Origin of the sequence: Colwellia sp. MB02u-9 (assembly GCF_014077085.1) — a bacterium.
In the GTDB taxonomy this organism is placed as follows: domain Bacteria; phylum Pseudomonadota; class Gammaproteobacteria; order Enterobacterales; family Alteromonadaceae; genus Cognaticolwellia.
Genome location: NZ_JACGVF010000098.1, coordinates 1 through 57671, shown reverse-complemented (window position 1 = coordinate 57671; position 57671 = coordinate 1). Strand labels below are relative to the sequence as shown.

59 protein-coding genes and 2 pseudogenes (1 of these 61 running past the window's edge) are annotated in these 57671 nt (G+C 37.1%); 26 read left to right on the top strand and 35 right to left on the bottom strand.

What is annotated here, in order from left to right:
- The 3 genes and pseudogenes from H4J65_RS14375 to H4J65_RS14365 all read right to left on the bottom strand — a co-directional run.
- Nucleotides 1-353 (bottom strand): annotated as a pseudogene (locus tag H4J65_RS14375) (cupredoxin domain-containing protein) (its annotated part extends 13 nt beyond the left edge of the window); the annotation flags it as partial.
- Nucleotides 353-1765, bottom strand: coding sequence for an ATP-binding protein (locus H4J65_RS14370; RefSeq protein ID WP_182198631.1), 1413 nt, complete (start codon nucleotides 1763-1765; stop codon nucleotides 353-355). The gene H4J65_RS14370 and the pseudogene H4J65_RS14375, both read right to left, overlap by 1 nt.
- Before the next feature lie 9 nt (nucleotides 1766-1774).
- A complete protein-coding gene (locus H4J65_RS14365) occupies nucleotides 1775-2434 on the bottom strand; it encodes a response regulator transcription factor (protein WP_182185448.1) in 660 nt (219 codons plus the stop codon).
- Between the two features lie 538 nt (nucleotides 2435-2972).
- On the opposite strand from H4J65_RS14365, the gene H4J65_RS14360 reads away from it, so the two are divergent.
- Together H4J65_RS14360 and H4J65_RS14355 are read left to right on the top strand one after the other, a co-directional pair.
- The gene (locus H4J65_RS14360; protein WP_182198630.1) at nucleotides 2973-3443 is read left to right on the top strand and encodes a hypothetical protein; all 471 of its coding nucleotides are present in this window, start codon (nucleotides 2973-2975) and stop codon (nucleotides 3441-3443) included.
- Between the two features lie 192 nt (nucleotides 3444-3635).
- Nucleotides 3636-4124 carry a YchJ family protein gene (locus tag H4J65_RS14355; RefSeq protein ID WP_182136842.1) on the top strand — a complete coding sequence of 163 codons (489 nt, stop codon included), beginning with the start codon at nucleotides 3636-3638 and terminating at the stop codon, nucleotides 4122-4124.
- Here the strand turns inward: H4J65_RS14355 and H4J65_RS14350 are convergent.
- The 3 genes from H4J65_RS14350 to H4J65_RS14340 form a co-directional block, all read right to left on the bottom strand.
- Entirely contained in the window at nucleotides 4121-4654 is a 534-nt protein-coding gene (locus H4J65_RS14350; protein WP_220460896.1) for a VC2046/SO_2500 family protein, read from the bottom strand. The genes H4J65_RS14355 and H4J65_RS14350 overlap by 4 nt on opposite strands.
- A 123-nt stretch (nucleotides 4655-4777) precedes the next feature.
- Nucleotides 4778-6070 (bottom strand): ATP-binding protein, encoded by a 1293-nt coding sequence (locus H4J65_RS14345; protein ID WP_182198629.1) that lies wholly within the window; start codon nucleotides 6068-6070, stop codon nucleotides 4778-4780.
- Between the two features lie 75 nt (nucleotides 6071-6145).
- Entirely contained in the window at nucleotides 6146-6862 is a 717-nt protein-coding gene (locus tag H4J65_RS14340; RefSeq protein ID WP_182198628.1) for a response regulator, read from the bottom strand.
- A gap of 391 nt (nucleotides 6863-7253) precedes the next feature.
- Here H4J65_RS14340 and H4J65_RS14335 point away from each other — a divergent pair, with 391 nt between their 5' ends.
- The 4 genes from H4J65_RS14335 (at nucleotide 7254) to rlmA (ending at nucleotide 11023) form a co-directional block, all read left to right on the top strand.
- Nucleotides 7254-8513, top strand: a complete 1260-nt coding sequence (locus H4J65_RS14335; protein ID WP_182198627.1) for an MFS transporter — start codon at nucleotides 7254-7256, stop codon at nucleotides 8511-8513.
- A gap of 116 nt (nucleotides 8514-8629) precedes the next feature.
- Nucleotides 8630-8821, top strand: coding sequence for a transposase (locus H4J65_RS14330; RefSeq protein WP_182198626.1), 192 nt, complete (start codon nucleotides 8630-8632; stop codon nucleotides 8819-8821).
- Between the two features lie 433 nt (nucleotides 8822-9254).
- Nucleotides 9255-10064 carry an exodeoxyribonuclease III gene (gene xthA, locus H4J65_RS14325; RefSeq protein ID WP_182198625.1) on the top strand — a complete coding sequence of 270 codons (810 nt, stop codon included), beginning with the start codon at nucleotides 9255-9257 and terminating at the stop codon, nucleotides 10062-10064.
- Between the two features lie 134 nt (nucleotides 10065-10198).
- Nucleotides 10199-11023 (top strand): 23S rRNA (guanine(745)-N(1))-methyltransferase, encoded by an 825-nt coding sequence (rlmA, locus tag H4J65_RS14320; RefSeq protein WP_259364488.1) that lies wholly within the window; start codon nucleotides 10199-10201, stop codon nucleotides 11021-11023.
- A gap of 79 nt (nucleotides 11024-11102) precedes the next feature.
- Here the strand turns inward: rlmA and yfbV are convergent, their stop codons facing one another.
- Nucleotides 11103-11534 carry a terminus macrodomain insulation protein YfbV gene (gene yfbV, locus H4J65_RS14315; protein ID WP_182136848.1) on the bottom strand — a complete coding sequence of 144 codons (432 nt, stop codon included), beginning with the start codon at nucleotides 11532-11534 and terminating at the stop codon, nucleotides 11103-11105.
- A gap of 671 nt (nucleotides 11535-12205) precedes the next feature.
- Between yfbV and H4J65_RS14310 the strand changes: the two genes are divergently transcribed.
- The 5 genes from H4J65_RS14310 to H4J65_RS14290 all read left to right on the top strand — a co-directional run bounded on the left by H4J65_RS14310 (nucleotide 12206) and on the right by H4J65_RS14290 (nucleotide 15136).
- A complete protein-coding gene (locus tag H4J65_RS14310; RefSeq protein WP_182136849.1) occupies nucleotides 12206-12586 on the top strand; it encodes an ACT domain-containing protein in 381 nt (126 codons plus the stop codon).
- Between the two features lie 13 nt (nucleotides 12587-12599).
- Nucleotides 12600-12944, top strand: a complete 345-nt coding sequence (locus H4J65_RS14305) for an ArsC family reductase (RefSeq protein ID WP_182198624.1) — start codon at nucleotides 12600-12602, stop codon at nucleotides 12942-12944.
- Nucleotides 12945-12959: 15 nt separating this feature from the next.
- Nucleotides 12960-14108 carry a succinyl-diaminopimelate desuccinylase gene (gene dapE, locus H4J65_RS14300; protein WP_182136851.1) on the top strand — a complete coding sequence of 383 codons (1149 nt, stop codon included), beginning with the start codon at nucleotides 12960-12962 and terminating at the stop codon, nucleotides 14106-14108.
- A gap of 1 nt (nucleotide 14109) precedes the next feature.
- Nucleotides 14110-14787 (top strand): M15 family metallopeptidase, encoded by a 678-nt coding sequence (locus tag H4J65_RS14295; protein WP_182198623.1) that lies wholly within the window; start codon nucleotides 14110-14112, stop codon nucleotides 14785-14787.
- Nucleotides 14788-14905: 118 nt separating this feature from the next.
- Entirely contained in the window at nucleotides 14906-15136 is a 231-nt protein-coding gene (locus H4J65_RS14290) for a hypothetical protein (protein ID WP_182136853.1), read from the top strand.
- A gap of 51 nt (nucleotides 15137-15187) precedes the next feature.
- Here H4J65_RS14290 and bamC read toward each other — a convergent pair whose 3' ends face one another.
- Nucleotides 15188-16273, bottom strand: coding sequence for an outer membrane protein assembly factor BamC (gene bamC / locus H4J65_RS14285; protein WP_182136854.1), 1086 nt, complete (start codon nucleotides 16271-16273; stop codon nucleotides 15188-15190).
- 561 nt (nucleotides 16274-16834) lie between these two features.
- Nucleotides 16835-17074, bottom strand: coding sequence for a CDGSH iron-sulfur domain-containing protein (locus H4J65_RS14280; protein WP_182136855.1), 240 nt, complete (start codon nucleotides 17072-17074; stop codon nucleotides 16835-16837).
- 559 nt (nucleotides 17075-17633) lie between these two features.
- Between H4J65_RS14280 and H4J65_RS14275 the strand changes: the two genes are divergently transcribed.
- Both H4J65_RS14275 and bcp read left to right on the top strand, forming a co-directional pair.
- Nucleotides 17634-18161: a glycine cleavage system protein R gene (locus H4J65_RS14275; protein ID WP_182136856.1), complete on the top strand. Its 528-nt coding sequence runs from the start codon at nucleotides 17634-17636 to the stop codon at nucleotides 18159-18161.
- Between the two features lie 8 nt (nucleotides 18162-18169).
- Complete coding sequence (gene bcp, locus H4J65_RS14270; protein WP_182198622.1) at nucleotides 18170-18640, top strand: thioredoxin-dependent thiol peroxidase; 471 nt, start codon at nucleotides 18170-18172, stop codon at nucleotides 18638-18640.
- Nucleotides 18641-18800: 160 nt separating this feature from the next.
- Here bcp and cobA read toward each other — a convergent pair whose 3' ends face one another.
- The 3 genes from cobA to H4J65_RS14255 all read right to left on the bottom strand — a co-directional run bounded on the left by cobA (nucleotide 18801) and on the right by H4J65_RS14255 (nucleotide 21416).
- The gene (cobA, locus tag H4J65_RS14265; protein ID WP_220460895.1) at nucleotides 18801-19631 is read right to left on the bottom strand and encodes a uroporphyrinogen-III C-methyltransferase; all 831 of its coding nucleotides are present in this window, start codon (nucleotides 19629-19631) and stop codon (nucleotides 18801-18803) included.
- 481 nt (nucleotides 19632-20112) lie between these two features.
- Nucleotides 20113-21186, bottom strand: a complete 1074-nt coding sequence (locus tag H4J65_RS14260; protein WP_182136858.1) for an AI-2E family transporter — start codon at nucleotides 21184-21186, stop codon at nucleotides 20113-20115.
- 5 nt (nucleotides 21187-21191) lie between these two features.
- Nucleotides 21192-21416 carry a sulfurtransferase TusA family protein gene (locus H4J65_RS14255; protein WP_182198621.1) on the bottom strand — a complete coding sequence of 75 codons (225 nt, stop codon included), beginning with the start codon at nucleotides 21414-21416 and terminating at the stop codon, nucleotides 21192-21194.
- A gap of 108 nt (nucleotides 21417-21524) precedes the next feature.
- Here H4J65_RS14255 and H4J65_RS14250 point away from each other — a divergent pair, with 108 nt between their 5' ends.
- The 5 genes from H4J65_RS14250 (at nucleotide 21525) to H4J65_RS14230 (ending at nucleotide 26756) form a co-directional block, all read left to right on the top strand.
- The gene (locus H4J65_RS14250) at nucleotides 21525-22127 is read left to right on the top strand and encodes a hypothetical protein (protein ID WP_182136860.1); all 603 of its coding nucleotides are present in this window, start codon (nucleotides 21525-21527) and stop codon (nucleotides 22125-22127) included.
- A 39-nt stretch (nucleotides 22128-22166) separates the two neighbouring features.
- Nucleotides 22167-23624 carry a M48 family metalloprotease gene (locus tag H4J65_RS14245; protein ID WP_182198620.1) on the top strand — a complete coding sequence of 486 codons (1458 nt, stop codon included), beginning with the start codon at nucleotides 22167-22169 and terminating at the stop codon, nucleotides 23622-23624.
- 57 nt (nucleotides 23625-23681) lie between these two features.
- Nucleotides 23682-24032 carry an arsenate reductase (glutaredoxin) gene (gene arsC, locus H4J65_RS14240; protein ID WP_182185470.1) on the top strand — a complete coding sequence of 117 codons (351 nt, stop codon included), beginning with the start codon at nucleotides 23682-23684 and terminating at the stop codon, nucleotides 24030-24032.
- A 2-nt stretch (nucleotides 24033-24034) separates the two neighbouring features.
- The gene (locus tag H4J65_RS14235) at nucleotides 24035-24427 is read left to right on the top strand and encodes a DUF2069 domain-containing protein (protein WP_182136863.1); all 393 of its coding nucleotides are present in this window, start codon (nucleotides 24035-24037) and stop codon (nucleotides 24425-24427) included.
- A gap of 361 nt (nucleotides 24428-24788) precedes the next feature.
- Nucleotides 24789-26756, top strand: coding sequence for a hypothetical protein (locus H4J65_RS14230; RefSeq protein WP_182198619.1), 1968 nt, complete (start codon nucleotides 24789-24791; stop codon nucleotides 26754-26756).
- Between the two features lie 425 nt (nucleotides 26757-27181).
- Here H4J65_RS14230 and H4J65_RS14225 read toward each other — a convergent pair whose 3' ends face one another.
- The 4 genes from H4J65_RS14225 to H4J65_RS14210 form a co-directional block, all read right to left on the bottom strand.
- Nucleotides 27182-27535: an RNA-binding S4 domain-containing protein gene (locus H4J65_RS14225; protein ID WP_182136865.1), complete on the bottom strand. Its 354-nt coding sequence runs from the start codon at nucleotides 27533-27535 to the stop codon at nucleotides 27182-27184.
- 903 nt (nucleotides 27536-28438) lie between these two features.
- Nucleotides 28439-30151, bottom strand: coding sequence for an ABC transporter substrate binding protein (locus H4J65_RS14220; protein WP_182198618.1), 1713 nt, complete (start codon nucleotides 30149-30151; stop codon nucleotides 28439-28441).
- 847 nt (nucleotides 30152-30998) lie between these two features.
- Nucleotides 30999-31709: a DnaA regulatory inactivator Hda gene (gene hda, locus H4J65_RS14215; RefSeq protein WP_182136867.1), complete on the bottom strand. Its 711-nt coding sequence runs from the start codon at nucleotides 31707-31709 to the stop codon at nucleotides 30999-31001.
- The gene (locus H4J65_RS14210) at nucleotides 31706-32824 is read right to left on the bottom strand and encodes a DUF2066 domain-containing protein (RefSeq protein WP_182198617.1); all 1119 of its coding nucleotides are present in this window, start codon (nucleotides 32822-32824) and stop codon (nucleotides 31706-31708) included. Before H4J65_RS14210 ends, hda begins: the two co-directional genes overlap by 4 nt.
- Before the next feature lie 142 nt (nucleotides 32825-32966).
- Between H4J65_RS14210 and purM the strand changes: the two genes are divergently transcribed.
- The 3 genes from purM to H4J65_RS14195 are packed head-to-tail and all read left to right on the top strand — an operon-like array spanning nucleotide 32967 to nucleotide 35439.
- The gene (purM, locus tag H4J65_RS14205; RefSeq protein ID WP_182136869.1) at nucleotides 32967-34013 is read left to right on the top strand and encodes a phosphoribosylformylglycinamidine cyclo-ligase; all 1047 of its coding nucleotides are present in this window, start codon (nucleotides 32967-32969) and stop codon (nucleotides 34011-34013) included.
- A gap of 3 nt (nucleotides 34014-34016) precedes the next feature.
- On the top strand, nucleotides 34017-34664 hold the full coding sequence (gene purN, locus H4J65_RS14200) for a phosphoribosylglycinamide formyltransferase (protein WP_220465162.1): 648 nt from the start codon (nucleotides 34017-34019) through the stop codon (nucleotides 34662-34664).
- A 22-nt stretch (nucleotides 34665-34686) separates the two neighbouring features.
- Nucleotides 34687-35439 carry a DUF3108 domain-containing protein gene (locus tag H4J65_RS14195; protein WP_182198615.1) on the top strand — a complete coding sequence of 251 codons (753 nt, stop codon included), beginning with the start codon at nucleotides 34687-34689 and terminating at the stop codon, nucleotides 35437-35439.
- Between the two features lie 149 nt (nucleotides 35440-35588).
- On the opposite strand, the gene H4J65_RS14190 is transcribed toward H4J65_RS14195, so the two are convergent.
- The gene (locus tag H4J65_RS14190; protein ID WP_182198614.1) at nucleotides 35589-36374 is read right to left on the bottom strand and encodes a class II glutamine amidotransferase; all 786 of its coding nucleotides are present in this window, start codon (nucleotides 36372-36374) and stop codon (nucleotides 35589-35591) included.
- Nucleotides 36375-36724: 350 nt separating this feature from the next.
- Between H4J65_RS14190 and fadE the strand changes: the two genes are divergently transcribed.
- Together fadE and H4J65_RS14180 are read left to right on the top strand one after the other, a co-directional pair.
- On the top strand, nucleotides 36725-39142 hold the full coding sequence (fadE, locus tag H4J65_RS14185; protein ID WP_182136873.1) for an acyl-CoA dehydrogenase FadE: 2418 nt from the start codon (nucleotides 36725-36727) through the stop codon (nucleotides 39140-39142).
- A gap of 565 nt (nucleotides 39143-39707) precedes the next feature.
- Nucleotides 39708-40760: an aldo/keto reductase gene (locus H4J65_RS14180; protein WP_182198613.1), complete on the top strand. Its 1053-nt coding sequence runs from the start codon at nucleotides 39708-39710 to the stop codon at nucleotides 40758-40760.
- 341 nt (nucleotides 40761-41101) lie between these two features.
- On the opposite strand, the gene H4J65_RS14175 is transcribed toward H4J65_RS14180, so the two are convergent.
- The 6 genes from H4J65_RS14175 to H4J65_RS14150 all read right to left on the bottom strand — a co-directional run bounded on the left by H4J65_RS14175 (nucleotide 41102) and on the right by H4J65_RS14150 (nucleotide 46648).
- Nucleotides 41102-42922, bottom strand: a complete 1821-nt coding sequence (locus H4J65_RS14175; RefSeq protein WP_182185504.1) for an acyl-CoA dehydrogenase C-terminal domain-containing protein — start codon at nucleotides 42920-42922, stop codon at nucleotides 41102-41104.
- A 262-nt stretch (nucleotides 42923-43184) separates the two neighbouring features.
- Nucleotides 43185-43712, bottom strand: coding sequence for a hypothetical protein (locus H4J65_RS14170; RefSeq protein WP_182136876.1), 528 nt, complete (start codon nucleotides 43710-43712; stop codon nucleotides 43185-43187).
- A gap of 570 nt (nucleotides 43713-44282) precedes the next feature.
- Nucleotides 44283-44657: a hypothetical protein gene (locus H4J65_RS14165; RefSeq protein WP_182198612.1), complete on the bottom strand. Its 375-nt coding sequence runs from the start codon at nucleotides 44655-44657 to the stop codon at nucleotides 44283-44285.
- Nucleotides 44658-44914: 257 nt separating this feature from the next.
- Nucleotides 44915-45139, bottom strand: a complete 225-nt coding sequence (locus tag H4J65_RS14160; RefSeq protein WP_182198611.1) for a hypothetical protein — start codon at nucleotides 45137-45139, stop codon at nucleotides 44915-44917.
- Nucleotides 45140-45442: 303 nt separating this feature from the next.
- On the bottom strand, nucleotides 45443-45982 hold the full coding sequence (locus H4J65_RS14155) for an isochorismatase family protein (protein ID WP_182198610.1): 540 nt from the start codon (nucleotides 45980-45982) through the stop codon (nucleotides 45443-45445).
- 375 nt (nucleotides 45983-46357) lie between these two features.
- On the bottom strand, nucleotides 46358-46648 hold the full coding sequence (locus tag H4J65_RS14150; RefSeq protein ID WP_182136880.1) for a YkgJ family cysteine cluster protein: 291 nt from the start codon (nucleotides 46646-46648) through the stop codon (nucleotides 46358-46360).
- A 468-nt stretch (nucleotides 46649-47116) separates the two neighbouring features.
- Here H4J65_RS14150 and msrA point away from each other — a divergent pair, with 468 nt between their 5' ends.
- Nucleotides 47117-47710, top strand: a complete 594-nt coding sequence (msrA, locus tag H4J65_RS14145) for a peptide-methionine (S)-S-oxide reductase MsrA (protein WP_182198609.1) — start codon at nucleotides 47117-47119, stop codon at nucleotides 47708-47710.
- 219 nt (nucleotides 47711-47929) lie between these two features.
- Here msrA and H4J65_RS14140 read toward each other — a convergent pair whose 3' ends face one another.
- From H4J65_RS14140 to H4J65_RS18075, 3 genes are all read right to left on the bottom strand, one after another.
- A complete protein-coding gene (locus H4J65_RS14140; protein WP_182198608.1) occupies nucleotides 47930-48382 on the bottom strand; it encodes a DUF2127 domain-containing protein in 453 nt (150 codons plus the stop codon).
- Nucleotides 48383-48534: 152 nt separating this feature from the next.
- Nucleotides 48535-48684, bottom strand: a complete 150-nt coding sequence (locus H4J65_RS14135; RefSeq protein WP_182198607.1) for a hypothetical protein — start codon at nucleotides 48682-48684, stop codon at nucleotides 48535-48537.
- Nucleotides 48685-48739: 55 nt separating this feature from the next.
- Nucleotides 48740-48862, bottom strand: a complete 123-nt coding sequence (locus H4J65_RS18075; RefSeq protein WP_259363343.1) for a hypothetical protein — start codon at nucleotides 48860-48862, stop codon at nucleotides 48740-48742.
- A 433-nt stretch (nucleotides 48863-49295) separates the two neighbouring features.
- Here H4J65_RS18075 and H4J65_RS14130 point away from each other — a divergent pair, with 433 nt between their 5' ends.
- Entirely contained in the window at nucleotides 49296-51254 is a 1959-nt protein-coding gene (locus H4J65_RS14130) for a methyl-accepting chemotaxis protein (protein WP_182198606.1), read from the top strand.
- Nucleotides 51255-52057: 803 nt separating this feature from the next.
- On the opposite strand, the gene H4J65_RS14125 is transcribed toward H4J65_RS14130, so the two are convergent.
- Both H4J65_RS14125 and H4J65_RS14120 read right to left on the bottom strand, forming a co-directional pair.
- The gene (locus H4J65_RS14125; protein ID WP_182136884.1) at nucleotides 52058-52252 is read right to left on the bottom strand and encodes a hypothetical protein; all 195 of its coding nucleotides are present in this window, start codon (nucleotides 52250-52252) and stop codon (nucleotides 52058-52060) included.
- 128 nt (nucleotides 52253-52380) lie between these two features.
- On the bottom strand, nucleotides 52381-52572 hold the full coding sequence (locus tag H4J65_RS14120; RefSeq protein ID WP_182136885.1) for a hypothetical protein: 192 nt from the start codon (nucleotides 52570-52572) through the stop codon (nucleotides 52381-52383).
- Nucleotides 52573-52961: 389 nt separating this feature from the next.
- Here H4J65_RS14120 and H4J65_RS14115 point away from each other — a divergent pair.
- Nucleotides 52962-54223: pseudogene (locus tag H4J65_RS14115) on the top strand (IS110 family transposase).
- Nucleotides 54224-54242: 19 nt separating this feature from the next.
- Here H4J65_RS14115 and H4J65_RS14110 read toward each other — a convergent pair.
- From H4J65_RS14110 to H4J65_RS14080, 7 genes are all read right to left on the bottom strand, one after another.
- Nucleotides 54243-54557: a hypothetical protein gene (locus tag H4J65_RS14110; protein WP_182198605.1), complete on the bottom strand. Its 315-nt coding sequence runs from the start codon at nucleotides 54555-54557 to the stop codon at nucleotides 54243-54245.
- 112 nt (nucleotides 54558-54669) lie between these two features.
- A complete protein-coding gene (locus H4J65_RS14105) occupies nucleotides 54670-54969 on the bottom strand; it encodes a type II toxin-antitoxin system RelE/ParE family toxin (RefSeq protein ID WP_182169421.1) in 300 nt (99 codons plus the stop codon).
- Nucleotides 54957-55214: a type II toxin-antitoxin system Phd/YefM family antitoxin gene (locus H4J65_RS14100; protein WP_182169419.1), complete on the bottom strand. Its 258-nt coding sequence runs from the start codon at nucleotides 55212-55214 to the stop codon at nucleotides 54957-54959. Before H4J65_RS14100 ends, H4J65_RS14105 begins: the two co-directional genes overlap by 13 nt.
- A gap of 165 nt (nucleotides 55215-55379) precedes the next feature.
- Entirely contained in the window at nucleotides 55380-55829 is a 450-nt protein-coding gene (locus H4J65_RS14095; protein WP_182198604.1) for a hypothetical protein, read from the bottom strand.
- Nucleotides 55830-55935: 106 nt separating this feature from the next.
- A complete protein-coding gene (locus tag H4J65_RS14090; RefSeq protein ID WP_182136734.1) occupies nucleotides 55936-56253 on the bottom strand; it encodes a hypothetical protein in 318 nt (105 codons plus the stop codon).
- A 131-nt stretch (nucleotides 56254-56384) separates the two neighbouring features.
- Complete coding sequence (locus H4J65_RS14085) at nucleotides 56385-56624, bottom strand: hypothetical protein (protein ID WP_182198603.1); 240 nt, start codon at nucleotides 56622-56624, stop codon at nucleotides 56385-56387.
- A gap of 495 nt (nucleotides 56625-57119) precedes the next feature.
- Nucleotides 57120-57527 (bottom strand): hypothetical protein, encoded by a 408-nt coding sequence (locus H4J65_RS14080; RefSeq protein WP_182198602.1) that lies wholly within the window; start codon nucleotides 57525-57527, stop codon nucleotides 57120-57122.
- Nucleotides 57528-57671 lie beyond the last annotated feature (144 nt).

The following is a 57671-nucleotide window of genomic DNA, read 5'->3' as shown; positions in this document are numbered from 1 at the left end:
GCGCTCTTTGTAGGGACAACAATAATGGTACCTTGAGCGCTGTTAGGATTAAACTCACCAAAAAATTTGTAACGACCTGGAGGTAAAGGTCCAATAAAAATCACTGATTTTTTTTGTGGGAAAATCACTTTCTCTCTATTAAGGTCAAAACTATCAAACTCTTCAGGGGTGCTATCTCGATTATAAATAACTAATTTTACTTTCGTGTTAGCTGGAATTTCTATTTCAGCCGGATAAAACAAATGATTTTTAAGTTCTACCTCGAATTCTGGCCGATTTGCCAAGCTAGCAAATGACAGTAGCGCGAAAAAGACAATAACGCTTTGCATAAGTTTGACAGAAAATAGGCTCATTAATAATCTCCCTTTGCTGGTGAGCTGGGTAATTTATTGCCATTAATAGTTGCACCGCTGTTACTATCTGCCATAGAAAAAACAACCTTTACACATAAGCCAAACAAAGCCTTTGAGCGACTTAAACTGATGTTTGCTTGATGTAATTCTACAATATGTTTAACAATCGACAAGCCTAAGCCACAGCCAATAACTTTTGAATTATGGCTATCGCCGCCGACACGATAAAAGCGATCAAATACCCGTGAATATTCTTCCGGCGCAATACCCGGGCCGGAGTCTTCAACACGTAATATAAGCTTATTTTTTTCTTGCAGGCACGAGACTAAAATCTTGCCATTATCTGGGGTATATTTAGCAGCATTAGCAATCAAATTTTTCAATAGTATACCGATTGCAAACCTGTTGCCCAAAATGTTCAATGGCGCACTATTCAGTTCAATATCATGGCCTCTGCTGGCAATATAAGGATAGAGTTCACTAATACATTCTTGCAATAGCTCTTGTAAATTAAGCACCGCACTTTCAGCCAATATTTGTTCTGGATTAGTCCGGTTCAAAGTCAATATTTGATCAACCACATGTGCCATACGTTCAACACTTTGCTCTAATTGCTGAAAGGGTAATACTGACAGCGCTGTTGAGTTTTTGTCACTGTCAACAAGGATGACATCATTAAAGCTTTGCTGAAGGTTATAAACATTAATTTTCAATACGCTTAATGGCGTTCTAAGTTCATGGGCAGCATCTGAGGCAAATTGCTTTTCACGTTCAAACGACAAGGACAGTCGCAGAAATAATTCATTTAAGGTTTCAATCACTGGCGCAAGTTCTGTGCTTGAACTGACCGTTAACGGGCTAAGGTCATTTGCTTTTTTATTTTTCAGTGCTCGAGTTAAAAAAGTCAACGGTTTCAAGCCCTGCCGCACCGCCAATGAAATGATTAATGCGAGTAATGGCATGACTAAAATAATGGGGGTAACCGCAGATAAAATTATATCCTCAGCAAGGTCAAATCTTTGTTTTAATGGTTGCGCAATAATAACCCAAGCATTTGTTGCTGAGTTACCTATTATTTTATCAGTATAAGTACGCCAGCGTTTGCCTAAGAAGTTAGCTTCTTTAAAACCGTTATTTAAGGTATTTATTAGCGTGTTTGGCGCATTATCACTGCGTGTTACCACTTGGTTATCAAGCACTATTTGATAAGAAAAGTTGCTGGTTGCAGGGTGCGTAATGACACCTTTAGGTAGCTTAACGGCCGTTATAACCTGAGCTAGAGAGACTAATTCATTATCAAAGACACTTTCTGCTTTGCGCATACTCGCTTTATAACCCTGAATAGCAGAAACAAAAATGACTAAGGTAATAATTGATAACAGCATTAGCACGAGATAACGACGAATAGGCATAAGAAACTTTTAAGCCTTATTTATGGTGTAGCCAACACCACGAACCGTTTGGATAAATTTTTCAGGTAATTTTTTGCGTAAATTGTGAATATGGACTTCTACCGCATTACTCATCACTTCTTCACCCCAATCGTAAAGACGTGATTCAATTTGCTCTCGTGACTGAATTCGCCCAGCATTTTCCATTAATACTTTTAGCACCATATATTCTTTTTTTGAACAGGACAGTTCTTTATCTTCGATAAACACTTTGTGGGCAGTCGTATCGAGCTTTACCAAGGCAATGGAGATTATTGCGCTATCAGCAGTGCCTAATCGGCGTTCAATCACCCGTAAGCGAGCAAGAAGCTCGTTAATGTCAAAAGGTTTAATTAAGTAATCATCGGCGCCAAAGTCTAGTCCTTGAACACGCTGCTCAATAGTGTCGCGCGCGGTCAGCACAATAACTGGCGTAGTTTTCTTTTTAGCTCTAAGCTTTTTTAGCACTAATAAACCATCCATGTCAGGCAACCCTAAATCTAAAATCACCATGTCATGATCAGGAATAGTCAATGACGTTAAAGCGTCTTCGCCGGTATCAACGTGATTAACCAAGAAGCCCTCATGTCGCAACGACTGTTGTAATGCTTGTGCTAATGGCAGATCGTCTTCAACGAGTAAAATTCTCATATTGTTACTTTAGAACCTATTTAACTTATTTAACTTATTTCAAGCCAAACTATCGATAAAAATTTAGCTATTTACATATAACTAACCGTAATAGTTTTAGCACGTAAACTCAATAGCTTGGCTATACACTTCGAGATGAAATTAACGACGTAATTGGATACGTATTTATTAATATTCTTGGTTATTGTCGTTCGCTCTGTAGAAATTTTATTTTAAATCAATTTGCACCAGTAACATAGCAGAATGCGGTGTTTATCTTTTCATCTTTAATGTTTAGAGCAATTATTCCTTAAAATTTACCCGTGTCGTAAGTTACGCAGCTATAGTGTAAATAGCGTTAAACAGTATAATTAATCTCTAACTACTAAGCTCTAGCTACGCTTACTTTACACATAAAAAATCAGCTTAACTTCTTTAAATTATCGATTTAAAAAAGCGACTCTTCTTATAACCTTGAGTAAATATCAGTAAAATAATGCTTGAAATAGCATCAAAACCGATATACTGTACATTCATACAGTATATCGAGGTAGGCACTATGATTAACACTAATAAAATAAATTTAAAAATAAATAACAACAGCTTAGCTATAGCCCCTAGTATTAATTTACCACCTCAAATTAATTTATCTTCTGCTTGGTGTAATATTATTAGTGTAAATAGCCTCGGAGATGTCTCTGAAAAGTACCAGGACATTTGTCAAAACCACCATGATGATAAAAAGTGGATTTTAATGATTAATCCAGAAAATGCCTCGCTAGAACAACTCTCTAACATGGGTAAAATTAATCCAGCAAAAATACTAAAAGTGAATGCAAATAAGGTCAATGTCAGTTTAGAGCATATCAAAAACACGTTATTAAAAGGTACATGTTCTGCGATGATTCTATCAAACGCCAACTATAATCAAGCCGAATTAAAAGAAATATCTCGCTGTGCTGCCTTAGGAAAAACTCAATGTATTTTATTACAAAAAACAGATTATAAAGCGATAAACCAATTGCATTAAATTACTATATTTAGTCAAGGTTTTAAAACAAAAATAAAGCAATAAATTGTGCTTAATCCGACGACTTAATCTCAAGCGCAAAAAGCGTTGGGCTAAGTTAGATTAACTAAAAAATTAAAGCCATAAACTATGCAAAGCATAATAATTGTCATGATAAACTAAACATAATTTCCCTTTAAATAGTTTATCTAGATGTTATGTCCATGCGGCTCAGAACAAACCTTTGCACTGTGTTGCCAACCTTTAATCATGGCAACAAAACCGGCTAACTCTCCAGAACAACTGATGCGGTCACGCTACTCTGCTTACGCAACACAACAGGCCGAGTATATTTACCTTACTTATGCCCAATCAAGCCAAGCTCAACAATCCATTGATGACATCGCACAATGGGCTGCAGAAACAAAATGGCTGAAACTCATTATTCACTATGCCAGTGATCACGAAAAAGATTTAGCTAACCGTCATAATGCTCAAGTAGAGTTTTCTGCTTTTTATCAAGTTCACAAACAAATCTGGCAAATGCGAGAACAATCTAATTTTGTGCTTGAAGATAGCGCATGGCGATATCTTGATGGTGAGGTGTCAGATAGCAAAGCATTAAATAAACCCAAAAAAAATGAGTTTTGTTTTTGTGGCAGTGAGAAAAAGTTTAAACATTGTTGTGCTAAGACTTTTTAGGCAACCGCTTCCATTAGCGGTGCTTTAACAATAGTAGTTTGCACTGCCGCTAACCAAGCCATAGCATTGAAGTCGGCTCTTGGTGGTGTTTGTGTTAATGATATGTCTTGATTTTTTTGCTGGCAATATAAACTGGTATTAGTCATAACCTGTTGGTTTATATGTTTTACATCATCACGAAACGCCAATGGTTTAGGATTAAGTATGTTTGCTAATCTTAGGTCTTCTAACTGTTGTTTTTCAATCAAACTTGCCTGATTATAACTGCTGATATCAGCAACATCTTTTACTGCTAAAGGGGCTTCATCAGGTAATTGAAAATATTTTCGTAACTGTTCTGCTGAAGTGGTTTTTTCAGGTATTTGTGAAAGTGGTAATGTAAATTGGCTATGCGCTCTAACATCGTCGGTTAGCATGGCGAGTAACAGCGAAAAATCAGAACGACGAGCATGATGAACACTTTGGTTAAGCTGTTCGCCTAACTGAAGTTCATGAACAAGTATGTCGTTTGATAAAGCGTTTAGGGTCAAAGTAATCTACTGTTTTGCTACCGATAATATTTGTATCGGCAGCAGCACAGATTACTTTAACGCTATGCGTAATTAATTATTAATTTTTATAGTAAATACAAAGTATTGACTGATTTTCATCCACTAAGCAGAAATTTGTTTAATGGGCCAACGCATTATGAAGCTCGCGCCACCATTTTTGCTATCAACAACAGATGCACTGCCGCCATGCCACTCCATAATCCGACAAACGATGGCTAGACCTAAACCAAAACCTCCTGTTTGACGGTTACGAGATACATCACCACGGGAAAAAGCATCAAATATAGTACATTTGAAATCATCGCAGACTCCCTCACCATTGTCGGTAACACTTATCTGGCAGTAATCTTCACTTTTTGTAATTGTGATGTCTATTTCACCGTTACCGTATTTTATGGCATTAGAAATATAATTATTCAACGCTCGACTAATAAAGTGTCGATCAACCTCAACTCGTTCATTTCCAAGCAGGTTAACAATGTTAAATTTTTGTTCAAATTGTTGGTAATTACTGACCTGTTTTTCGACAATATCCACCAATGATTCTTCGCTAAAATTTATTTCGGGTTTGTCATTATCGAAACTAGCGTAAATCAGCATCTCACTAATGAGTTGTTCTAACTCACAAACATCTTTACTAATGGCTTTGCGATATTTCTCTTGTTTGGCTTTATCATCGGTGCAAGCTAGCATTTCTAAGGCAAACTTAGTGCGAGCTAACGGTGTACGTAATTCATGTGCAACCGCAGTTGAGAGTTCTTTATGAGCATCGATTAAACGTTTAATACGACTGGCCATAGTATTAAACGCCGTAACCATAGGGGCTGCCATAGTCGATCTTGCTTCTGGTGCAACAACATCAAAACTTTCTTGACCAAACTCTATTGCCGTTTTTTGTAACTGATCCAAGTCTCGAGACAAAGGCCGTAACCAAAAAAACAATATACAGGCTAAGGTTGCCAGCAAAATAACACGAATGAGTGCCTCTAGCCTCGGGCGGGTTGGCATTTTAGCAGGCCCCAACACAATGACAGTGCCAGCATTATTGATCTGGTGATGAATTTCTACCGCGTTATTATCATAATAAATATGCGTGTTTTCTTCTTGGATGACGTCATGATTTTGATGGCTGATAGCTTTTACTTCTTGCGCTGACATTAATTTTAATGGCAGTTGCCACTGCTTGGCAGCTTTCGATAGTATTTCTTGCCATTGATCTTCTGGGTGCTTTTCTAAATAGTTAGATAGCGCCAACAGCATACTTTTATAACCAGTGTAAGACTCTATGTCTTGTTCAAGGTATGAACTCCATGCTTCATCAAGCATCCATGAGAATACGATGAATATAGAAATAATAAGGAAGTATAAGCTGAAGAATGAGCGACCAAGTTTCATAAAATGCCTAAAAAAAGGAAATAAATACTGATGAGTCGCTATAACAGCTCACCAGCTTACACACTAAAATAATAGTTAACTCCATGCATCTGGAACAAATAAATAGCCTTGTCCCCAAATGGTTTTAATACGAAAAGGTGTTTCATTACTATCGCGTAATTTTTTACGCAAGCGTGATATACGCACATCAACACTTCTATCCATGCCGTCGTATTCGCGACCAACAACCGCTTTATAAATATAATCACGATTCTGCACTTCGCCTGAACGACTAGCTAATAACCAGAGTAAGTCAAACTCTTGGCTAGTCAGGTCAACATTTTCGCCGTGCAATGTCACTTGTCTTGAACCACGGCTAATATGCAGTTCACCACAATTAATTTTAGCATTTTCTTTACCATCCGTTGGCAACTGGCCACGACGCAATAGCGCATTGACACGGGCAAGCAGTACTCTTGGCTCAACAGGCTTAATCACGTAGTCATCTGCACCAATTTCCAAACCTAACACTTGGTCAAAGTCTGTGCCTTTGGCGGTTAGCATTAAAATTGGCCCTTTAAAGTTAGGACGTAAATCTTTACAAACAGCAAATCCATCTTTACCCGGTAGCATAATGTCTAAAATAATCAAATCAGGAACGAATTTATCAACTCGCTTTTCTACCGTATCGCCTCTAAACTCTTGCTTAACGTGATAACCTTCATTTTCTAAAAACTCAGTCACTAGATCCGACAACTGACGGTCATCCTCAACGAGTAATATCTTTTTAACTAACAATTCACTATCTGACATTAACTGCTCCTACTTTATTACGCTGTATTAACAGCATTTTCACGGCTGGTTGATGAACACGGTTAATGTTTACTCTAGCCAATAAATAACAACCATTGAAAATATGACTCATTACACAAGCATAAAATGTTTATTATTAATTAACAACACTATGTACAAGGTGTTACGGCAATAGTACAACTTATTACCCTGAAATTACAATTAATTACACTAGGACTAACAAGGAGATTTTTATGATACTTTGCTCATAAAAGTGCTTCTCGTCACTATTGATGCGTTGAGAGAATTAGACGGTGCGTTGAGAAAAATAGAAACTTTTCACTTAGTTATCAAGCTAACTTATTATATAATCAATAGGCATTATCCCCACTGTATTATATAAACATTCGTTATGACGATTCACGCTGCTAAAGTTAAAATACCTGCAAAAAACACCTTAATGACTGAACAGTTAAAGGCAAAGAAAACCTTGTTTTCTGTCATGCTGGTGGTGCTGTTTAGTAGTGCCGGCATTGCCTTACCTTATCCTGTATTAGCACCTCTTTTTCTTAATGAAGTTAGCCCTTTGACCACTTTTGCTGATTTACCCAGTAAAATATTACTCGGCATTATACTGGCGATATACCCTTTAGGGGTTATTCTAGGAAGCTCAGTTTTAGGTGCTGCTTCAGGTATTTATGGTCGCAAAAAAACCTTAATCATCACCTTGATTTTAACTGCTGTTAGTTATGTGTTATCGGCTTTAGCGGTTATGGCTGAAAGTTTTTTATTGCTCATTTTAGCGCGTTTTGTTACAGGCATTTTTTCAGGTAATATCAGCATAGCCAAAGCGATAGCGGTAGATTTATCGCCCACGCTAGATAAGACCCACACCTTTAGTCTGGTAAACGCCACCAGCTATTTAGGCTGGTTGCTCGGCCCTTTAGCCGGTGGATTACTGGCAATATACGGTTTAGACACCGTATTCTACTTCGCCGCCGTCGCGATAGTTATTGCCCTGATCAGCGTTGCTTATGTATTACCTGCTGGCAATAGTAACTCCAGTCAGCCAAAGATAAAATTTTCGCAACTTTTTAGTAAACAAAACTCATTTGCCTTACTCGCTAATAAAAAAATTAGACGTATCTTTTTAATTTATTTATTAGCAACACTTGGCCTAAATGCCTATTACGAATTTTACCCCGTTTGGTTGGTGGAAAACTTTGACTTCACTAGCCCCGACATTGGTTATATAACAGTTGTTTTAACCTTATTTATGACCATAACCAGTGTGTTTTTTGTTAAGCAATTAAAATACTTATTGGGGCTTAAATTGGGTGCCATTGTTGGCATGATGTTAATGGCATTGTTGTTTAGCTTACACCTTGTCTTATCAGCAACCAGTGTTTGGCCTATTTATGCCGTAATAGGCATCGCCATCGCTATTTTTAATGGTTTATTACCGGTTTATATTTCCGAGCAATATGCTGATATTGAACAAGGGCAACTTATGGGCTTAATTACCACCACCTTCAGTTTAGCTAATATGCTGATGGCGCTTATTGGTAGTGTATTAGCCTTATTTGGCGCACACTGGGCCATATTATTTGGTGCCTTGTTGCTTATCATTGCCTCCATCGACTTTCACTTTAGTCAAGAAGATATTCGCTAGCTCATTTCGCGCTAAAATTATTAGTTACTTACGCACTAACCCCATTGTAAATTGATGATTGGACTTCCCTTAGTTGATTAGACTCCAAACAAGTTACATTGTAACTTCAACCAGAGGTGTTTATAAGTAAAGGCAAACGATATACCCAAGAATTTAAAATTGGAGCAGTTAATCAAACGAATGAACGTGGTTATTCAGTTGCTGAAGTATATAAGCAGTTAGGTATTGCTACTAAAACGTTATATCACTGGCGAAGTCAATTATCGGATAAAACTAAATCGGTTAAAGCTCCAGATGACCAACTATAGTAGCTCACACTAGACCTGACATTTTACATTCGCCATTTCTGGTGTGTTCTAATGGACTGCAATGAGTGAAGTAATGATAAAGACAGTTAGTGGCACTTTTGAACTACGTAAACCATGGCACCCAACCCTGACTATCAAGCACCATCTCCCAATCATCTCTTAAGTGAACCCTTTAATGTTCAATTAACGAACAATCCAAAAGTCTAACCGTTACAAGCTGCACTTACCTTCAAGATAATACGAAACAGCGTTGCCAAGCTATCTTAATTAGTTTCTAATACTACTCATCTTCAATTTCGGTTATGAAAAATAATTTATCAAAGCGCACTTGATTATGCCTATAACTATTTTAGTCTGCTTAAAATAACAACTTAGTATGCCGATAAATTAACAAAGCCAATTAACCCACTGTTATACAAGTATATATATAATTATGAAAATCATCTCTTTTAATATTAACGGCCTGCGCGCTCGTTTGCATCAGTTACAAGCTATTATCGATAAACATCAACCCGATATTATTGGCCTACAAGAAATTAAAGTTCATGATGAAGTATTCCCGCTCGCTGATGTTGAAGCGATGGGCTATCACGTTTATTTTCATGGTCAAAAGGCGCATTATGGTGTTGCTATGCTGTGCAAAAAAGCCGCTGACGTGGTCACTAAAGGCTTTCCAACCGATGATGACGAAGCGCAAAAGCGCATGATCATGGTGCAAACAACTGATGAAAATGGTGAAAAAGTCACCGTATTAAATGGTTATTTTCCACAAGGTGAAAATATAGCCCATGAAACAAAATATCCTTACAAACGTCAATTTTATAAAGATTTAATGCAATACTTAAATGAGCACCATACCCCTGATGAAAATATTGTGGTGATCGGTGATATTAATATTTCACCTGCTGATTTAGACATAGGTATCGGTGAGCCAAATAAAAAACGCTGGTTAAAAACGGGTAAATGTAGCTTCCAACCAGAAGAAAGACAATGGTTAGCCACCTTAATGGATTGGGGCTTTACTGATACCTTTAGGTCATTACACCCAACTCGTGAAGAAAGATATTCATGGTTTGATTATCGCTCGCGTGGCTTTGATGATAATCGTGGTTTACGTATTGATGTGGTGCTAGCAACCAAAAAATTTGCTAGCCGCTGTATTGAATCAGATATTGATTATGAACTTAGGGCCATAGAAAAGCCGTCTGATCATGCACCCATTTGGTCTACGTTCAGTAAATAAAGCTTTCCAAGTAACATTATACTTATACTTTTAATTTTAATTTTAATTTTAAAATCAAACTTATTCTGTTAATACCATACTTGTAAAAAGGGGCTAGTCCCCTTTTTTGTTAAAAATAGACATTAATGATCCCTATGACTGCAACCCACTATGCTTGCCCTATATGTAGTTTTCCTCTGCAAAATCAAGAAAAGCTGTTTCGCTGTGAGAATAATCATAGCTTTGATCGCGCGAAAGAAAATTACTTAAATTTATTGCCCGTGCAATTTAAGCATTCAAAAAATCCTGGTGATAACAAGGCGATGGTCAATGCTAGGCGAGCATTTTTAGAACAAGGTTATTATCAACCCTTGGTTGATAGACTCGTCGCTTTATACCAAGAAAAAGTGCTTACTGATGCTAACAAGCCAACTATTGTGCTCGATGCCGGTTGTGGTGAAGGCTTTTATACTCATCAACACAAAAATACTGAAAATACTGTTTATGGTGTTGATATTGCCAAAGAAGCAATAAAAAAAGCTGGCAAAAAATATCCACAATGTCACTTTAGTGTCGCGACGTTATCAAAATTGCCTTTTAGTGATAGTCTATTTTCTTGGATTATATCGGTTTATGCGCCTATTTTAGAAAAAGAGTTTACGCGCGTATTATCAGCCGGTGGTTTTTTGTTAACGGTTACGCCAGCAAAACAGCATTTGATGCAATTAAAGCAGCATATTTATCATGACGCTAAAGAACATGATGAAGAAAAATTGCCCATTGAACATTTAACACTGGTGCACCAAGAAAATATCTCTTATCAAATGCACTTAAAAACGGGTCAAGACACGCTAAATTTATTGGCTATGACACCCTTTGCTTTTAAAGCCAGTAAGGAAGCCAAAGAAAGCTTATTAAGTCAGCATGACTTTATCTGTCAGGCTGACTTTCTGATCAGGCTTTATCAAAAATCGAACTAAAAAAATGCGCTACAGATTCACTGTATCGCATTATTAGTCATAACCTTTCCAGAACAACTTTACTTATAAGCCTAGAAAATTAAGAGGTTTTATAGCTATTTTTAAAGCTTAAGCTTAATAAGTGAGCCAAGTCTAAATAACGTGGACGTTGAGTTGACAACTTGATGTCACCACCGCTTTGGTTAACACGCGCAACACTTTCTTTGTACCAATTAGCTAACGCAGGCGGAAGAAATTTATCGGCTTTAATCCCCATAAAAATCAACGCTTGTAATGGAAAACTCATAATACAAAGTGTATATAATAGCGCCTGAGGTAAGGCAGCCATAGAGCCAAAATACAACTGTAAGATTAAACAAAACACTGCTAAACCGGGCATCACTTTACACACCAAACGGCTAACTTTAACCGCATGATACTCCATAAAGTATTCACCAAGTTCAACGCGTGAGGGCCATAAATTCATGTACTTTCGGCCAAGCAAAATAATTTCTAATATAGATAACTTCATAAGCGATACCCTACAACAGCGGTTGATTAAAAGATAGTACCTTTTTATATACGATGGTATTAAGTAAAATGACCACAGTTGATGACATTATATTGCACTGCATCAAAATTCTGCAGGAATTCCTAGTATTTATGAGGCTATAGCGGGTGTCTTGGTTAACGATATAGCCTACCCCATTACATTGGTTGTAATTTCAACACACTTGTAGTCTTCCAACAGTATAATCAGTAATTACAAAGATCTGCCCTATAAATAAGTAGATCTTTAGCTGTTTTACGCCTTAATACGACATTTTAACAACTTATCTATGACTTTTAACACAGATTATTAGCTGGTATTTTTTAACCAGCAAAATAAATAAATAAATAACAACAACTTAACCAATTAAACAATAGTTATACACAATGATATCCACAGCTTATGTGGATATCATTAAACGTACAATATTATAATTTATACAATTAATTCGCTTTATATACTCAAATAGACTTAGAAATACACTAGTTTGATAGCAATAATCAATTTAATGCGCAGTAAATACAGGTTAACCAGTTTACTTAAACATAATATTTAATTATTACATTCAAACCCGCGCGAGTATAAGCCCTAGAGTTAAACGCTATTAAACGCTATAGTGTCGACATTAGCATTTAAACAAGCGAAGTCGATTTATGAGTAACTTTACCCTACGGCGCTTATCTGAAACGTTTGCTATTCATAGTTTACGACGTGAGAGCTCAATACCCGACGTGGTATTTAATGCCCCGATATTTTTTTTAGCAAAAACCTATGACGAAATTTCAATTGTTATTCCAGAGCATATAGAAATTGACAGTGAAGAAGTCGAACTTGGCTGGCAAGCATTTGAAGTTGTTGGTCCACTCAACTTTACCTTAACCGGTATAATGTCAAATATATCAACAGTGCTAGCAAATGAAAAAATCAGTATTTTTGCCATTTCTACTTTTGACACTGACTACGTTTTAGTAAAATCAGATAAGTTTGCCGCCGCTAAAGCCGCGTTAATAAAACATAATTACCAAGTGATATAATTCAGGAAATAAAATGACAATACTTTATGGCATTAAAAACTGCGATAGCGTAAAAAAAGCAAAAAAATGGTTAGAGCAACAAAATATCCCTTATCAATTCCACGACTTTCGTAGCGATGGCCTCAGCCCACAATTGCTAGAGGAGTTTATAAAGTCTGCCGATTTGACTCTGCTATTAAATAAACGCAGTACTAGCTTTCGTAATTTAACTGACGAGATTAAAAACAACCTCACTGACGACGTGATGACCGAGATTATTTTAGCGCAACCCACGCTAATTAAACGACCACTACTTAAACACAACCAAGCATTTTTGGTTGGCTTTAACGATAGTCAATATCAAGAAATTTTGCTTTAGGTAAATAGTATTCTCATGATAAAACATAACAATTGCACCATTTCATTAGCACAAGCACTGATTGAACGCCCTTCTGTTACCCCTGAAGATTTTGGCTGCCAAGAACTCATGTCTGAGCGTTTAGCCAAGTTAGGTTTTAATAATGAAAGCATGGTATTTGAAGATACCACTAACTTATGGTCTCGAAGAGGCAGTTCAGGGCCAGTATTTTGTTTTGCTGGCCACACCGATGTTGTGCCAGCGGGCAATTTAGAAAGCTGGAACACACCGCCATTTGATCCCGTTATTATTGACGGTATGCTTTATGGCCGCGGGGCCTCTGATATGAAAGGCAGTTTAGCGGCGATGATAGTAGCAACCGAACGATTTGTTGCTGACTATCCTAAACACCATGGCTCTATCGCATTTTTGATCACTAGTGATGAAGAAGGCCCTTTTATTAATGGCACAACACGTGTTATTGATACGCTTGAAGCCCGTAATGAAAAAATTGACTATTGTATTGTTGGTGAGCCTTCTAGTAGCAATAAATTAGGCGACGTGGTTAAAAATGGTCGTCGTGGTTCAATTTCTGGCGAATTACACATTCATGGTAAACAAGGCCACGTGGCTTATCCTGATCACGTTATTAATCCCATTCATAAGGCCATGCCGGTTTTAGCCGAGTTAAGTGAAATGCATTGGGATAATGGTAATGAATATTTTCCGCCAACGAGTTTTCAAGTGTCGAATATTCAATCTGGCACTGGCGCTACCAATGTCGTACCGGGACATTTAACCGCATTATTCAATTTACGTTATAGCACTGAATTAACAGCCGAAATGATCGTTGATAAAGTTGAAGCCTTATTAACTCGGCATCAATTAAACTTTGAAATTAACTGGATATTTAACGGCCAGCCATTCATTACAGAACCAGGTACATTGGTTGATTCTGTTGTACAAGCAATTGAAACTTGCTGCAATATAACCACCGAGCTTTCTACCAGTGGCGGCACTTCAGATGGACGATTCATTGCACCTACTGGCGCACAGCTTGTTGAGCTTGGTCCTTGTAATGCTACTATTCATCAAGTTAATGAATGTGTTGCGGTACAAGATTTGATTTTATTAACCGATGTCTACTATCAAACCTTGGTTAATGTTTTAGCCAACGATAAGTAAAATGACAGAACTTGAGTTAATATTGACCGGGAAAACTGAAAGTCATATTCATTGGCTAGCCCCTAATGTTGCCATTCATACTGAAATGTTGTCGGCATTCAAACAACTACAGTTAGCCGCAAAAGCTGCGGGTATAGAGTTGAGCATTGCCAGTGGCTTTCGCAGTTTTGACCGACAACTCATGATTTGGCAAAATAAGTTTTCTGGTAAAACAGCCATTAAAGATGGCTCAAATCAAATTTTAGCGGTTAAACAACTCAGCGACGCTGAAAAAATACACGCCATTATGTTATTCTCTGCGCTGCCGGGAGCCAGTCGCCATCATTGGGGCTGTGAAATTGACGTTTATGCGAAAAATTTATTACCCGCAGAGCAGTCTTTAGCATTAGAGCCATGGGAATACCAAGCTTCAGGGCACTTCTATCCCTTAACCGTTTGGCTAGCTGAACATGCGAAAACGTATGGTTTCTTTTTACCTTATGATAAATTTCGTGGCGGTGTTGCCCAAGAGCCATGGCATCTTTCATACTTGCCATTATCTAAACACTACCATCAGGCTTATACTGAAGCACTATTAGCAGAAGTATTATTAAATAGCGAGATTCAAGGTAAAACCTTACTGCTCGCGTTGTTACCTGAGCTTTATCAACGTTATATTCTCAATGTAGCCGATGCTTAACTCGTATTAGCTATTTACTATTAAGCGTTTTTTGAAACTAACATTAAAGGTTTAATTATGAGTATGATTGAGCTTATTGTAGACATTTTATTTACACATTTAAGCGGAGCGTTATTTTATGACCAGTATATTAAATGAAGATTGGGTTGCCCCAACCATCGTTATTATTGCATTCGTTATTTTAATTGGTAATTTAAGTACTTTTCAAAAAAGTGCAAAAACACCTTTACGTAAGAAAGGGTTAAACGATTTAAAAGAAACCGTGCCAAGAACGCAAAAGTCGCCTCATAAAATGGCAACCGTTAGTAAGACTAATGATATTACCCATAAAATAAAAAACTCCGATTAACGGAGTTTTTTTATTGTTCTATAAGTAACAGCAGTTGCTATTATTCGACTATTAAAAAACGTCTTTAAATGACAAGCCCGCTTCCATTACCTTAAATATTTTCTCTAAAGTTGCCTCAGATAATGCTGTACCATCGGCATCATATAAAGTAACAACAGATTTTTCCGCCATTTTCTCTAGCTGAAATTGATACTTACCATTAGGTAGATCTATAACCTGTATACTGTCTCCCCAAATACTATCCCACAAACTAGATTCAGGTTTTACGTAATCAACATAATAAATTTTAGTGGTTTCATTAAGGTCGGTAATGCTAAAACCATGATCTTCAAAAAACAAAGGTAAGTTAGACCAAAATAGCTCTATATCCATTTCTACAATATAGGCAGGTTCCCCAGAAGCATTCTCACCTAAGCTAACAAAGGTTTGATTAGCACGTAATAAGCGATTTTCTTGTTGTTTTAAACGATATTGAAAATCAACTTGCGCTATAACTTCATTAAGCATATTCATTTCAGCACGTTGTTGATCAATAATATCGATAACTTTACTGCCACCTGCTGCATCTGTTTTCAGGTAATCAAGTAATTCAACAACTAACGCGACACTTCGACCATGAGATTTACTTTCAAGTGTGTAGCGGTAACGAATACTTTCTGATATTGCTATTGATTTAAAAGGCCAAGTGCCTGTTTCTACTTCTTTGTTATACCAATCTGACTCAAAAACTAAACCTTCATCGTCTACTTGTTTTAATTCAACATTGTCTGTGGTTAACTGGCCTTTTAAGGCTTTTAAAATAAAACCTTTTAGATCATCGTCATCAATTACTTGGTCAAACCATACCTTTGCTGCAGCAGAAGTGCTCTCTGTGCGTGTTGACGCCGCGATAGGTAAAACGAGTGATGGTGCACGTACATCTACATCACCACCAACCGGACCTTCATGGTTTATTTCGTCACTAACAAAAAAGGTATCAACTTGTTTAGGTTTATCTAATCCTGCAGGTATTTTTAACGCTGTTGCTTCTTTTTGTTGCGCGTATTCAAAATCGCCTACCGCTTGCTTATTATTTACAGTACCGCAGCTAGCAACAGCGACACTTAATAATGAAAAATAAAATATCTTGCGATTCATTAACACTCCCGAGGATACAAATCTGAATCTTTCTAATTTAATTTTGCTTGTTTAGTTTTATTAATACTCATTGGTATAAGTATTATTTTTAGTCCTTACGACAAACTAAGAAGTTAACATCGTAAAGTTCAAGCAATACATCAATAACGTCGTTTTGATTACTGAATCCGGGCTAAGTTCCCCAAAATCATCTGATTTATTTAAAAGCCGCCAAATTCGTGGCAATAGCGCTAAATTGAGCAGCGCACCATGGTACTTGCCTGAAAATACAAACACAAGATATTGCCGCATATTTATCATAAAAAATAGTAAAATAGTGACGTATGTTGATGGTTACTGGTTTGCACTTCTGATCTTAAAAGAGTAACAGTGTCTGCGTTATACTTGTTATCTTGCTAACGGCATTATTACGGTTAACGACATTAAAAATATTAAGTAACTATTAATGATCCCTATATTCGATTATATGCTTCATCATTATAAAAGCCCCTTAAATAAAAAAAGTTGATTACAAAGCAAAGCGCAAATAACCAACTATTCAAAGTGTGACTATCGTTAGTATTAATTACTCTTATGGCTACCGTCACACATAGGCTGATTTTCGGTTAATTTACAGCCACAAAAAAAGACTTTACCCGATTCTTTTGCCGTATATTTTACCGGTGTAAATTCAGAGCCTTTATGTGAACCGTCACAAAAAGGTTGTTTGTCACTTTTGCCACATGCACACCAAAAATAATTTTTTTCTGCCTCAACTTCAACGCCATAAGGGGTATTTGAAGCACGTTCTGGTTTACTCATAATATATTCTCCATGATTTATTCTTCAAAATTTAAAAAATTCAGTTAGAGTATCAATTCAGTTTGGTCATAATATACCAAGTACCAAGCAACCATGTCTCCTGCATAAGCGGGTAGGTTCTTTCACATTATCGTAAATTCGACTGCATGTACATTAGTTAACTTCACCTGTTATTTTAACCGTGAAAAATCTAATTTCTTTAAAGTGGAACGGCTATATCGCCAACCAACTTTGCCCTACTCAGCCTAACACTTTAGATAAAGCTATTATCATTTCAGCGGATATTGCTCTCAGCGCTTTAAGCACATAATTTATTAAAACAGGACGAGCACTGGCAAAATAAAATCAATATAAAAAATAGTTATACACGCCTAATTAACCCTGAACATTACAGCATTTTCTCTTTATATTGCTCGCATTCTTTTAGGGCAACTATCCTTATCCTATGTCAATAAATCTAGTTTTTTCAAAGGGCAAAATAAACACTAAGTATGCTGTTAGCTTTAGTCCCCTAACATGCGTTACAATAGCGTTTTTAGCATGATGGCTAGGTTTATTGATGAGCGAATATTTAGTATTAACGGCAATGGGGCCAGATCGCACAGGCAGTGTCAGTGACTTAACCAAATTAGCCAGCGAGTGTGGCTGTAATATCTTAGACAGTAGAATGGCAATATTTGGCCTAGAGTTCACCTTAATTATGCTGCTTACCGGTAGCAACAAAGCTATTCATCAATTAGAAAGTAAATTACCGGCTGTCGCCCATGAACTTGAGTTAATCACTATGATGAAAAGAACCTCAGGTTATCGAGAGCAAGATTATGTTCATCATTACCAAGTTGATTATGCAGGTATCGATCAACCCGGTATTTTAAAGGCTGTTACGGCATTCTTTGCGACGCGTAATATCGATATATCGTCATTAAAATCTGAAATTGATCAGAAAAATAATCACACGAGTGCCGCCATATTAATCGCGCTGATGGAAGAAACCAGTATCGAACAACTTGAAAACGACTTCTTGCAGTTGTGTGAACAATTTGATGTGCAGGGTTGCATAAAAAAAATTCAATCAAACTTATTGTAGAGGCTTAAATGAAAACATTAATTGCCGGTGATAGCGCGCCACTTTTCACCTTAAAAGATGAAAATGACCAAGACATTAAACTCGCAGAATATATTGGTAAAAAACAAGTATTGGTTTATTTTTACCCTAAAGCGATGACACCGGGCTGCACGGTACAAGCACAAGGTCTACGTGACCATAAAGCCGAGTTAGATAAATTAAATACTCAAGTGTTTGGTATTAGTCCTGATGAACCAAAAAAATTGGCCAAGTTTTGTCTGCGTGATGAACTCAACTTTAGCCTATTATCAGACCCTGATCATAGTGTTGCTGATGCCTTTGGTGTGTGGGGTTTAAAGAAATTTATGGGCCGTGAATATGATGGCATTCACCGTTTGAGTTTTTTGATTGGCTTAGATGGAAAAATTAGCCATGTTTTTAACAAGTTCAAAACTAAAGATCATCATCAAGTCGTTCTTGATTTATTAAACAAGCTATAATTTTTAAATTCTAGCGGCTTAAACAAGCGAATAAATAGCAACAAAGGCTTAACAACAAACTTGTTAAGCCTTTTTAATATCAATAAATTAACTGCCCTTTCATGGCTTATCTCATTAATCTACCGTCTTTAATCAGGGTTAATATGCTCAAAATATCAACTTAGCTTTGCTCTGCTGATAAGGGTAACTGTTGCTGATAGTTTTTTGCATCTAAAAAGCCTGGTGTTGTTAACGCGATATCGGTTAACTGGTTAACAACATCGCCAATAACGATTAAAGTAGGCGGTGTAACTTTATGCTCTGCCGCTAAATCAGCAAGTGAAGATAATTTACCACGAAAAATTTGTTGTTCCGGCTGAGTGCCTTTGCGTATCAGCGCTGCCGGTGTATTTTTGTCACGGCCATGCTTAATTAATTGCTCAGTAATACTAGGCAAGGTGTTAATGCCCATATAAAACACCACGGTTTGACTACTACAACTCAAGCTTTGCCAAGGTAAATTAAGTTGGCCGTCATTTTGGGTATGGCCGGTAATAAAGGTACAGCCTTGCGCTACACCTCTGTGTGTTAAAGGAATGCCCGCATAAGTTGTGCAACCTGATGCCGCCGTAATACCCGGACAAAGATGACAGCTAATACCATTTTTTAATAAAAACTCAGCTTCTTCACCACCGCGACCAAATATAAACGGGTCGCCACCTTTTAAGCGTAATACTTTTCGACCTTGTTGTGCATATGTCACCAACAATTCATTAATTTTATCTTGTGGCACACAATGCTTTGCTTGTTCTTTACCGACATATAAACGTTCACAATTTGGCGGCAAAAGCGCCATAATTTCATCACTGACTAAACGATCATAAATGGCAACGTCTGCCTGCTCAATAAAACGTAAGGCACGAATAGTTAATAACTCTGCGTCACCTGGGCCTGAGCCAACCAGTGCTACTTCACCAGGTTGTAAAGTCGACTTTCTATTTATGTTATTCAAAACGTTGCTACTCAATTTATTTTCATTAGATAACGGTGTTATTTATAGCGCACCTTATCGACCCTTATTCTATTATAATATAAAAATCATCAGGCTTATAAATTTTATTTTAATAACTTAGCGTTAATTAACCTAAGTTATTTTATTTACAATAATAAAAAATCACGCTGCACTAGCTTACAACCAAGGTAAAATAAGCATTTATACTGAAATTAATCAACGTATTACAACTACAATGAGTTAAATAGCTTAACAAAAGTGTTCTCAATTAATCACCCGCCGCCTTAAAACGCTCTAACGAGTAAAAAGTAAAGGGTGGCATTCATATTCAAAGGTGAGGAGAAAAATAAATATACAATTGATGTGAAAGGTCAACACGCATCATTAAATGTTGAACCACTCCATTAAGCTAAAAGCTACGTTAAAGTCAAAGTCAAAAATTAAAGCCTAAACAACTAGGCTTTAATAAATGAATAAAGAGCTAACTGGCTTTTATCACCTCATGCTGAGTCGTTGTTGACCAAGCATTCAGCACGGCTTTAACAAGCGTTGCTAATGGAATAGCGAAAAATACGCCCCAGAAACCCCATAAGCCACCAAATAATATCACAGCAATAATAATCGTTACTGGGTGAAGGTTTACCGCTTCAGAAAAAAGCAAAGGCACCAGCAAGTTGCCATCAAGCGCTTGGATAATGCCGTACGCTATCATCACATAACCAAATTCAGCACTGGTGCCAAATTGGAACAAAGCAACTAGCAAAACAGGCAATGTGACAATCGTGGCGCCAACATAAGGCACAAGTACCGACAACCCTACTAATACCCCAAGTAATACCGGATAATTAAGTCCTAAAGCAATAAAAGCTATGGTTGATGCTGTGCCAATAATAATAATTTCAATCAATTTACCACGAATATAATTCATGATTTGCTGATTCATTTCTATACCTACTTGTTTTGCCATACGACGATCTTTTGGCAGGAATTGGCGTAAGCTAGTAAAGAGCACGTTTTTATCTTTCAGAAAGAAAAACACCATTAATGGCACTAAAATAAGATAAATCAACAAGGCGACAACATTAGAAATTGAATTAAGCGATGCTTTGAGCGCCATTTGTCCCCATTCAATTAGCTTATCATTAACTAAGGTTATTACATGGGCAATTTGTTCATTACTGACCAAGTCTGGGTATTGTGCTGGTAATGCGAGTAAATAAGTTTGTCCTTGCCCGAGCATTTGCGGCACTTCTTGCAGTAAATTGCTACTTTGCTGCCAAATAACCGGCATCAGTCCCAATATGCCGATTAAGGTTAAACCAACAAAAACAGACACAACAATAATCACGGCCAGTACCCGAGATAATCCCAACTGCGAGAGTTTATTCACGGGTAAGTCTAATAAAAACGCTATGGCAACAGCAACAAATACCGGCATTAATAAACTACTGAAAAAATAAACAAACAAAAAAGTACAAATTAAAATAACCATTAAGGTTACCGCACTCGGGTCCGAGAAATTTCTTTTGTACCAATCGCTAAACAGAGAAACCATAATATTTACTTTTCCATTCTTATTATTAATTCAACAATATATTTATCAATATTACGCTGTTCGAAATAAAACCCTTGTTTTGTCAACAATTTAGGAATATCTTTTTTAGAACCATTATCGTAAATGCGTATCAAACAACGATCAATCGGTGTTAACTTTCTGAGTAACAAGCGTAAATTTACCAAGGGTACTGGGCATTTATCTTGTGTCGCATCGTATTCGTAAATCATAAATATAAATATGCACAGTGCTTTAGTTTGATTATCTAATTTGCGACAATTGATTACAATGGCATTTGTAAATTCTTTTAGTGTATTCTAATAATTTAAAGAGGTTAAATGAGCGAGCTTTCTAATAATCCCAGTCTTAAAGAAATCAACACCTACAAAAAAAAGATAAACTGGGGTGACATACCGACTATTTATCAGTTAGCAACAAATTCAATTAGTGATATTGATGGCATGTTAACGCATGGTTTTGATAATGCATTTAAACAGTTACTAGACAAACGTAACTGGAATATCAATATGGTAGATCAGCAAAACGATATTATGGGTAAAGTAACAACAGGTAAGCCAAAAATTTCGCTTTATCATCACATGAATGAACAACATTATGAATTACATTGTTACCCCATAATTAATAATGAACGTGTGCTGCAAGCGCAATTTAACAATACGCTTTGCCCATTTGTCACCTGGAGACCTGAAACGATGCAAATGTTGTTTAGATTGAACTCATTGATTCCTTTTATTGTCTACACCTTTCAAAAGGGCGATGTCGCAGATTATGCCCTTATTCGTTATGCCAACAAACGTGTTAAAGAGTTGATATTATTACTACAACAATCGTTTGATATTACTGATATCGAAGGCTATACAATCGCTGAGTTTTGTCAAGAAATTCACCGTAAGCATTCACAATCTCAGCATAATGCATAAATATAGTGTTGATAAACCTGACAATATGGAAAATTAAATTTGTTTAAATTAAAGCCACTCATTATTTCACTTGCCTTAATCTCATCAATTACCAGCAGTGCATTTGCCGCAAAGAGTGAGACTAATAAAAATAAACTGCCCGAAATTGGCTCAGCAGGTGTCAGTGTATTGTCTATCGAAAAAGAGCGTCAAATTGGCGGCGAAATGATGCGTCAAATCCGGGCGTCTCAACCGATATTAAATGACCCCGTATTAACAGAATATATTAATGACTTAGGCAACCGCATGGTGCGAAACGCCAAAGACGTAAACTATAGTTTTGAATTTTTTGTTATACGTAACCAAGAGTTAAATGCCTTTGCTTTTTTTGGTGGCCATATTGCCATTCATAGTGGCCTGATAACCACCGCTAGCACCGAAAGTGAACTCGCCTCAGTGGTTGCTCACGAAATATCACATGTGACCCAACGACACTTGGCAAGACGATTAGAAGCACAAAACAAATCACAACCTTTGACCATGGCCGGTATGATCTCAGGCGTATTACTTACCTTGATAAACCCTACCGTTGGTATGGCTGCACTGAGTACTACAATGGCAGCGTCACAACAATCAGGAATAAATTATACCCGCGGCAACGAGCAAGAAGCCGATAGAGTGGGCATTATGCTGCTCGCTAATAGTGGTTTTAATCCCCAAGGTGCCCCTGATTTTTTTGCCACTATGGCAGAAAAATACCGTTACACCTCGAAGCCGCCAGCCATGTTGTTAACTCATCCTTTGCCTGAGTCTAGAATTTCAGACGCCAGAATAAGGGCGCAAAATTACTCACCACGCCCCTTAGCTCCCAGTTTAGAATTTGAGTTAGCTAAAGCCCGCATTATGGCAAGATATGAAGGAAACGCGAAAGATAATATTATTAACTTTCAGCAAAGTTTAGATAAAAAGCGCTATGCTATAGAGGCCGCAGCACAATATGGTCTTGCACTTTCTCAATATGAAAATAAAAATTATCAGAGCGCTATTAGCCAACTTGAAACATTGTTGCGCAACGACAAAAAAAACCTATTTTATGTTGATGCCCTAGCCGATGGTTATATTGCCGTAAAAGCTTTTGACAAAGCTATTACCATGCTTAGCGAGTTAAATCTTTTAATGCCGAACAACCAAGTAGTGACATTGAACTACGCGAACGTTTTAAATGAGGCTGAGCAATACAGTAAGGCAGAAACGCTATTACAAGATTTCTTAGTGCTGAACCCAAAAAACTTTATTGCCAATGATTTATTATCAGAAGTGTATAGAAAACAAGATAAAAAAGCGCTTATGCACGCTACTAAAGCCGAGGTTTATGCCCTATTAGGTGCTTATCCAAAAGCGGTTGATGAGTTACAAACCGCTTACAACTTTGTTGAGGAGAACCCATTACTACAAAAACGTATGAAGGGCCGCATATTACAATTGCAAGAACAACAAGAAAAGCTTAAGCGCTTATAAAAATCAGTTAAAATACCACTAAATTTAATTTGTCTAATAACAATCTAAGAGAAAAACATGTTAACGATTTATCACAACCCTCGTTGCTCAAAAAGCCGACAAACATTAGCACTTATTGAAGAACAAAAACATGATGTCACTATTGTTGAATATTTAAAAACCCCGCTTAGTATTACAAAAATTGAACAGCTATTATTATTACTTAAGCTATCACCACGGGAAATGATGCGAACAAAAGAAGCTGAATTTAAAGAGCAAAACTTGGCCAATGCTGATGATGCCACTTTAATCGCGGCTATGGCTAACACACCTAAACTCATTGAGCGCCCTATTGTTACTGATAACACCCGTGCTATTATTGGTCGTCCACCAGAAAATGTACTTTCGCTAATGCAGGCTAATGATTAAAAATGACCAATAAAAAACGTTTATCTACGACTACACTCAAGCAGATCACTCTGTTTGGCTACTTCTCATTGCTTTTTTACATGCCATTTTGGCTGATTATCATGAGTGATGACACCGCGCTATCAGTACCTTTAACGTTAGTCATGTTTGTCCTACCTTTATTGTTTCCATTAAAAGGCCTAGTACAAGGCAACCCTTATACATACGCATGGTCAAACTTTATCGTCATGATTTATTTTCTGCATAGTTTAACCACATTATGGGTTTCAGCTGATGAAAAATTATGGGCCTTGGGCGAATTCTTCTTTGCCGCCGTTATGTTTATTGGTGGTAGTTATTATGCAAAATACCGTGGCCAAGAACTGGGTTTAAGCATTCGTAAAAAGAAAGAATAGTGTCACTGCCTCTCATGTTCAGTAAGTCACCACTACGAACTTAATACCGAGAAACTTAATACCGAAAAAATAAATGCCTAGACAGTTAAGCGCTAGGCATTTTTCATCAACACGCCATCACTCATTAATACTAAACAAGGGCATACCTACACGGGTGCTATTTTTTGTTCTCCACCTGTAAATTAGTACTACGGCTTTAAAACCCTCGAAGCTATAAACACATTCCTTTCTTTACTCTAAAACTAAAATTGTTTAAAAATAGGTCAGCAGATTAGCATTGCAACCCATTAGCATTTTTTATACAGTTAATTCACCCTAAAAAGGTCTTTTAATTTAACTCAGCATTTAAACAGAGGCACGGATGAATAATATTGGCATTAATCAAAGAGGTTTTTCAAACAAAGTAACCACACTTGCGTTGACTTTAATTGTATTGATTGTACAAGGATGTGGTGGTAGTGGTGGCTCTAACGCCAAAGAGAGTAAACCTAGTGATGATTTCATCCCTGTTGTTACTCAAACCGGCATAGTCGCATTTGATGACGCCAGTAAAACTGCACAACCGATTGAGTTATTTCTTTACTACCCTGACGATACGCTGAGCAATATTAGTTGGCAACAAACTACAGGCAGTGAGCTTGTTTTTCATGCCGAACATTCCAAGGGTATTGCCTTTACACCATCTGCGGCAGGCGAATATAGTTTTCAAGTCAGCTTTATCCGCAATGGCGTAAGTGAAACCTTATCGCATACCGTTATTACTTCAGAGGAACGCAGCCAAATATCAGCAAGACTAGGTCATGCAGCATTGGAGGGTAGTGATGTTTCTTTAAGAGCCAGCATTGAAAATGCCGCATTAACAAACAACAGCATTGTATGGCAACAAATCTCTGGCCCAACGGTGACTTTTAGTGACGTAACTGAGGGACAGAGTGCCGTTTTTTTCAAGGCGCCTGCGGTTAGCGCTGACAGCTTGCTAACCTTTACGGTTAGCGCTTCAGATGGCGCCACAGAGCAACAAGATACTATTGCCATATTAGTTGAAAATGCAGCAACTATTAGCAGTGATGATAATACGGCTTACGATTCACGATTAGCCACCGTATTTCCTTTTAATGCAAACTCACCTTATGCCGATGTTTTAGTTAACTGTGTTTATAGTAATAGTATTGATTTTCGCACTAGCTGTCGCTTTGATGAATTACCGCTAATAGCACAAGATACTACCACACCGACTATTGACGACATTATGGACCGCGTTGTGGTTTCTCATCAATGGATGGGGCAAAGGTTTAAAGAGTTTTTACAACACTCAGATCAGCAAGACGATTTTAAAAACTTGCTTCGTGCCACCACAGCCATTGTTATTTCATATGACATACGCCCTTCATATTATTGGGTAGTGACCGGTGCTATTCATCTTGACCCTGAGAACCTTTGGTTAACACCCGATGAAAGAGATACCATTAATCAAGCCCCCGACTTTCGTGCCTCATTCGGCAATGAGCTAAATTTTGTTATGCCATGGCGCTATGTTAAAAATAATAACTACGCAAGCTTTTACTATCCAGAAAATTTGCGAGAAACTCGTGACGCGAGCGAGGGTGTTTTTGATTTAGCGTCATTGATGTATCACGAACTCGCACACGCTAATGATTTTTTTGCACAAAGTACTTGGGCAGACTTAGACCGAAATGATCGCGTACTAGACGCCGCCGATAAAATCTTAAAATCAACCGGCATACAATCTGATATGTTGAGCACTTCACTGCCGCTCAATGGTACACAAATGTATCATTTAGCACAGGTACGTTATCATGGTGAAACAGCGACCAGCAGCGAAAAAAATTACAATCCAAGTGACGTTACTGGCTTTTTTAGCCCTGAACATGCCCCGCAATTTTACAATTACACTAGTAAACGCGAAGACTACGCCATGTTGTTCGATGGTTTTATGATGAAAGCACGTTACAATATTGACAGAGATGTTGCAGTAACTAGCCAGCCTCAAAATTCAGGAGAGCAATACATAGTGACTTGGGGGCAACGTGGCCGTATTGGAGACGTTAATATTAAACCCAGAGTTGACTATGTTACTCGCCGTATATTGCCTGAGTTTACTTCAGCCTCCAATATTATTAACAATTTAGCCGCACCAATAGCGATGGTATCAGGGAAAACATGGGCAGAAAATTTAGCGATTAGTCCTGAGGTAAATCAAGCTAATAAAATAGTGCTTGATAGTTTCCAGTTAACTAATTCAAAAGCTAACAGATTCAATGCTAACGGCCCAATGTTTTATGAAAAGCCAATCCCTAAACGTAACTAGCATCAACGTAACTAGGCTTAAATGTAGCTGAAGCTAAGAAAAAGCGGGATCGCCCAATGTAAACTTAGCTAGGTTCGAGCATAATTAATTGTAAAGATTAACGAATAATGAGAGGGTTTTTAAACTATCAGTGAATTAAGCCAATAATTATCAATGACTATGTAAAATTTTAGCTTCTCAATCAACAAATACAGTGACTTTAAATGGTCACTTTTGCCATTTTCAGGACCTAATTTACATCTATTTTCATCACAAAAAAAAGACCACTTTGCTACCAAAGTGGTCGTTCACGTAGTTTTATTGGTCTAATTTCTTGGTGCGCAAAGCTAAAGGTCGTTCGTACCATATGTCACATTGGGCTTGTGACAAGTTCTACCACTTTACAGAACTTTCTATAGGGTAATAGGCCCTAAAATTTTGGCCTTTTAGCTTTTAATTGATGGCTTAGTGGCAGTTTCTGATGAAATAATCCGTGCTTTACTTTTAGCTCTTTTTTTCTTTTTTGAATTTTTATTAGCTAAAACTACTGTGCTAATAAACTCTGCTGATTTTTTGCTGGGATTAAAAGCAATCTCAATAATTTTACCGTTACATTCGATAATATCTCCGCGGCGAATTTTTTTACGCTTTTGAACTACAACTTCTTTATTTACTAAAACATTACCTTCACTGATCATGGTTTTAGCTTCGCCGCCACCGTCAACCATATTGGCAATTTTGAGTAAGTTACAAAGTTCTATAGGTTCAACACAAATATCGATAATTGAGTGTTTTGACATGAAATACGCCTAATGATTTAAAATAATAATATTGTTAATATTCTAACATATATTTGGATAAAACTTGTATTAAGGATACTTTATAATGCTGAGCTAGCATAGACGGTAAATACTTGATGCATTTAGCATTTTATTAAACGTTGCGCAAAGCTTCGGTATTCACTGATTAAATTTTTAAGTTGTGACATCTAGGGTTTCTTTATGGCACCAACTTGTCGTTAGGATATCTTTTGAAATAGCCAATTTTTAAAGCAAAAATAAAAATGCATACAACGGACTACTCTAAGGACAGTAGCTACCAAAAAATGACCTATTTTGTCGTGAATTTATCACTGTAAATAGTGAGCATTGCAGAAGTTAGCTATTGGCTTTTATTTAACTCAACTGATAGCTAAAAGAAGATATTAGGTTAAATGGGCTTTGGTTGCTGCTGGCCAGCCTTTACAACATAAACAAGCCGTGCATTTTTTCAAGCAGCGCTACCACCGTCTTAGATGAGATGAAAAAAGACTCGCGGGACTGCTGTCTGTGTGAGAAAAAAAACAAATATAAGAACAAAGGATTTTTATTCTTCTTATACTCCAACAGCTAAGATTTACCACAAACGAAGAGTTAGAAAATCTTTGCAGCGTTGAAGTGGCCGCCTTACCTCCTTTTGGTAGATATTTTTATCCCTATGATTTATCTCTCGATGAGCCGGTGTTAAAAAATGAAAACATTGCATTTAATGCTAGAGTTCTAACAAATTTTTTTATATTAAAAACAGAAGATTATCAGACCAACAATCTGTTCTTTTGCCAAATAAGAGGATAATCAGTAAAATTTTCACCGGCTAGCTCGCTACAAAAATTATTTGATTAAATCACAGAGTGTTGAACCAAATAGCTAACAATACCGAAATTCTTATCCTATCATTACTTGGTTTCTACCACTGTTTTTAGCTTGGTAAAGAGCATTATCTGCTCTTTGCACAATTTCATCATAGTCGTCATGCTTAATGAATTCGGTGACCCCGATACTTACGGTGATATTATCAATCCCCTCCACTGAAATTTTGCGTATATTCGTCGATAAGCGCTGACAGATAGTGGTTGCCTCAATCAATGATGTTTCTGGTAATGCAATAATAAACTCTTCTCCTCCCCAGCGGTAAACTCGGTCATCCGGTCGCAAACTAGTTTTTAGCATTTCGGCAAGTGCTTTTAATACGCTATCGCCTGCTTGGTGGCCAAAATTATCGTTAATCTGTTTAAAGTGATCAATATCTAAAATAGCCAAAAAAAATGGTTTAAAGGTTATATTGCAATGTTTGAGATAAGCTGGAATATCTTTGCTGGCTGCCCGCCGGTTCTTTAAACTCGTTAAAGTATCAGTATGAGCAAGTTTTTTCATTGATTTTGAAATTGATCGCAATTCCGAATTGCGCAGTTCAAGCTCTAATGTGCGTGCTTGAACTGTGTATTCAAGCTGCTGAGCAAGTTGCTTTAGCTCATTTTCAACAGTAATTCGCCGACGAATATTCCTTACCATTACTATAATCAACAATAGCAAAAACAAAAGCACGAGGATCACTGCGTTAATTAATCTTTTATTTTGTTGGTAGAACGAAACAGGCTGGTTGAATATTACGCTATTTTTCGGTAATAGTCCCTGTTCAAGCCCAAAACGTTGTAATTGTACATGATCAAACTGTGGCCAATAATGAGCTGATTTTCTCACTGGCAGTTGGCTGATCGGTGTCCCAGACAAAATAGACAAGGCCATTTTTGCGGCATTAAAACCATGTTCATAAGGATCATTCATCATTCCTCCCACCACACCATGACCGATCATTAACGCCCCCCACATGCCATAAATCGGTACATTACTATATTTAGAAAGTTCAGGTAATTGTTTTTCAAATGAAAAATATTGTCCAAGTCGATCTTTGTGAATAGCTAACATTAAGATGGCAGTGTCTGACGGTAGTTCTTTAACTTGCTGGTATAATTCATCTAATGACAAGTTATCCCAAATCTCAAGTTCAACACCTGGATTACGGGGATTTTTTTGCCAAAACGGCTTAATTGTGTTTGCCGCATTAACCATACGTAAACCAAGCCCTGTAGTGTCGCCAAGCATTATGATTTTTTTGATATCAGGTTGCAGTTGGCTGATTAACTCAAGGTTTCCCATGATCTCCATGCCTTCGGCAATCCCCGTTATATTGTTTCGGTTGGCAATTGATTGTGGGTTAAATACATTGACACCACAAAACACTATCGGTATACCGGGGAATAATTGTTCACCATATTCCAGCATAAAATAATAGGCAGCATCGTCACTAGTAATTACAATATCAGGTTTATATTGCTGGTATTTATAGTGTAGGAGTTCAATCAATTTTTGATGATAAATGGGATCATCGACAAAACGTCGTTCATCCATAAACTCGACATAAAGATTTTTCGGTGCAATGTCGGTGGCAAGGGCCTGTTCGACCCCTCGAGTTAGCTCGGCCGTCCAGCGATATTGTGGATGGTATGAGTTTAATAATAATACATTGGAAAATGCATATGCCTGAGAATGGCATAACCAATATCCCAAAATAAAAATAGCGGTATATCGGTTTAGCATTGCTAAAATATCTCTTATAGTTGTTATTTTATATTTTATACCCAAGCTACTTAAAATTGCGAGTTCCGACTTTTTAACCGTATTATTCAGTGGATCAGCAATATTAAAGGAGTTTGTAGTAAAAAAAGATAGATCCGTTTTCGAAATTATTATGTTATTGCAAATATTGATTATTTTTATAACTTGCCCGATATACTTACCTACTATCATAACACTATCACATCAGGACGCTCGATTTTTTAACAAAATGGGTTAATAAGTTGACCCACTTAACAATGTAACAACATTTATTGTTTCGTAAGCATCAGTTATACCAATGGCAATACTAAGTGGGATTTTGGGAATTAAAATTGTAGTTATCATCTACAGAGGTAAACCTCTCCGTAAAAGTGCTTACGTGTTATGAGCACTTTTATAATTATTTTATTGCTATAAGGTAGATAATTAACGACCGCATTAGGCTCAAAGTAACCTTAAGTGATGGAATATCAACGGCAGGTATCAGCTTGCAGTGAGCGTTAGCCATAACAACCTGTTAATCTTAGGATGATGCCAAAGTTGTCTCTATTTTCTAGCCGCTTGTAAATTTTTTTAAAATGGCTCAGAAATTTTCACACAAAACATACGATTAATTTTTCTAATCTAGCTAAAGCCATAAAACTATTTAGCTAAAGCCCTCACTTTATTTCAAGTTCGACATCAGCTCAAACAGAAGGCACTTGGTTGTTTTGGCTTTAAACTAATGAATAAAGGAATTAAATTAAACGGATAATTGAAATAACTAGCGTTAAGTCACTATTTTTAAATCAATCGTGTTTACATTAGGATGATGTAAATCACTCATTATTTAAAATAAGACATCTTTAATAAAGGGAATAGTGATACGACGCTGCTCTCTGATTGATGCCTGATCAAGCTGTTCTAATGCGGCAATTAAGCTGGTCATATCGCGTGATAAACGATTAATTAAAAATCTCGCCACGTCATCATTCATGGTTAAACCCCGTTGTTGTGCACGGTATTGCAAGGCAAATGACTTCTCTTTATCTGATAAGGGTTTTAATTGTTCCGTTAAGCCCCAACTTAGCCGAGAGACCAAATCAGGCAAAGTAATATTTAACTGGGCAGCGCTTTGATCACCGGTAATAATCAGGCATTTGTTTTGCTCAACCATACGGTTATATAAATCAAACACGCCTTGTTGCCAGATATTATTACCCGCGATCAATTGAATATCGTCTAAACAGACTAAATCAATATTTTCTAAACCGTCAAGTACATCAACCGAAAGTTGAGTAAGCTCAGAGAACGACAAACACAACGAAGTTATGCCTAATGTGTCGGCATAGGCACAACTGGCGTGTAACAAGTGACTTTTACCGACATCGGTTAAACCAAACAAAAATAAACTGTGTACTTGTTTGTTTTCATCACCTATATGATCGAGAAAGTGCGTTAACTGTTGCACCACCATTTGGTTGCTCTCACTTTTAAAACTCGCGAAAGTTTCATCGTCGGGTAATTGCACAGACAGAGTGAGTTGCGAAACTTTCTTCACTTTTTACCCCAATTAAATACCGGTACTTGTTCTGTGCCCTCAGGCGCAGCGAGGGGGTCAACATAACGATTGAGCTGTTCACTCAATTTTAATGAAGCAAGCAAAGCTTGTTGTGAGCCAATTAACGACAATTTAAAGCGCCGATTAGTACCTTTCGCACTGACCAATTGAACTGATTGCACAGCAGACAATTCTGCAAGAAAATCTGACACAGCTATCAAGTCTACTAATGAGGCGATATTGGCTACATCTATTTCAAACTCGTGACTGTTAGTTGTTGATAAGGCATATTGCTGATAAATAATATCGGTAATATCAGACAAAGCAGCACTTAATAATTCATCAACGTTATTACCTAAGTATTGTTCGCTAAACATTTGTACATGCTCATTTTGCGGATCGGTCATTAAACTCCAGTCTACTGCTAAACTATTGACTTGGCACTGAGGACAATCTAAAAGATCATTTTGGTCAGCAACTAAGCTTGAGTTTGAGACTCTAATCACCACTACAGCTTCTGCCATATAACGCGCAGACGCTTGTGCTACTGGTTTTGAAAAACGGCCCCAAACATCAGTTAATGTCAAAGCATTAAGGTCAGTTAAGTCCATTATGGGCATAACTAATGGTAAACCACGCAACTGGGAAAAATCATCAATAACGCGGGGTAACAACGAATTCGATGTTGCAGAAATTATCTTACGTTTAAAGCCATCTTCCTCAACCAACCAGACCATCACTTGTGGTCTTAATTGCCCCCAAATCGGCAAGTCACTGGCTTTAAACAATTGATTGATCTTGGCTTCGTTAAAGGAAACATTGAGCAATACTTTGTTATTAGTGCGAATATATTGATATTGCGTAACATACATGCTGTAGTTATTTATTGCCTTGGTAATAAGCGGATGATCAATGTCATTACCGCCAACCTTGACTAAAATTGCCCGCAAGGCATTTTTAAGTGCTTGATTACGATCGCCATTTGATTGTGACGCTACAGCCACTTTTGCGCTGTACAAGTTTTCGACCTCGATAGCGCTAATTTTAAGCGGTAATACAAGGCATAAGAATATCAGATAATTTCTGAACATATTTAGCATTAACATGTGTTTCATAATGAAGATCTTATCATAATGTTGCTGATTTTTATCACTTATAAAAAATAAATTATTTTAAAGATTTTCAGCACGTCTTTGCGCTGATAGAATGTGCGCCTTTATCATACAAGCAAACTAACAACATAATTGAGGTTTCCCCGTGAGCGAAGAAAAACAGTCTTTAAATTATAAAGATGCTGGCGTTGATATAGATGCAGGTAATGCCCTAGTTGAAAATATTAAAGGTGCCGTAAAACGCACTACTCGTCCAGAAGTTATGGGGGGGCTAGGTGGTTTTGGCTCTGTCTGTCAACTTCCTACTGGCTATAAAGAGCCTGTACTTGTTGCCGGAACGGATGGCGTTGGTACAAAATTGCGTTTAGCAATAGATTTAAAAAAACATGACACAGTCGGTATCGACTTAGTGGCTATGTGTGTAAACGATTTAATCGTGCAAGGTGCTGAGCCACTATTCTTCCTTGACTATTATGCTACAGCAAAACTTGATGTTGACGTTGCTTCAGCCGTTGTGGAAGGTATCGCAGAAGGTTGTGTACAAGCAGGTTGTGCATTAGTCGGTGGTGAAACCGCTGAAATGCCAGGCATGTACCACAAAGGCGACTACGATATCGCTGGTTTTTGTGTGGGTGTAGCTGAAAAGTCACGTTTAATTGATGGCACTAAAGTAGCCGCAGGTGATCAACTTGTTGCACTTGGCTCTTCTGGTGCTCACTCAAATGGTTTCTCTTTGGTACGTAAAGTATTAGAAGTAAATAACACCAACACCGATGACTTACTTGATGGAAAACCATTAGCTGAGCATCTTTTAGCGCCAACAAAAATTTATGTTAAATCAGTTTTAGAACTGCTTAAACATGTTGATGTGCACGCCTTGTCACATATTACTGGTGGCGGCTTTTGGGAAAACATTCCACGTGTTTTACCAGAGAGCGCTCAAGCCATTGTTGACGGCAATAGCTGGCAATGGCCGGCCATCTTTAATTGGTTGCAAGAAAATGGCAATATCAGTGAACATGAAATGTATCGCACATTTAACTGTGGCGTTGGTATGATCCTCGTAGTACCTGCTGAGCAATTAGCACAAAGCATCGACATTCTTAACGCGCAAGGTGAAAACGCTTGGCATATTGGTGAAATTGCTGATCTTCAAGCAGGCCAAGAACAAGTTATTATAAACAAAGGTTAATCATTGATGCGAAGCCGAATTGTAGTACTTATTTCCGGCGGCGGTACAAACTTACAAGCGATTATTGATTCTTGTAAGCAAGACAACTATGGTGGCGAAATCGTCGCCGTAGTGTCTAACAAAGCTGACGCCTATGGTTTAACGCGAGCACAAGATGCTAACATAGCAACCTCTGTGCTTTCACACAAAGACTTTGATAGCCGAGAAAGTTACGATAGTGCCTTGGTCGCCGAAATTAACAATTATCAGCCTGATTTAATTGTGTTAGCCGGTTTTATGCGTATTTTAACCGCTAAATTTGTGCAAAAATTTCAAGGTCGCTTGATCAATATCCACCCTTCTCTATTACCTAAATATCAAGGTTTACATACCCATCAACGCGCCATTGACGCCGGTGATATTGAACACGGTGTTAGTGTACATTTTGTAACTGAAGAACTTGATGGTGGTCCGGTAATTTTACAAGCAAAAGTCCCTGTTTTTCCAGAAGACAACGCCGATGAACTTGCTCAGCGTGTACATCAACAAGAACATCGTATTTATCCTATGGTGGTTAATTGGTGTTGTACTAAGCGCGTAACTATGGCAGAAGAATATGCATTATTTGATGGTGTAATTTTACCTATTTCGGGGTATGCTAGCGAAGAATAGTATTTAATTTAGAGAGTTTACCATGTTGAAATCATTACCTTATATTCCTTTACTTTTGTCTAGTCTCACCTTTAACGTCATGGCAGCAGACAAAGAAAATAGTGTAGTGATCCCTGCATTTAACGCTCAATATACTATTTTGCGAAACAACAAAGCTGTTGGTGAAGCCACACGTAAGTTAAGCTATTTAAATAATGGCTTAGCGAAATACAGTTATCAGACAGAAATTGAATGGTTAATTTTCTCAGATAGTCGTGCAGAAACCTCTATTGTTAAGCTTGAAGGCTATAAAGTAACGCCAACAAGTTATGAATACAAACGTGAAGGTACTGGCTCTGACAAATATTATAAATGGCGTTATGACATAGCAAATAATAGCGCTATTGATGAGAAAAAACAGCAAACAAAAAGTATAGACTTCCCTGAGAACATTCAAGACTCGCTCAGTTACCATCTGCAGCTTCGTCTCAATATGATCACTAATCCCGAACAAGAGCATTTTGTTTACCCTGTGATTAAAACGTCAGGTTCAATCAAAAATTACGTTTATCAATACGACGGTGAAGAAGAGCTAATGTTACCTTATGGCTTGGTAAAAACCATTAGACTTAAACGTGAAGTTGTAGAGAAAAAGCGTATCACCTACGCTTGGTTTGCACCCGAGTTAGATTACCTGTTAGTTAAACTTTATCAAATTAAAGCGGATGTTGAGCAATTTGAAGTACAATTAAAGTCAGTGACCAACACCGATGTAGCAACCGCTTCAAGCAAATAATTAAACCTCAGTAAACTTTTAATAATTTTCCTATCAGTTATCGTAAAGTGGTTAAAGTAAAAAGTGTAAAAAGTAACTGAATTAAACATGGTTAAAGTAAAAAGTGACTCAGTTATAAGTCACTTTGTTTAACCACTTTTAAGCTTTCATTAGTCTTGTTTACTTTCAAAAATTAGCTGGCCTTTACAAAATAGTAAACCTTCGCCTACTTGCATTTTTTGCCATGTTTCATCGTCAGTTAATGGTTGAGTCGCGATAACAGTAACAATATCATTTTCGGTAGTTTCTTGATCAAAATTCACCACCATTTCTGCATCAATCAAACTCGCTTTACCAAAAGGCGCACGTCGAGTTAGCCAATGTAAATTATTGGTACAATACACCAATAAAAAATCACCATCGGTTAACAATAAATTGAATACACCCAACTTATTGATTTGCTTACATAGCCCAATGATATAATGAAATAATACTTCAGCATTAGGCTGATCGCCGTCAAACTCTTCTAAAAGTTGATCTAATATCCAACAAAAAGCCTGTTCGCTATCGGTTTCTCCAATAGGTAAATGATACTTTGTCGCTAACGTAGATTTAAAATCAGCTAATTGGCCATTGTGCGCGTAAGTCCAATTTTTACCCCACATAGGGCGAACAAATGGGTGGGTATTAACCAAAGATACATTGCCAGAGTTTGCCTGTCGTATATGACAGATCACTGTTTCACTTTTGATCGGGTAATCAGTCACCAACTGAGCAATAGGTGAATGTGCACTCGGTAGCGGGTCTTTAAAGCTGCGACACCCCTTGCCTTCATAAAAAGTAATACCCCAGCCATCTTTATGTGGCCCAGTATTACCGCCTCGCTGCATTAAACCACTAAAACTAAAACAAATATCCGTAGGTACATTGGCACTCATGGCCATTAATTCACACATAAAATAAAACCAATAAAAACAAAAATTGATGAAACTAACACCAGAAAAGTACCGTGTTAACCGTTGAGGTATAATTAAGAAAAAATAAAAATAATCTATTATGTAAACTCAAATTAATCGAGCTTATTTGTCCATTTTACTTTGTTATAGGCAGTAATTAATACTGTTTTAATTCTTTACAGCAAATAATCCTAGTAAAGGGCGTTAGTAATGATAAATAATTTGAAATTATCTAGCAGACGAATTAAGCTTAAACTATTACGCTGGTCTGACCTTAAGCTCTGGTCTGACTATAAACTTTGGCCTGACTTTACCAACGTTGGCCAAAATATCAACATTAAGGGAAATATGTGGACTACTTAACTTGGATACTCATTGCTATAGCATTATGCGGGTTTATGGCTTATTCACGCGCCTCACTCTCAACATTTACCATAGCATTTACCTTACTGATGATCGTCGGAACTTTTTTCCACGTGATCGCTTTCTTCGGTTGGCTAATTTTTGTCATTATTGCCCTGCCATTAAATATTGCTGATGTGCGAAAGCAGTATATTTCTAGTCCATTGCTCGCTATTTTTCGAGGCATTATGCCCGAAATGTCAAAAACTGAGCAAGAAGCTATTGACGCCGGCACTACCTGGTTTGAAGCGGAACTATTTCGCGGCACGCCCGACTGGAAAAAACTTCATAACTACCCTAAACCAAGATTAAGCGCAGAAGAACAAGCGTTTTTAGATGGTCCAGTAGAAGAAGTTTGTCGTATGACTGATGATTGGCAAACAACCCATGAACTTGCCGATTTAACACCCGAAGTATGGCAATACCTTAAAGATAATAAATTTTTCGCGATGATCATTAAAAAGCAATACGGTGGCCTAGAATTTTGCGCCTATGCTCAATCTTGTGTCTTACAAAAGCTTTCCAGTGTCAGTACCGTTTTATCATCTACCGTTGGCGTACCTAATTCACTCGGTCCGGGTGAATTATTGCAACATTATGGCACCCAAGAGCAACAAGATTATTATTTACCGCGACTAGTTAAAGGTGATGAAATTCCTTGTTTTGCCTTAACGAGCCCAGAAGCGGGTTCTGATGCGGGTGCGATTCCTGATTTCGGTATTGTATGTCGTGGTGAGTTCGAGGGTAAAGAAGTACTTGGCATGCGTTTAACATGGGATAAACGATACATCACCTTAGCCCCTGTTGCTACGGTATTAGGTTTAGCATTTAAATTACAAGACCCCGACCACCTGTTAGGTGAAGAAGAAAACTTAGGCATTACCTGTGCATTAATACCAACAGATATCGAAGGTGTTATTACCGGTCGTCGTCATTTTCCACTCAACGTGCCGTTTCAAAATGGTCCAACCCAAGGTAATGACGTTTTTGTGCCATTAAGTTTCATCATAGGCGGTCCTGAAATGGCAGGACAAGGCTGGCGTATGCTGGTTGAATGTTTATCTGTGGGCCGCGCTATTACCTTGCCTTCAAATAGTACCGGCGGTATCAAGTCGCTAGCATTAGCAACGGGCGCTTACAGTCGTATTCGTCGCCAATTTAAAATAGCTATCGGTAAAATGGAAGGTGTCGAAGAACCATTAGCACGCATAGGTGGTAATGCCTACTTAATGGATGCGGTAACCACTATGTCGACAGGCGCAATTGATATGGGCGAAAAACCCAGTGTGGTGTCTGCGATTGTTAAATATCACCTGACCGAAAAAATGCGCACATGTGTCGCTGATGCTATGGATATTCATGGTGGTAAGGGTATTTGTATGGGCCCTAGTAATTATCTTGCCCGTGCCTACCAAGGTGCCCCTGTTGCTATTACTGTTGAGGGTGCAAATATACTGACTCGCAGTATGATTATTTATGGTCAAGGTGCTATTCGCTGCCATCCTTATGTGTTGGCTGAATTATCGGCGGCAAATAATGAAGATAAAACACAAGCACTGAATGATTTTGATCATGCCTTATTTGGTCATATTGGCTTTGCGATTAGTAATATTTGCCGCAGTGTGTGGTTTTCTTTTACCGGCAGTTATGCCCTTAGCGCACCTTTTAACGATGAAACTAGACGTTATTACCAACTAATGACCCGTTTTAGCTCAAACTTAGCCATGCTATCTGACATTGCTATGTTAACGTTAGGCGGAGATTTAAAACGTAAAGAGCGTATTTCAGCACGACTGGGTGATATTTTAAGCTATTTATACTTAGCGTCTGCCACCCTTAAACGTTACAACGATGAAGGCCGCCAAAGCGCTGACTTACCCCTAGTACAATGGGCCTTAGAAGACAGTCTATACAATATTCAACAGGCGATTGACGCACTCATTAACAACTTCCCTAATCGGATAGTGGCGAAAGTATTGCGACTGATCATTTTACCGCTCGGCTGTTGGTTGAAAAAACCGTCAGATATAACCGATCATAAAGTGGCGGCCTTACTGCAGTACCCGAATGAAACGCGTACACGCTTAGGAAAAGGTCAATATCTTACGCGTGAACCCGGCAATATTTTAGGGCAATTAGAACAAACGCTTGAAGATATTATTGCTTGTGAACCTATTTTCGAGAAAATTTGTCGTGAACTTGGTCAGCGCCTGCCATTTTATCAACTCGATCTTGTTGCTGCAAAAGGCTTAGCGGCGAATATTATCACTGAAAAAGAAGCCGCATTACTCACCGCGACAGAAATTTCGCGCAAAGCGACCATTGATGTCGATGACTTTGATTCTGACTACTTAAAAGCGGGTTAGTTTTTAAGTAAAAATCATGGTTATAAAGCCCCTTACTGCCAACAGCAATAAGGGGCTTTTTTTTGTTCAACAATTGATTAAGTTAATGTCAGCCTACATCAGTGCTAAATTTCAACCATCAATTTCAACCAATAGTACAAGGAGAATATTGGCCATTATTATTGCCATAAAGCGCTAATAAAAATGCCACTAACGCTTTGTGCTGTTTGAAAAACCAGTTAAATTAACTGATTAAGTTTAAGCGCTAAATAGCGAAGCTTGTCTGAATTAGCTTGTCTGAATTAACTAGGTAACAAAACATCAACACATTAATTACCCAGTAAGAGTATGCCAGAAATTTTTTGCTACTATTTATACTAGCTTCCTGCCTATGATTTATTCTAGTATTGATAATCTAGTATTGGTAATATTAGCCATTGAAAATAGCCATACAGGCACAAGCCTTTATTAACAACTTCCCCTTGAGCTTGTGCCATAAAATGACTTTTAATTTTAACCGTGACACAGCACTATAAATTTTACATTTAGCATTCGATATTTAAACAAAGTATAAAAGGTTAACAAAATGAAATATGTTCGATTAGGCAGTAGCTCATTAGAGGTGTCACCTGCTTGTTTAGGCAGTATGACCTGGGGATTACAAAACAATCAAAGCGATGCTAATACCCAACTCGATTATGCTCAATCACAAGGTATCAACTTTGTTGATACGGCTGAAATGTACGCTGTACCACCTAGTGCAGAAACTTATGGCAAAACTGAGGAAATAATTGGTCATTGGCTTGGTGCTAATCCATCACGTCGTAAAAACATTGTGTTAGCATCAAAAATTGCGGGTCCCGGATTCTCCTACATTCGTGATGGCAGTAATATATCAGGTGCCAGTGTTATTACCGCTGTTGAAGCATCATTAAAACGCTTACAAACCGATTATATCGATCTTTACCAGTTACACTGGCCTAACCGTCAGTCTCCTCACTTTGGTCGGCACTGGCCAAATGGCATTAACTATCCACAGGTTAATGTTGAACAACAAAATGAAGAAATGTTAGACATATTACAAGGCTTAGATAGTTGCGTTAAAGCGGGTAAAATTCGTTATTGCGGACTATCAGATGATACACCTTGGGGCATTAACCAGTACTTACGTTTAAGTGCTGAACATAACTTGCCGCGTATGGTATCAATACAAAATGAATTTAGTTTGTTACATACAAAAGATTGGCCGTATTTAATTGAAAATTGTGTCAATGAAGATATCGCCTATTTACCTTGGTCGCCACTGGCAACAGGGTTACTGACCGGTAAATACCTCAATGGCCAACGCCCAGCAGGTAGTCGCTTTACCTTTATGCAACGCAATGGTCTTTTTAGAGATACAGCAAATACTTCAGCCGCAGTGCAGGCCTACGTCGACATTGCCAAAAAACATCATATTTCGCCAGCCCATTTGGCTTTAGCTTGGTGTAAGCAAGTACATGGTGTAACTTCAACCATTATTGGCGCAACCAATATGCAACAATTGACAGAAAATATTGCGGCTTTTAAGCAGCCACTGACCCCTGATGTACTGGAAGATATTAAGCAGGTATTGCAACGGTTTCCATCACCGTTTTAGCCAGAGATATGTTTAGCTATGCCTGTCCTTTAGCATTGCTAAACATATGCATAGTAAAAAAGAGTAATCTTTAGCTGCTGGATTAATTTTCACAGCAGCTTTTTCTATTTTTCAACCGCAGACTTCAGCCATATCATATAGAAAAACCATACAAACCTCTGAAGTGCATAGCTAGACACACTAAAAAATAAAAAATTTACAACAAAACTGACCTTTGCTGACAGAATAAAAAAAGGCCATATTTCTAATGAAATATGGCCTTTTTATTTTATTATCTAGGTTAAGTTTTACATAAAAATCTAGACAAAAACATCAGCAAAAATATTGCTAAAACTCATTGCTTACAAGAAAGATAATAACTCTTCATCTAACTGCATTAAGGTTTTAGGATCAGCCATCATAGTTACCGCTAATGACTTAGTACGTGGTAATAAGCGTTCAAAGTAAAATTCAGCTGTTTTAATTTTTGCACGATAAAAATCTCTGTTTTCAACATCAGTCGCTAATTTTTCATAGGCAGCTTGCGCCATTTGCGCCCAAAAATAAGCCATAACGATGTAACCTGAGTACATTAAAAAGTCTACTGAAGCAGAACCAATAACGTCACGATCTTTTTTAGCTTTAAGGCCTAGGCGAATAGTATATTGTTGCCATTTCGCTACCGATGTACTTAACGGCCAGATAAACTTGTTCATTTGACGCTTATGTGGATTGCTCGATATCATACTGTGATCTTTACAGAAAATAAGTATCTCTTTAGCAAAAGTATTTAACGATTTACCACGAGTCATTAGCACTTTACGGCCTAATAAATCTAGCGCTTGAATGCCGGTTGTGCCTTCGTAAAGCGTTGATATACGGGTATCACGAACAATTTGCTCCATGCCCCATTCTTTAATGAAACCATGACCACCAAAAATTTGTAGACCATGATTAGCACTTTCCTGTCCAAGCTCAGTTAAAAAGGCTTTTAAAATGGGCGTGATAAAACCTAAACGATTATCGGCTTTTTTACGGTCTTCTTCAGTTTTAGCATTATCTATATCATCAACAATTTTTGCGGTGTAATAGATCATCGCACGACCGCCTTCACTAATCGCTTTTTGGGTCATTAGCATTTTGCGTACGTCAGGATGACAAATAATAGGATCAGCGACTTTATCGGCATGTTTTGTACCGGTTAATGAACGCATAGACAAACGCTCTTTCGCGTAAATCAATGAATTCTGATAAGCCAATTCAGCGGCACAAACACCTTGTAGTGCCGTGCCAACACGTGCGGTATTCATAAAGGTGAACATACATTCTAAGCCTTTATTTTCAGGACCAATTAACACCCCTTTGGCATTATCAAAATTAAGTACTGCTGTTGATGAGCCTTTAATACCCATTTTATGTTCTATGGAACCACAAGAAACATTGTTGAACTCACCAATAACGCCTTGCTCATCAGTTTGCATTTTAGGCACAATAAAGAGTGAAATACCCTTAGTACCTGCGGGCGCACCCGGTACTCTTGCTAATACAATATGAATAATATTATCGGTTAAGTCATGTTCACCGGCTGAGATAAAAATCTTAGTGCCGGTAAGGTTATAGGTACCATCACCATTTGGCTCAGCTTTGGTTTTAACTTGGCCTAAATCTGTACCACATTGCGGTTCAGTTAAACACATAGTGCCGGTCCACGACCCTTCAATAAGGCGTGTAAGGTAAAGTGCTTTTTGCTCATCAGTACCATGAGTATCAATAGTATTCATCGCACCATGACTCAAGCCCGGATACATGGCCCAAGACCAGTTAGCTGTACCCATCAATTCAGACATTACCATGCCTAGTGATGACGGTAAGCCCTGGCCACCGTGCTCAACAGCATGTGACAAACTAGGCCAACCACCTTCAACAAATTTCTGATAAGCTTCTTTAAAGCCTTTAGGGGTTGTGACAACACCATTATCAAAAGTACAACCTTCTTCATCACCGCTTTGGTTAATAGGTAGCAGTTCATTTTCACTAAATTTTGCACACTCTTCTAAGATAGCATCTACCAAATCAGGCGTTGCTTCTTCAAATTCAGGATACTTTTTGTAATGATCGTAATACTTGAATACATCTTCAAACAAAAATTTGATGTCTGCTATCGGTGCTTTATAACTTAGCATGCTTAACTCCTAACACTTTTAATAATAATTTTTTGCATTACTGCACAAGTGATATCGAGTATACACAGATCCAATCACTGGTCCAACCACTATTTTATTTTTTACTAAAATAAACAGCTTGATTACAATATAAACCCTTTAAAACATATGGTTATGGGTGAGTTATACATTGTGTAACATATGATTTCAGACAATAAATAAGTAATAATTAAAGTAATAGTGAGTAAAAAGCTTATTACGAACAAAAAATTAAATGAATTTTCTAATCTTCAATAAGCCAATCAAGGTAACATTGCATAAACAGTTGCCAGAATTGCTGACCACCCGAAATTTCAATCAATTGCTGCTGTAGCCGCTGTAATATGACTTCATCAATAACACTACTGGGGTCTGGAAAAAATTGTGCCTGGGTTTGTTGACCATGATCAAACAGCAACTGCATACAAGCGATATAACTCACTAAACTCGTTGCTACTAGCTCTACTTCCCAACCTGCTTCAGCTAAAAAACCAGTATAAACGGGTAATTCTGCTTGATTGGTGTCAACAAAATACGGATCACCTAACTCGGTATCTCGGGCAAAAACCTGCCATGAGGTTTGCCAACAGCCTTTTTCTTCGCCAGATAAGTCTTCACTGGTTGCCGATTGACCTAATTCACTCATGCCAAAGCCAAGCTGTGCCTCATTTAATTCGTTTTGAGTTGCTACCTGCTTAAATCCTTGTGGGCCAAAAAAAACTTCTTGGTTAGCTGAGGTATTTAAAATACTCATCAGTTTTTTATCTGTCATATTTACCTAATACATTTATAAAATTTTGAGAACGTGAAAACTCATACCAATTTCATTAATTAGCTGGTCTACTTTATGCGCAGTAAAAATGGCCAAATATAAGGCATTTATTTTAATAACTAGTGGTTCTAATTATTAAATAAATAACGCAGTAATTGGTTATTTTAACCAGTAAAAATGATCAGATAATTAATGAGATTGGTATTGTACGCTACTCAAAGCAAGCGTATATCAAATTAATTAACCTTTAAGCCATAAAACACCAAAGATGTATTGCTCAAATATTGTAATTAACGCCGTTTGTAGTATATCTATTGGTTTTAGCGCCACTGTCGACAATAAGTCATATAATCTAGGATACGACTAACCGTAAGCCTCAAGACAATTGAGTCAGTAAAAAAGTTTCAAGCTTAACTAAAGAGTAGAACTTATACCGCCAACTTGACGGGCTAAAGCTAAACTTACCCGTTCGGAGGTGCGAACTGCACCGGTATAATGAAAGGTATAACAACAAACATGGTAACTTTTATTACCAGATATTTTTATGGTGTTAAATTAATAAGATGTGAATTAATAAGAAATATTGTACGCCATCCCCTTACATTTTGTATAAATATGGCAGCTAGCCGTATTCCTATTGACTAAGCAAGAATCAAACACTAAAGCATTACCACCCAATTTTTGCGTTTTAATCTCTAACGATGAAATTAATGTATTTTGGTCAATATTATGATCCCTAAAGTCTAGTTGGCAATAGTCAGACTCAACGAAGCCAACCTGCGCTGCGCCTAGTTTCCAGACTTCATTGTAGGTATATCTTTTAACCGCATCTTTACGCATATGATTTTCTATTTGATTGACCAGGTAAGTATCTGCATTAGAATTTACTCGCACTGAAGAACAACCCGCAATCGCTAAAAAAGTAATAATAAAAGTCAGTTTCATGTTATTTCCCTGTTTCATGTCATTTCCCTATTAAACTTAATAACCTTATTAATGGCGCTATTAATAACTAAAATTGATTAGCTAATTGAGCGCCTAATTGAACACCTAATTGAGCGTCTAATTGATAAAACAGCCTAACTGCCATCAAAATAAACGCGACAGAAACACAATATAAAGTGCGTTGAACTTACCCGTTAAAATGCTACAAAGTTAACGGGCCATTATGGGTAGCCTGCTCCTGCTCTTAAATTTTGACATTATATGGTAGTTTTAAGCTCTTTATTGAGGACTATGTCGTTTTTTAGCATTAAAACAATTAAGTACACTAAGTTCAGAGGCGGAGTAATACACAAGGCTACACCTATTATTGTTGCTATCTTAGGGTTCGAGGTTTTATGTTTACCTAAGTAATAACTTAAACCACCTACGATAAACATTGAGTAAAATATTAATTCACCCACAAATGTTATATTAATATTCAAGAGATTTTTCCTTTTACTAAGACCTATTCAAAAGGCTTTATAACTAAGTAAAATGTAGATGAGTAAAAATAACTCACCGCATATTGTCAAAGCAGAACATAGTGTTAACTAGTTCGCTTTCAAAATGTAAGTCTGAGCTTATTATAAAAGCACAATAATTCAAAACATTAACTAAAGTATAGGTACGGAAAATCGACAAGGTGCTAGTTTTCAAAGCCCTTTACAGTAATATATTAAAGTAAAAAAACTGATTTTATATTTTCATAAGCTAACTATAAAGCTAAATTACTTTTTCAAATTCACTCATCTAATTAAAGCTAAAATCTCTTTAAACTCATCAGCACGACAATCTTTAACAAGTTCATATAAGCACATTTCTAAGCCTGAAATATCTATACCTCTGTTATCGAGTTTATTTATTGCTAAGTGTTTATTGGCTAGAGTGCGTGAAGACACACAGTCACTAACAAGTTGCACTTTGTAGCCCAACTGTTGCAAGTGTAGCGCTGTTTGATAAACACAAATATGGGCTTCAATACCACAAATAAGCCAGTTATCAATATTAGCTGCTTTAACTTGCTCGATAAACAAAGGCGTTTCACAAGCATCAAAAGTAAACTTAAGCGTTGGCGTTTGCTCGGCTAATAAAGCGCTAAGTTCAGCAACTGTCGCACCAAGTTTCACTGGATTTTGTTCGAGCCAAATAATGGGTAAACCAAGTGCCTGAGCACCTTTAATCAGCTTGCCACAATTAGCAACTACCACCTCACTATCATAAACCATGCGGGCAAGTTTACCCTGAACATCAGTAACAATAAGCCCTGTACTCTCTTTTTTTAACATACGTCCACCTTAAACTGAAACCTTATCGCACTAAAAATTTGAAAAAAATAAAATGCTTAACAACTGTTAACCATAATACTCGTGTTAGTAATATCGAATTAAAAGTAACATTTGGCAAGATAAAATAGGTGTAGCGTTAACCGCTAACCCATTCATAAAATTATAAACAACACCATTTAAAAGTAACAAAAGGAGTCTGAAAATTCATCTTTTTAGATAAAATATCCAACGCAAGGCCTGATAAAGTTGACGCTAGTTTTTCAGCTTACTGCAATCATAACGAGGAAAGAAGGAAGGAAGGCCAAAAGCGATGTTTTGTCCTTTTAAAAGCGTCAATTTAGCGTGAAAGGTTAACTGTTCTGATATTAATAAATACTACAGCTTCTCATTTCTTTCATCTATACATTCATATGAGCCCATCTCAAATTCACGACAAACCCATGGTCTGTTTTCATAGATTGAACACATTAATGTATCTCGATTAAGGGCTGAACATTTACCATCATCTAAGCGCCGCATTGATTCATGCCCATACGCATCAACATATATATGGTGATGTGGCACACCAGTATCTGAAATAATTCTAACTTCTAAACTACAACAACATGCCTGACAGTTTGAACATAAGATTTCAGGCACCGGCAAATTTTTTACTTTAATATTCATAAACAACAATAATAAGCTCAACAGCCCACAGGATACGCTATAGTGATAGGGTTCTCGAGCTAATAATACCAAGGCTAAAATAATAGCGAATAAAATAGTTAGCTAAAATGCCGCGCTGAGTGAGAACAACCCCTTATACTTTTATGTTTGAGGGCTTAAGCAATTTTAAAATACACAATATTCACCACTAAAACAGGTAAAACATACGCCAAAAATTGAATCCCGGCTTGTTGGTGTTTACTGACTCATTTGTCTACTGCTTTACTGAAAACCTCTCGTGATAGCGATAAAGCGCTAGGGGAAATAAATAGAAAATATTCAACATGTTGGCAACCTTTACTTTAAAACTCATCGCTATTAAGCCTGTTGAATTTAACCATAAGTGAAATGATTTTTATTAACAGCAGGTCTTTAATTATATCTACATAACTATTTATTGATTCACCACATCGATGCGAGATTTTTATTATGAAAAAAACATTAGGATTAGTTTTATCAATATCGGTGCTTTTTTATGCATCATTCGCCAACGCAGATAAAGCCATTTTAGCGGGTGGTTGTTTCTGGTGTATGGAATCTGATTTTGAAAAATTACCCGGCGTTACAGATGTTGTCTCAGGCTTTACGGGCGGTAAGATAAAAAATCCAACTTATCAAGGTGACCATCGAGGCCATTATGAAGCAGTAGAAATAACCTACGATCCAGACAAAGTGAGCTACCAAAATATATTAGATCATTATTGGGTGAATATTGACCCTTTTGATGCAAGAGGTCAATTTTGTGATAAAGGGCCAAGCTACCTAAGCGCCATTTTTGTTGCTAACGAGCAAGAAAGAACATTAGCTGAACAATCAAAAAAAGCAGTTATAGCAGCGTTTCCTAATCAAGCCGTAGTTACACCTATATTAACCACTAGTACTTTTTATCCTATTAAAGGTAATGAAAGCTACCATCAAGATTTTTATAAAAATAGCCCAATACGATATAACGCTTATCGTTGGGGCTGTGGTCGAGATCAACGTTTAAAAGAGATTTGGGGTGATAGAGCAACGCATGATTAATAAAGATGATCTTGCTGATTGTAAAGTAACACATGCTACCAAAAGCATTAGCTACGGCACTTCGAAGGCTAGGATTAGGCTTAGCCTCAACAAACATGACTAACATTTACCAGTTAATATTAGTCATGTTTAACGGCACAAACTACACAATTTCCGTTCAAAAAATTGAAGAGCCGCTTTTAACAAATCAGTTGGCAAGAACAGAGCAATATTCGCTAACTAAGCTTCTTTGCGTTTGGTTTTTATTACGCTATACATGTATACAACGATGATGCTATTTATTAAAAGCAATGAAAAACTAAGAAGGCTATAAGTTACAACAAATTTGTAAAGCTCAAAAGGCAAATAAATCGCACCACTAATTAAAGCCAGCCATTCAGTCCACTTAAGGCCATGCCATAAACCATATGCTTCAACAAATCGAATGATTGAGTACAAAAGTGCCCCAAAAGCAACAAGAACAAGATTAGAATTATTCAACTCACCAATAGTACTTATAAATATACTGGGATAATGACTCGCAGGATTAAGATGTAAGTGAGTCAATATTCTCTCGAATAATTGTGGAATATTCTCCCCAGTAAACTCATGAAGACCAAGTCCAATGCCTAGTGCTAACAAGCCTTTAAATGCTTCAAAGATTGCAATCGGCTTTAACCCTTTTTGATTCATATACTTTAAATTCCAGTTCTAAATGCGCCAAAAAAAGTAAATAACTATGAGGCCTAATCCCCTGATAATAGTCTAAATAATGCTTGATTAAAATTGTCTAGCGAAACCTAGTTAACTGTTACGCATTCTTGTATGTTTTCTCGTTAATAGTTTTACCAACCAAGCATTTCAGGATCTGTTTCGTTACGAAATTTATCTGATAATTTAGCAAGTAAAATTTCATCAACAAGCCCTTCCCTGCGAATTAACATAAGTTGTATCTGTGCTTTTGACCTACTATGCCCATCAAAAAGTATCGCCATCTGCTTATCTCTATTTTGAAGTAATTTATATAATAAAAGGTACCGGTTATGAACATTATTTTTTTGATCTAAAATTACGTCTTGTGATTCTCCCAGCACCATATATAACTAAAGTGCAATATTTTTCAATTGCCTTATCCTTAAGCTCAGTGAACACTTTCCAATCTGATTCTTTCATAGTCACTTCCTATTTCCAAGTCAACCAAATGAACGATACCTTACTAAACATCAATAAAATAGTTGGTTAAAATGTTGAATTAAATAAAAACAGCCAACTCATTATTATTTTCATAACATCCTCGGTTTAATATTGTATTTGCCTGTTGCCCCACTAAGGAGCTAAAAATTTCTTGCTAATATATTGAAGCACAAAAATCACAAACTGTTATTTGTCGTTCTTGACTAGCTTGTATGGCAAACACTTGGGTCGCCAAGTACGTTAAAGGTTTTGAAGTGGAATGAGTAAATTTAAAAAACGATCGCCACTTAATTGCTCACCATGAATTTAAGCGGTTGAATCGAAATAAATAAACGTCTGTAAAAAGGATCTTGGTCTCAGCGCCACTCTCAGTTATATTATGGCTACATTTACGATTATTTAACGACTTTTTATGAATATTCGCTCTAAACTAACGTTGAGTTTTGCCGCTACGGTTATTTTGCCTATTATTGCTATTGCGATTGTCAGCATATCAATGACGATCTCTAAGTCTTCAACTAGCTTTGTAGAACGCACTCAGGATGAGTTAAGACAAGTAGACAACGGCTTTCAACTCTTCTTTCAACAAATCAAAGCTAACGTGAAATTTTTAGCTCAAAATAAATTGACAGCCCAACTTCCTGAGAATACTCATACTTATATTGACTCTGATCATATGATGGAGCCAAAAAATGACTCTGTCGAAGAATTAGATTTATATAAACTATATGAAGATTTTGGTTCATCACACCCTGATTTACTTTACGTATACACAGGCACCAAAGAAGGTGGCTTTGTTCAATATCCATTAGAAGTGCTTGGAGGTTATGATCCAAGACAACGTCCTTGGTATAAACAGGCACTAGCCTCTCCCAACGCTCCAATTATTACTGAAGCATATCAAGATGTCATAGGAAAACCTGTAGTAACTTCTGCGTTAGTAGTCAAAAATAAGCAAGGTGATATTATAGGCGTACAAGGTCTAGATGTTACCCTTTCAACATTAACGGATATATTAAGTAATACAAAACTAGGTGAAAGCGGCTATCTCATTCTTATTGATGAGTCAGGAACCGTATTAGCTGATGCCAAAACACCAGAGAATAACTTCAAAAATATTAAAGATCTTTCATCATCATTATTTTCTATATTACAAAAAAGTCCAAATAAAGATCATTTTTCTACCGAGCATTTAGGGGAAGATGTTGATGTTGCCAGTTATTATTCAAAAGAATTAAAGTGGCGTTTTGTTGGCGTCATCCATAGTGATGAAATTTTAGCGCCTGCATTTAGTATGAGCCAAACCATTACCGTGATTGCCTTGATCATGGTGACATTATTTATTGCCATGGGATTTTGGTTAGCCAATCGTATTGTTCAACCCATTAACCGTGTGGCTGAAGGTTTACGTGATATTGCACAAGGTGATGGAAATTTAACTAAGCGACTAGAGATTATTGGTCAAGATGAAGTCAGTGAATTGGCTCAATGGTTTAATCAATTCTTAGACTCGATTCATCAGCTTGTTGTTGATATTAAAACCTGTGCATCAACATTAAATGTGGCGTCTAATGAATCGGGTATACAAATCGCTGATGTAAAAGCAGTAAGCCATAAACAAGAAAAATCAATAGATAATGTGAATAACCTTATCGCAACAATGACAGACATCGCACATCAAACCTCAAACGACTGCCAAGAAAGTTCAACGACTATTATGAAAACTGAAGAATACTCAAAAAAGGGAATTTCGTTAATTTCTGTCACGGTAAGTGAAGTGAGTTCGTTAAATAAATCGTTAAGTGAATCATCTCAATCGATGAAGTCACTTGAACTGGAAAGTGAGAATATTACTAAAATATTAGATGTTATCAGAAGCATTGCAGAACAAACTAATCTGTTAGCACTTAATGCGGCTATTGAAGCGGCAAGAGCTGGTGAGCAAGGGCGAGGTTTTGCTGTGGTCGCAGATGAAGTAAGAACATTAGCGCAACGCTCGCGAGGCGCTACCGAAGAAATTGATGCTGTATTGATGAACTTGCTAGATAAAACACGTGTTGTTTCTCAACAGATGGCCGTGAATGTCGAACAATCGAAGCAAACTATCGAAAAAATTGAACAAGCGAATCAATCATTTAACGAAATCAGTTCTTTGGTTGGACAAATGAAGGAAAATATCTCACGTATTACTCAAGCCGCAGATCAACAGCGCAGTTCATCGGACTTGATCAATGACGATATTAGTGGCATTAATCAATCGGCAAAAGGTATTGTTAATACTGCTGATACATTGGCCGATGGATCGAATGACTTACTTATTTTATCCAAAGATTTAACAAATTTAGTTGGCCGCTTTAAAGTCAATAATTAACACCTGATATTAGTATTAAATAACGAACCCGTATATATTAACTATGAATACGACCCTGTAACAAATTTTGTTACAGGGTCTAGCCAACGGTTATTTACCCTACTTGAAAGGCTTATAATTGCTCCGCACTATGAAGTTGCATAGTAAAAATATAAGTAATACCCCCCATATACCAACAATACCTGAACCACTAAACCCTGCAGCTATTACCAAAGGTTTTACAATAAACAAGTGTGCTAAAAATACAGGAACAATTAACCATGCAACCATTTTATAGTTTGGAGATAGTTTGATTTTTTTATCACACTTTGGACATGTTTTAGGATTACCAAATTTATTTAGTGCTTTAGAGAAAAAGTGTAATTTATAACTACAGTGAGGGCATTTCATATACTATCCTTAGTAATCTAACGTTAACAGCAGGCGCGCGCTTTTCGCATCGCTTGGCTCACCTGGTTAGGCATTTTTGTACTTTATTTAGTAGTACTACGAATACACCCTAACAGCTTCGTTGACCTGCCACCGGGCACACGAACGAACTCAAATGCCAGGGCGTACTTGGTTAGACACTGATATTAAAAGTGGTTTTTAAGAGCCATGATAAGACACCACTAAAGAGAGAAAAATGTAATTGCCCTTTTGTTCGCGTTGATTCCCATGCTTTAAATTGATCATCTTTCATTTGATTTAACTTCCATGTTTGAATGACACCAGCGCCCCAATAAGAGGCAAATAATTATTGGCTAAATAAGCGACGAAGGAGCAAAAACCAACTTTTTTTGTCCTTTTAAACAACTTATATTTTAATTATCAGCAGGTTCCTGAGTTGATTGCTTTTTACTCAACAAGCTAATCAACTGGACTTGAGATTCAGCTATGGACTTCTGAGATCCTGCAATATCTGTAATACGGTTTAGTAATTTGACAGCAAAGACGATAATTCCAACTACAATTGCGAGTTGAAAAATAATGGCTAAAAAAGCTACTCCTGCGAACATATACGATCCTTATATAGTGAATGAAACCTAACGCCTACTTAAGCGGAAAAATATAGTTGACTAAAATGTTAAACGGAGTGAAAACAGCCAACTGGATTTTTCCGTTTGAAGTTCTTGTTAGTAGTGTTTTAACCCACCGAACTTTCTTTTTTGGCAGCACGATTTTTAATTATACCTAAAGATAAGAATACTATAGATGAAATTAAAAACACTCCAGAACCAAAAAAATCTTGTTCAATAACATTATAAATTAAACCTAAAAACATAATAAAAGATGCACTTAGATAATATTTAGATTTAGATGATGACTTACTTTCCATTAATACTTCCCTGAAATTGATAACCGATATTTGTTGATGCAACTAATGGCCAAATAATGACCAAATAATGACCAAATAACAGTTGGTTAAAATAAGTGACGCTGGAGCAAAAACCAACTGTTTTTTGTCCTTGTTGAATTGCTTATAGTTCGACCAAGCCACTTAATTTCATAAAGTAACTTACTATTAGATTAAGTGGAACATGCTTCTGTTGGTTACGAATATTGAATGGCAAACATCCAATGTTTCTAACAAGACGTTCGAACCAACAGAGCAACTCGATTTCAAAACGCATACTCAGGGATTGCCTACCACGACTATCTATAAGACCTGCGAGAAACGAGATTTAAGCACATTCCACCGTTAACTTTACGCGCAGGAGCTGCAAAATGAAAGGTTATAACGCTGATAATTTCGCTGCCTTAATCGGCATTGATTGGGCAGATAAAAAACATGATGTCTGTGAGCATCCCAGTCACACAGAAAAATACCACTATTCCATTATTAAGAGCACCCCAGAAGCATTACACGACTGGGCAATGAGCCTTAAAAAACGCTACCCCAACCAGAAAGTTGCGGTGGCCTGTGAACTCACAAAAGGCCCCCTCATTTATGCACTCACTAAATACAATCATCTGGTCTTATTTACGATCAACCCCTCAGCTGTCGCTAATTTCCGTAAAGCCTTCACGCCAAGTGGTGCTAAGGATGATCCCACTGATGCATTTTTACAAGTTGAAATACTCACCCTACATATGGATAAATTATCCATCATCGAACCTGAATCAGCGGCTATACGCTCTCTGGCACAGCTGGTTGAATATCGACGAAGCTTGATACAAGACAGTGTAGATTTATCGAATAAATTAACCGCTACCTTAAAGAATTACTATCCGCAAGTACTTGAATGGTTTAAAGAAAAAACACTTATATCTTCTGTGATTTCATCAGTAAATGGCCTTCACTTGCTAAAGTTAAAAAGGCAAAAAAACAAACGCTCTTAGACTTTTTTAATGGCCATAATTCACATTACGTCCATGTTAATGATGCCCGTATATTAAGTATTAAAAATGCTATGCCGTTAACAGAAGACACAGGCGTGATAGAGCCAAATCAACTCTTAGTCGAAGTGCTCATCACGCAATTCAAAGTGTTACTCAAGGGAATTGAATCGTTAGATAAAGTGATAAAACGGGCTTACAAAGCGCAACCAGATAAAGTTATTTTCGATAGTCTTCCTGGTGCAGGGCCAAAACTTGCACCGCGCTTATTAGTGGCATTTGGTAGCAATAGAGAACGTTACCATGATGCCTCAGAACTACAAAAATATGCAGGTATTGCGCCTGTGATTGAACGTAGTGGTAAGAAAATGTGGACACATTGGCGGTATAGTTGACCCACCTTTTTAAGGCAAACTTTTGTTGAATGGGCAGGATTTTCTATTCGTTATTCGTTTTGGGCAAAGGCTTATTATGAACAACAAAAAAGCAAAGGAAAGCCACATAATAGCATCATAAGATCACTGGCTTTCAAATGGATTAGGATCATATTTAGGTGCTGGAAAACGAATAGGCCTTACGATGAATCTAAATATTTAGCGGCATTGAAACGAAGAGGTTCGCCACTGTTAAAATTTGCAATAAATAGCTAAATTTTACTAGTTGTCCACCTCAGGGCGTGTTGTTAGGTTGATTAGCGTGCTGAGAAACGGCTTGGAAAACTGCACCATTAATTTCCCATAAAAGGTATATGTAAAAGCATAAGCCGAAAATAGGAAATATAACCCATGCAGACCAATCAGGAAGAGATAAAGCTACTTCAAATTCTGCCACTAAAAAGGAACAAGCAAAAGTTAATGCTATAACAAAGTAAAATCGCAAACTGATCCATTTGTTATGAAGCTTCACAGCCTCAGAAACAAATTCATTTTTCTGCTTTTTATTTAACCCCTCTAACTCAGGGTAATCACCAGTTTTATAATACATCGAACCTGAAACCTAACGCCACGTTAAGCGGCAAAAAATTGTTGGCTAAAATTGTGAACGGAGTGAAACAGCCAACTGTTTTTTGTCCGTTTGAACGCCTTGTTAGCCGTATTTAGCTCTGTAGAAGAAATCTACGAAGATCTCGCTCTTGACGCATGACATGTAATATATAAACTTTGTCGCTATCCACTTTATAGAAAATACGACAAGGATTAACATTAACTTCACGGTAATTTAAGTTAATTAATTCAAGTGGTCTTTTACCTGATTCAGGATGGTCTTCTAACCTAGATATTTTGTCAAATATTTTGTGAGTCAATTTCTTAGCCGCATCAATATTACTTAAAGCAATATACTCAGCAATATCATTTAAATCATCAAGAGCTGGAGATGTCCAAATTATTTCAGCCATTTGCTCATTTTCTCTTTTGCTTCTTGATTCGAGAATGTATTACCGCTTTTAATTGCTTGCTCACCGCGTGCAACACCCTCAAGAATTGCCATTCGTTGCTGCATAAATTCATAATCGTCAACATCAACTAAATATGCCGATGGTTGCCCATGCTCAGTAATTAACACAGGTTCTTTGGATATGTGAAGGTCAGCTAAAATTTTTGTAGCTTGACGCTTAAGTGTCGTAACAAGTTCAACTCTCATGATAAATCCTATTTAGAACTCAAATAATGTATCACTATAGTATCACAAAAGTTCGAGGTTACAACTATACGGCTAACGCCTCGTTAAGAGGCAAATAATATGTTGGCTAAAATCAGCGACGCAGGAGCAAAAGCCAACTGTTATTTGTCCTGCTTTAACGACTTGTTATGTATCTTTGCGCCGATGAAAGAATAATGAACCTAACATAACCAGAGCAATTAAAAATAGTGTGTAAGCTGTTTCTTTGTCGGAAGATACAACATCATCCAATGAATAAATTTTAGTTCCATCGAGGCGAAACTCATAAGCCATTGCAAAATCATTTTCATTAGGCAAAACAGAAACGATTACGGAACGACCGATTAAATCCTGTTTTTTATCATCACAATCAGTTCTCAGAGAAAATTCTTCTAATACTTTGTAGGAAGAAATACTGCCATTGCTTTTTAACACAACAGTTGGAGCGCCGTCTTTACTACCTGAATTACAACTAATGGACTCAATAACTCCAATTTTTTGAATTAGCTCAGTTCCGGATACTTCATCCTGATTTAATTTCAAGATACCTAACCCGATAAAAAGCATTAAAAGTAAAACCCAAGCACCGTACTTCAATATTTCACCCTAGATACATAACGCCACGTTAAGCGGCAAAAAATTGTTGGCTATAATGTGAACGGAGTGAAACAGCCAACTGTTTTTTGTCCGTTTGAACGCCTTGTTATAAGCCAACTCTAATTACCCAAAGAACTCGGACAAATTCAATCGCAACTAACGCATAAAGTACAAGCAGTGGTACTTTCAGCCATAGATTTGAAATGACTGTATCAAGTTTTTTCCACGCATGTACTACATTTAAAGAGAATAAACCAATGCCTGCGATTAGAGATATTGTCCCTATGAAATATTGATACGTATTATGATCCGCTGCATAATTATCTCGCAAGATAATTACTGATATGGCTATAACAACTGATGAAAGAACAAAATTTCTGATGTTATCGAATATACTTTTTACTAGATTATCAGTTAATTGCATACTACTCCCTGAAGCATTGGCTTATAACGCCGCAATAAGCGGAAAATTACTGTTGGCTAAAATGTTTGAGGCACGAAAAACAGCCAACTGTAAATGTTCCGTTTGATTGCCTTGTTATATGCCGATTAACACTAAAAGTAAGACTCTACTAAAGGTTTACCAAAGAAAACCACCATAGTTAAACCTGCAACTGAAAGAAGCATGCTAAAAAAAAGTACTAACGCAGATCCTCTCAGAATCATATTGAATTTCCACCATCCAATATTCTCTATATCAATTTTTTTAATTTCCTTGATATAAGTTTGAAACAATAAGAATCCAGCAAAGAAAATCAGAACCCCTAAAATGGTAAATTTGAAGATAATATCCATATTAGTGACACAATTCCTTTAGGCATATAACGCCCAATTAACGGGCAAAAAATTGTTGGCTAAAATTAGCGACGAAGGAGCAAAAGCCAACTGTTTTTTGTCCCTGTTTAATTTCTTGTTAGGTGTACTTTAACTCTTACTCTTTTTACAACCTGCATGCTTAGCACCAAATTCTTTGAGCCTTTTATACGCTAGGTTCATACCTATTAGTAACGATATTGGTATTGCTATTGATACACCTTTAATAATTTTATAAATAGTAACTTGGTCTAATACATCAGATGTAAAACCACGAAGAAATACAACAAAACACATAAATAGAAATGCGAAGAATGAGTAATAAAAGACTTTTCTTCTAAACCATTTACTTTTTGCCAGTTTAATCATAAATTCCATTTTATATATTTCACCTGAACTCTTGGTACACCTAACGCCCCATTAAGAGGCAAATAATAGTTGGCTAAAATAAGCGACGAAGGAGCAAATAGCCAACTGTTATTTGTCCTGCTTGAACGGCTTGTTATAAGCCTGTTTGTACAATGCTTTGACTTTTAAAGCGGGTTTAGACTTATATAAAAGATAAGTAGATATAAACATACTTGGAACAAACAAAAATAAAATAGCACCAGCAAAAGCATTTTTAGCTTCTGGTGAAATGGCCGCAACACACAAAGAGCCACTTACTAAAAGAGTTGAAATAATAATTCTTTTTAAAAATCCTCGAACACTTTTGAAAATACTATAACTTTGATAGAAAAAGAAAATACCAATTAAAGCGGCAACTGTAAAAACAAAAAGCTTCTCGAAGTTGTTATGAAGAAACAAATAGACAGCTATTCCCGGATACATAAATAGTATTGAAAGAGTAAAAGTTAATTTGTAATCTAGAAATTTAGAATGCACCGAAATCCTTTAAGGCTTATAACGCCGCAATAAGCGGCTAAGTAATAGTTGGCTAAAATGTGTAGCGAAGCGAAACGTAGCCAACTATTGCGTGTCCGTTTGATTGCCTTGTTAGTTGCTAGTAGTTAAAACCACCAATATTAC

Bases quoted from the DNA above. Each gene is read 5' to 3' on its own strand.
- H4J65_RS14165 (WP_182198612.1), bottom strand. From the start codon at position 44,657: ATGAAACTGACTTTTATTATTACTTTTTTAGCGATTGCGGGTTGTTCT.
- H4J65_RS14310 (WP_182136849.1), top strand. From the start codon at position 12,206: ATGAGTAACTTTACCCTACGGCGCTTATCTGAAACGTTTGCTATTCAT.
- H4J65_RS14180 (WP_182198613.1), top strand. From the start codon at position 39,708: ATGAAATATGTTCGATTAGGCAGTAGCTCATTAGAGGTGTCACCTGCT.
- H4J65_RS14135 (WP_182198607.1), bottom strand. From the start codon at position 48,684: ATGGCGATACTTTTTGATGGGCATAGTAGGTCAAAAGCACAGATACAA.
- H4J65_RS14235 (WP_182136863.1), top strand. From the start codon at position 24,035: ATGACCAATAAAAAACGTTTATCTACGACTACACTCAAGCAGATCACT.
- H4J65_RS14340 (WP_182198628.1), bottom strand. From the start codon at position 6,862: ATGTCAGATAGTGAATTGTTAGTTAAAAAGATATTACTCGTTGAGGAT.
- H4J65_RS14370 (WP_182198631.1), bottom strand. From the start codon at position 1,765: ATGCCTATTCGTCGTTATCTCGTGCTAATGCTGTTATCAATTATTACC.
- H4J65_RS14220 (WP_182198618.1), bottom strand. From the start codon at position 30,151: ATGCTAAACCGATATACCGCTATTTTTATTTTGGGATATTGGTTATGC.
- H4J65_RS14275 (WP_182136856.1), top strand. From the start codon at position 17,634: ATGAGCGAATATTTAGTATTAACGGCAATGGGGCCAGATCGCACAGGC.
- H4J65_RS14125 (WP_182136884.1), bottom strand. From the start codon at position 52,252: ATGTTCGCAGGAGTAGCTTTTTTAGCCATTATTTTTCAACTCGCAATT.
- H4J65_RS14335 (WP_182198627.1), top strand. From the start codon at position 7,254: ATGACGATTCACGCTGCTAAAGTTAAAATACCTGCAAAAAACACCTTA.
- H4J65_RS14360 (WP_182198630.1), top strand. From the start codon at position 2,973: ATGATTAACACTAATAAAATAAATTTAAAAATAAATAACAACAGCTTA.
- msrA (WP_182198609.1), top strand. From the start codon at position 47,117: ATGAAAAAAACATTAGGATTAGTTTTATCAATATCGGTGCTTTTTTAT.
- H4J65_RS14190 (WP_182198614.1), bottom strand. From the start codon at position 36,374: ATGTGTGAATTAATGGCCATGAGTGCCAATGTACCTACGGATATTTGT.
- H4J65_RS14280 (WP_182136855.1), bottom strand. From the start codon at position 17,074: ATGAGTAAACCAGAACGTGCTTCAAATACCCCTTATGGCGTTGAAGTT.
- H4J65_RS14150 (WP_182136880.1), bottom strand. From the start codon at position 46,648: ATGAATATTAAAGTAAAAAATTTGCCGGTGCCTGAAATCTTATGTTCA.
- H4J65_RS14155 (WP_182198610.1), bottom strand. From the start codon at position 45,982: ATGTTAAAAAAAGAGAGTACAGGGCTTATTGTTACTGATGTTCAGGGT.
- H4J65_RS18075 (WP_259363343.1), bottom strand. From the start codon at position 48,862: ATGAAAGAATCAGATTGGAAAGTGTTCACTGAGCTTAAGGATAAGGCA.
- H4J65_RS14170 (WP_182136876.1), bottom strand. From the start codon at position 43,712: ATGACAGATAAAAAACTGATGAGTATTTTAAATACCTCAGCTAACCAA.
- bcp (WP_182198622.1), top strand. From the start codon at position 18,170: ATGAAAACATTAATTGCCGGTGATAGCGCGCCACTTTTCACCTTAAAA.
- H4J65_RS14105 (WP_182169421.1), bottom strand. From the start codon at position 54,969: ATGGCTGAAATAATTTGGACATCTCCAGCTCTTGATGATTTAAATGAT.
- H4J65_RS14085 (WP_182198603.1), bottom strand. From the start codon at position 56,624: ATGGATATTATCTTCAAATTTACCATTTTAGGGGTTCTGATTTTCTTT.
- arsC (WP_182185470.1), top strand. From the start codon at position 23,682: ATGTTAACGATTTATCACAACCCTCGTTGCTCAAAAAGCCGACAAACA.
- yfbV (WP_182136848.1), bottom strand. From the start codon at position 11,534: ATGAAGTTATCTATATTAGAAATTATTTTGCTTGGCCGAAAGTACATG.
- bamC (WP_182136854.1), bottom strand. From the start codon at position 16,273: ATGAATCGCAAGATATTTTATTTTTCATTATTAAGTGTCGCTGTTGCT.
- H4J65_RS14260 (WP_182136858.1), bottom strand. From the start codon at position 21,186: ATGGTTTCTCTGTTTAGCGATTGGTACAAAAGAAATTTCTCGGACCCG.
- H4J65_RS14175 (WP_182185504.1), bottom strand. From the start codon at position 42,922: ATGCTAAGTTATAAAGCACCGATAGCAGACATCAAATTTTTGTTTGAA.
- H4J65_RS14210 (WP_182198617.1), bottom strand. From the start codon at position 32,824: ATGAAACACATGTTAATGCTAAATATGTTCAGAAATTATCTGATATTC.
- H4J65_RS14290 (WP_182136853.1), top strand. From the start codon at position 14,906: ATGACCAGTATATTAAATGAAGATTGGGTTGCCCCAACCATCGTTATT.
- xthA (WP_182198625.1), top strand. From the start codon at position 9,255: ATGAAAATCATCTCTTTTAATATTAACGGCCTGCGCGCTCGTTTGCAT.
- H4J65_RS14250 (WP_182136860.1), top strand. From the start codon at position 21,525: ATGAGCGAGCTTTCTAATAATCCCAGTCTTAAAGAAATCAACACCTAC.
- H4J65_RS14225 (WP_182136865.1), bottom strand. From the start codon at position 27,535: ATGTCAAAACACTCAATTATCGATATTTGTGTTGAACCTATAGAACTT.
- H4J65_RS14195 (WP_182198615.1), top strand. From the start codon at position 34,687: ATGTTGAAATCATTACCTTATATTCCTTTACTTTTGTCTAGTCTCACC.
- H4J65_RS14255 (WP_182198621.1), bottom strand. From the start codon at position 21,416: ATGATTTACGAATACGATGCGACACAAGATAAATGCCCAGTACCCTTG.
- dapE (WP_182136851.1), top strand. From the start codon at position 12,960: ATGATAAAACATAACAATTGCACCATTTCATTAGCACAAGCACTGATT.
- rlmA (WP_259364488.1), top strand. From the start codon at position 10,199: ATGACTGCAACCCACTATGCTTGCCCTATATGTAGTTTTCCTCTGCAA.
- H4J65_RS14100 (WP_182169419.1), bottom strand. From the start codon at position 55,214: ATGAGAGTTGAACTTGTTACGACACTTAAGCGTCAAGCTACAAAAATT.
- H4J65_RS14355 (WP_182136842.1), top strand. From the start codon at position 3,636: ATGTTATGTCCATGCGGCTCAGAACAAACCTTTGCACTGTGTTGCCAA.
- H4J65_RS14365 (WP_182185448.1), bottom strand. From the start codon at position 2,434: ATGAGAATTTTACTCGTTGAAGACGATCTGCCATTAGCACAAGCATTA.
- H4J65_RS14230 (WP_182198619.1), top strand. From the start codon at position 24,789: ATGAATAATATTGGCATTAATCAAAGAGGTTTTTCAAACAAAGTAACC.
- H4J65_RS14110 (WP_182198605.1), bottom strand. From the start codon at position 54,557: ATGTATTATAAAACTGGTGATTACCCTGAGTTAGAGGGGTTAAATAAA.
- H4J65_RS14295 (WP_182198623.1), top strand. From the start codon at position 14,110: ATGACAGAACTTGAGTTAATATTGACCGGGAAAACTGAAAGTCATATT.
- H4J65_RS14090 (WP_182136734.1), bottom strand. From the start codon at position 56,253: ATGCAATTAACTGATAATCTAGTAAAAAGTATATTCGATAACATCAGA.
- H4J65_RS14345 (WP_182198629.1), bottom strand. From the start codon at position 6,070: ATGAAACTTGGTCGCTCATTCTTCAGCTTATACTTCCTTATTATTTCT.
- H4J65_RS14120 (WP_182136885.1), bottom strand. From the start codon at position 52,572: ATGGAAAGTAAGTCATCATCTAAATCTAAATATTATCTAAGTGCATCT.
- H4J65_RS14130 (WP_182198606.1), top strand. From the start codon at position 49,296: ATGAATATTCGCTCTAAACTAACGTTGAGTTTTGCCGCTACGGTTATT.
- H4J65_RS14305 (WP_182198624.1), top strand. From the start codon at position 12,600: ATGACAATACTTTATGGCATTAAAAACTGCGATAGCGTAAAAAAAGCA.
- H4J65_RS14140 (WP_182198608.1), bottom strand. From the start codon at position 48,382: ATGAATCAAAAAGGGTTAAAGCCGATTGCAATCTTTGAAGCATTTAAA.